This is a genomic window from Streptomyces sp. NPDC005303 (assembly GCF_040607335.1).
Classification (GTDB): domain Bacteria; phylum Actinomycetota; class Actinomycetes; order Streptomycetales; family Streptomycetaceae; genus Streptomyces.
The window spans coordinates 57,672-113,857 of sequence record NZ_JBEXGM010000002.1 but is presented as its reverse complement, the minus strand read 5'-3'; the positions used below and the strand labels follow the sequence as shown (position 1 = coordinate 113,857).

Genomic DNA, 56,186 nt, shown 5'->3' with positions numbered 1-56,186 from the left:
GACGGTCCGGCGGCGGCGATCCCCGCGCCGGAACCGACGAACAGTCCGGCACCGATCACCCCGCCGAGGGCGATCATCGACAGATGGCGCTGCTTGAGGCCGTGGGACAGGGAGGCGTCGGGCTCTTGTGGGGCCTTGACGGTGGTGCTGGGCATGGGCGTGGTTCGTCCAGTGCGTGAGACGGGCAAAAACGCCCACAGTCTGGGCGTCCTCCCCAGGTCAGAGGGGAGGACGCCCAGACTGTGGACATCTCCGGCACCGGCTGTGACTACGCGGCTACGGCCGTGTAGTGCGAGGCGTCACCCTCGATCGAGTAGCTCTCCTTGCCCTCGATGCCCACCGGCACGTCCCCGGCGACGGTCACCCGGTGCAGTCGGCGCGGCAGACCGTCGTAGTTGTCGACGGCGTAGTGCTGGGTGATGCGGTTGTCGAAGAGCACGAGCTGGTTCTCCGACCAGCGGTGCCGCAGCAGGTTCTCCGGCCGGGTCACATACGCCTGGAGCAGCTCGAGGACCTTGCGGGACTCGCTCACCGAAAGCCCCACGATCCGCTGCGCGAACCCGCCGATGAACAGCCCGCGTTCACCGGTCAGCGGGTGGACGCGGACCACCGGATGGGCGGTGCGGTACTTGATCGAGGTGAACTGGGCGCGCCGGGCGGCCTGTTCCTCGTCCAGTGTCTCCTCCGGTACGGCGTAGTCGTAGTCGTTGGTGTGCTCGGCCCACAGTCCGTCGGCCAGCCGGCGCAGCGGCTCCGGCAGATTCCGGTACGCGGCCGCCGAGTTGGAGATCAGCGTCTCGCCGCCGTACGGCGGGATCGTCAGGCTGCGCAGGGTGCTGGCCTGGGGCGGGTTGAGGACGAACGTGACGTCGGTGTGCCAGTTGTTGGCGGCGCGTCCTCCCTCGCTGTCGACGGGCAGGACGTTCGGGGCGCCGTCCACGGCGGGCACGGTCGGATGGGCTGTGGTGAGTTCGCCGAAGTGCCGGGCGAAGGCCTGCTGGCCCTCGTCGTCGAGGTTCACGTCGCTGAAGATCAGCGCCTTGTGGATGTTGAGGGCCTCGCGGAGCGCGGTGGCCGTCTCCTCGTCCAGGGGCTTGGAGAGGTCGGCGCCGAAGACGTGGGCGCCGATGTTCGCGGTGACCTTGCGGATCTCGATACCGGGCATGGGAGGGGTCCTTCCTAGGCGTGGACGGGCTGGGCGTACTGGTTCGCGGGGCGGGGGAGGCCGTAGCGCTCCCGCAGGGTCTGCCGCGGGCGGCCGCCGTACTCTGTGCGGAGCAGACCGCGGGTGCGCAGGATCGGGACGACGTGGTCGACGAAGGCGTCCAGGCCGGACGGCAGGACCGGGGGCATGATGTTGAAGCCGTCCGCGGCACCCTGTGTGAACCAGGTCTCGATGGCGTCGGCGACCTGCTCGGGCGTACCGGCGAAGGTGAGATGGCCGCGCCCGCCGCCGAGCCGCCCGATCAGCTGCCGGACGGTGAGGCGATCGCGCCGGGCCAGCTCCACGACGAGCGTGTAGCGGCTCTTGGCACCCTCCACGGCGGACTCGGGCGGCAGGTCGGAGGGCAGTCGCCGGTCCAACTCCAGCGTGCCTTCCGGAAGTTGCAGCAGCCGTTCCAGGTTGGCCACTCCGTGCCGGTGCACGATGTGGTCCTCCAGCTCCTGTTCCCTCGCCAGCGCCTCGGTCTCCGTGGCGCCGATGACGGGGACGATGCCGGGGAGCACCTTGATGTGGTCGGGGTCCCGCCCGGCCGCGGCGGTACGCGACTTGAGATCGGCGTAGAAGGCCCGCGCGTCCTCGATGGTCTGCTGGGCGGTGAACACCGCCTCCGCGTACCGGGACGCGAACTCCTTGCCGTCCTCGCTGGAGCCCGCCTGCACGAGCAGGGGGTAACCCTGGGGGGTGCGCGGCACGTTGAGCGCGCCCTCGACGCTGAAGTACGTCCCCTGGTGCCGGGGCGGGTGGACCTTCGCGTCGTCGCCCCAGACGCCGGCCGCCTTGTCGCCGACGATCGCGTCGTCCTCCCAGCTGTCCCAGAGCTTGAGCGCCACGTCCAGGAACTCGGCGGCCCGCGCGTAGCGGTCCGCGTGCGCGGGCTCGTGCTCCAGACCGAAGTTGCGGGCGGCCTCCCGGCCGGCCGTGGTGACGATGTTCCAGCCCGCCCGGCCACCGCTGATGATGTCCAGCGAAGCGAACTTCCTGGCCAGGTTGTAGGGCGAGTTGTAGGACGTGGACGCGGTCGCGATCAGCCCGATGTGCTCGGTGGCCGTCGCCAGCGCGGTCAGCAGCGTGAGCGGCTCCAGCGCACCGGCGGGCCGCTGGGCGAGGTCGCTCCACAGCTGCGGCCCGTCGGCGAGGAACAGCGAGTCGAAGGTGCCGCGCTCGGCGATCCGGGCGAGGTGGACGAAGTGGTCGAGGGAGACGTGTGCGAACGGGTCGCTCTCGGGCAGCCGCCAGGAGGCCTCGTGGTGGCCGGTGTTCATCAGGAACGCGTTGAGGTGGAGCTGTCTTGCGGTCATGCGTGGTCCTCCGTGACGCCGAGTGCGGCGAGCAGTCGTTCGCGGTACTCGCCCAGCAGGGGGTCCCGGTACGAGCGCGGGTGCGGGCGGTCGATGGTCAGGTCGAGGCCGATGCGGCCCTGTTCGAGTACGAGCACCCGGTCGGCGAGCACGATCGCCTCGTCCACGTCGTGGGTGACGAGCAGGACGGACGGCTGGTGGCGCTTCCACAGCTCGCGCAGCAACCCGTGCATCTTGATGCGCGTCAACGCGTCGAGGGCGCCGAACGGCTCGTCGGCCAGCAGGAGTTCGGGTTCGCGGACGAGTGAGCGGGCGAGAGCGGCGCGCTGGGCCTCGCCGCCGGACAGCTCGTTGGGCCAGGCGCGTTCGCGGCCGGCGAGACCCACTTCGGCGAGCGCCTGCCGTCCCCGGTCCTCGCCGTCCGTGCCCAGCAGGACGTTGTCCAGCACCCGCCGCCAGGGCAGCAGCCGGGAGTCCTGGAAGACCACGGACACCCGCTCGGGAGCGCTGAGCCGACCGCTCCCGACCACCTCGTGGTCGAGCCCCGCCACCGCCCTCAGCAGGGTGCTCTTGCCGGAGCCGCTGTGCCCGAGCAGGGCGACGAACTGTCCGGCCGGGATGTCCAGATCGATGCCGTCGAGGACCGTACGCCCGTCGAACGACCGGGTCAGGCCCCGCAGCCGTACGGCCGGCCGGGTCAGCTGCTCAGTGTGCGTCGCCATGACAGCACCTTCCGTTCGACGAGACGGACCGCGCTGTCGGAGACCAGGCCGAAGAGGCCGTAGACGACGAGACCGACGAGGATCACATCGCTCTGGCCGTAGTTCTGGGCCTGGAACATCATGTAGCCGAGTCCGCTGGTGGCGTTGATCTGCTCCAGGACGACCAGGCCCAGCCAGGACCCGGTGACGCCGAGCCGGAGTCCCACGAAGAATCCGGGCAGCGCGCCGGGGATGACGATCTGCCGTACGAAGGCGAACCTCGACAGCCCCTGGACCTCGGCGAGTTCGACGAAGCGGTGGTCGATGCCGGCCAGCGCGGCATGGGTGTTCAGATAGATCGGGATGTAGACGACGATCGCGATGATGACGATCTTGAAGGTCTCGCCGATGCCCAGCCAGAGGATGAACAGCGGGATCAGACCGAGGGGCGGGATCGCCCGGTTGAGGTTCACCGTCCCGTCGATCAGCGCCTCGCCGGTCCGGCTGAGCCCGGAGGCCAGGGCCAGCAGAACGCCCGCGATCAGGCCGATCGCGAAGCCCGAGGCGGCCCGCTGGAGCGAGGTCAGGACGTCGGTCGGCAGCGTCCCGTCGGTCCACAGACGGACACCGGTCCGCACCACCGTCCACGGCGGTGGGATCGCGCCCGGGTCGAGCCGTCCGGCGGCGGAGGCGGCGGCCCACAGGGCGAGGAACAGGACCGGTCCGGTGAGCCGGGCCGCGGGCAGGCGTTTGCCGGGGGAGAGCCGACGGCGCCTGCGGACCTGGGGGGTGTCCTCAGCCGGGGCGACCGTGACGACGGCTCCGGTCGTGGTCACGGCGCTCACCTCCGGTACTCCGCGGCCACGGACTTCGCCGCGATGCCCTCGAATCGGTGGTCGAAGAGCTCGCCCACGTCGAACTTCTTCACGAAGCCGCCCTCCGCCAGCAGATCCGCGGTCTCCTGCTCCCACCTGATCGCCTCGTCCCAGCTCGGTGGGAACAGCGGCTTGTTGGCGAGCGCGGTGACTGCCTTCGCCTGGGGGAGCGTCAGGTTCTGCGTCTTCACGTAGAACTCCTCGTTCCAGATGTCGGGGTGCTCGTACGACCACACCGCGCCCTTGGCCCAGTACGGGATGTACGCGGCGACCGCGGCGGCCTTCGCGGGGTCGCCCAGCACCGAGGTCGGCGCCCAGAGCAGGTTGAGCAGGTCGACCACGTCGGTGGTGATGGCGTGCGCACCCTTGGCCTCGTACTGCTGGAGGTAGGCGGGCGCCTGGCTGTTGGCGAGCGGTGCCACGTCGACCTGACCGGACTGCAGGGCGGTGAAGAACTGGTTGCTGGTCAGCGGGACGAGCTTCACCTCGTCGTAGGAGAGCCCGGCCTTCTTCAACGCCCGCAGCAGCACGACGCCCTGGGCCTGGCCTTGCGAGAACGCGAGTTTCCTCCCCTTGAAGTCCCCGACAGAGCGGATGTCGCTGCCGGGCTTGGTGGCGAAGAGGTAGTTCGGTTTACGGGTGATGTTGATCGCGACGATTTTCGCGTCGAAGCCCTGGAAGTGCGCCTGGATCGGCGGGATTCCCGCATTGTTGGCCACGTCGAGGGAGCCGGACCGGAAGGCGTTGATGACATCGGGCCCGGCGCTGATATTCGCCCAACTGGACACCTTGAACGGCAACTCACCCAGTCTGCCGAGTTTCAGCTGTAGTTGCTGGGTGCCGGAATACGAGGCGATCTTCAGGCTCGTACCGGCGGGGACCTTGCCGGCGAGCGGGGCGGACAGGGCGTCCTTGGCGTCGGCGGCGGCACTGCTGGAGGTGCAGCCGCTGAGGCCGGCGACACCGGCCGCGGCACCGAGGACCGAGGAGAGGAACAGCCGCCGGTCGATGCCGGACGTGCGGGAAAAAGACATGGGAAGACTCCCTGGAATCAGCGCACGGAAAACTCACGGAGAAATGAGTTCATGCGGAGGAAATGAGCGCGTCACGCGGGGCAACGTGTCAGCAACAAAGGGCGCGACAGTACAGGTGAGGGCTCATGAACAGGATGTTCGCGGTCATGGGGAACCCCTGTCAATATTCGGAGTTTCTGAATTAAATAGCCTCAGGTGACGCGGCCAGCGGATCCCGGTAGAGCACGTCGAGCGCCACCGAACCGCCGGCCACGGCGAGCACGGAATCGGGGAAACTCGTCGGCATCACAGAAGCTGCGCGTGCGTCGCCGACCCCCTCGCGCAGCGCGGCGAGGCAGTCCTCCCGGTGCATGACACCGACCTCGGTGACCACGACCGTCTCCGGGTTCAGCACATCCAGCAGCAGCCGCGTGGCCCGCCCGACGGCCCCCGCCCGCCGCACGAGCAGCCGCACGGCCTCCTGGTCACCGGCGGCCGCCGCCGCGACGACATGCATCGGGTTGGTGCCGTCGGTGATCCCGGCCCGCCGCGCGCGCTCGCACAACGTCCGCTCGCTCAGTTCGACTTGAAGGCATCCGGTCCGTCCGCACGGGCAGGGTTCGGTGCCGCCGGGCACCGGCAGATGGGCGATGGCACCCGCCTGGGAGCGTGGGCCGTGGTGCACCTCGTCGTGGGTGGCGAAGGCCGCGTCCACCACGTTTCCGACGAACAGATGCAGCATGCTCCGGCCGCCGCGCGCGCGCCCGAACAGCCGCTCCGCGTCGACCAACGCCCGCGCGTGGCCGTCCACATGGACCGGCAGACCGGTGCGGGCGCCGAGCACCTCCCGCACCGGCACCTCGCGCCAGCCCAGCAGGGGATGCTCGACGACGGTCCCGGAGCCCCGGTCCACCCAGCCACCGGCCGCGAAGCCGACACCCAGGGCCCGTAGCCGCGGGGAGCGGTCCAGCAGTTCGGAGAGCCCGTCGGCGGCCCGCGCCAGGACCACGGACGGATCGACGCCGCCGGTTGCGTCGGCTGTGTGGGCTCCGTCGTGCCGGAGTTCGCGCCGGTCCACCACCCGCCCGCGCAGATCGAGCAGCGCCACGGTCGTGTAGGGGACGGCCACATGGACCCCGCCCACGACGAACCGTGAGTCGTCCAGGTCGAGGGGCACATGGGGGCGGCCCACACCCTGGGACCGCCGGGGTGTTTCCGACTCGCGGATCAGGCCGAGTTCGCTGAAGCGGGCGCAGTAGTCGGTGACGGAGGCCGGGGAGAGTCCGGTCAGCCGGGAGATGGTGCTGCGGGCCACCGGTCCGTGCTCCAGCACGGACCGCAGGACGACACTGGCGCTGGTCCGGCGCCGGGACGAGCGGGTGGGAGGGGGATTGACGGAGGGTGCCGCGGTACGGGGCATGGAAGACCGTCCTCGGGAACGGGGGCCGACACGTCTCGGAGGATGAGGCGCGCCGGAACCCGCCTCACACCGGACGGCGACAGACAGCCGTGCCCACGCGTCGCAGGTCGACATGGCGACGCGACGAGAAGTACCGGGACTGGGCGACCATGTCCGAAGAGTAGGCCAGGACAGTGAATCCGACCAGACCGCTAGGATTCATTTGGTGATTCCCCACAGGGGGATCCATCCCGCCCGCTGTATCCCGGACCACCTCACCTCAGTGACAGGCATCACGCCGAACCCGGTGTAACCCACACTCTTTGTCCGGAGTCCACCAAGCCCGCGTTCAAGGCTTTGTCGACCGTTGACGGTGATCGGTCCGAGGACAGCGGGATAGCGTCACGGTGTCCCCTGTCGATCACATACGCGGAGTCCCCATGAGCACCGCCGTCGCCCCCGTCCGCACTGGCCAGGTCCTCGCCGACCTGATCCCCGCCTCCCGCGTCCGGGACATCGCGCTCGTGGTGGGCGGCGCCGCGCTCACCGGCCTCGCAGCCCAACTCTCCGTGCCCGTGCCGGGCTCCCCGGTGCCGGTGACCGGCCAGACCTTCGCCGCGCTCCTCGTCGGCACCGCCCTCGGCGCCCGTCGCGGGGTCGCCTCCCTCGCCCTGTACGCGGCGGCCGGCCTCGCCGGACTCCCGTGGTTCGCCCAGGGCACCTCCGGGTTCTCCGTCTCCTTCGGCTACATCCTCGGCATGATCCTGGCCTCCGCCGCCGTCGGCGCACTGGCCCGCCGCGGCGCCGACCGGAACGTGTGGCGGACCGCCGGTGCGATGCTGGTCGGCGAGGCGATCATCTACGCGATCGGCGTCCCGTACCTCGCCTACGCGGCCGACATGTCGATGTCCGCTGCCATCGCGGCCGGCCTCACCCCGTTCCTCCTCGGCGACGCCCTCAAGGCGGCCCTGGCGATGGGCGTGCTGCCCACCGCCTGGAAGCTGCTCAAGCGCTGACCCTCCTTCGTACGAGGCTCGCCGGGTCGTAGCGCGACTCCAACCCGGCGAGCCTCTGGCGCGTGCCGGTGTAGTTACAGGCGGCGCGAGCCCGGGTGCTGATGAGCGCGCCGCCCTCATCCGCGCCCGGCAGCCCGTGCCCGGTGGCCGGCCCGGTCAACGGCAGCCGTGCGTCGGCCGCGTGGCGCACGGCGGCGACCACGTCCTCGGGGGAGCGGACCGGGAACACGAGGTCGGGTCGCAGGGTGAACCCGTTTCCCGCTCCGGACGGATCAGGCGGTGCGCCGCGGCCGCCGCTGCGACCACCACAGCCCGGCCACGCCCGCCGCCATCAGGGAAGCGCCCGCCGCCCCGAGCGGCAGCAGTTCACGTTCCGCCCCGGTCTTCGGCAGCTCGCTCGGGGCGTCGCCACCGGGTGCCACCGGCTTGTTGTCGGTGCCCAGCAGCAGTGGGGTGGCCGGGGCGTTCGGCGACGGGTTCGTCGTACCGAACGGAACCGGGCCCTGCTGCCAGAACGTCTTCTTTCCGTCGCCGGTCTGCACCGGCAGACAGATCTTGCCGGTCTTCTTGAGATCGAACGTCGCGTCGACGGCGTACGACTTCGACTTACCGGCCGCGAGATTGTCGATGGGGCAGACAAAACCGCTGTTCGAGCCCTCCGGCAGATCCTTTTCTTCCATCGGAGAGCAGCCTTGAACGTTTTTGACCGTCATGCCGTCGAAACCGACGACCAAAAGCCTGATCTTTCCGCTGTCCTTGCTCCCGTCGTTCTTCACACCGGCCGTGAGGTCGGTCTTCTGCGAGCTGTTGTCGACGGAGATCGTCGCGGGCAGTGTCGTCGTCAGCTTCACGCCCGTCGGCGCCTCGTCAACAGCCTTTCCCCCCTTGCTGCTTGCGGGTCCCTCGTCCGCGCTCGCGGTGAAGGAACAGATCATCACCGTCGAGAAAGCCGCCGTGACCAGCGATCCGGCAATGGTCGTCATACGACGAGAACTCATGTTCGCCCCCCTTGGCTGCGCCTGAATTCGCAGTACTTGAAGAGGTACCACAAGATTTCTCCGCACTATGCTGGTACGGCGCGAAGTGTGACCATTGTGTTCCACTCGGGACATCGTTGAGGGGGTGCAGCGGATTGCCGGGGAATACGGGAGACACGGGAAATGAGAGGCGCGGCGGAGTTCCAGGGCTCCTGGTGACAGGACGCTATCGCCTGGTCGAAAGTATCGGCCAGGGGGGAATGGGAAGGGTGTGGCGGGCCGCCGACGAGATGCTCGACCGGCAGGTCGCGGTCAAGGAGATGCGGATCGACGGCCTCGACGCGGAGGACACCCGCACCCGCCGTGAACGCACCCTGCGCGAGGCCAGGGCCACGGCCCGGATCGACCACCCCAACGTCGTACGGGTCTACGACGTCGTGGACGAGGGCGAACGCCTGTGGATCGTCATGGAGTTGGTCAAGGGCCGCTCCCTGGAACGGATGACGGTGGAGGACGGGCCGCTCGGCCCGCGCGAAACGGCGCTGCTCGGGCTGGGGTTGGTGCGGGCGCTCCGCCAGGTGCACGCACGCGGCGTCCTGCACCGGGACATCAAACCCGGGAACGTCCTGGTGGAGTCCGGTGACCGCACCGGCCGCCGGATCGTACTGACGGACTTCGGCATCGCCGCGATGCAGGACGCCAAGGCGCTCACCATGGTCGGCATGCTCGTCGGCTCCCCCGACTACATGGCCCCGGAGCGGGTCTCCGGGCGCCCGCAGGGACCGCCGTCGGACATCTGGTCCCTGGGAGCGACGCTCTGCGCGGCCCTGGGCGGCCGCTCCCCCTTCTCCCGCGACACCACCCTGGCCACGCTGCACGCCGTTCTCTACGAGGAGCCCGAACTCCCCGCGGCGGCGGGCCCGTTGACCGACATCCTGGCGGCCCTGCTGGAGAAGGACCCATCGATACGGCCGGGCCTGGACGAGGTGGAATCGGCCCTGCACACGGTCGCGTTCCCGGCGCCTACGCCGACCTTGAAGGTCGGGCGGACGGATCCGGGTGAGCGGCGGGACCCGGGGGGAGACGTCGACGAGGCCGGGCGGGAGCCGGTGGCCGAGGGAGAGGGGAGCCGGGAGCCTTCGGTGGGAGACCCGGGGCGGGTGGCCTCTACGCGGGTGCAGGGCGTGGGCGAGGGGGATTCCGGGCAAGTGCCGGAGCTGGGCCGGGTGGACTCTGCGCGGGCGCCGGTCCCAGGGCAGGCAGACCTCGCACAGGCAGCGGCCCCCGGGCGGGAGGACGGGGCACAGGCGCCGGAGGAGGTGCCGGTGTCGGAGCAAGCGGGGGCTTCGGCACCGCTGTGGGCCCAGCGGGAACCGAGGGATCCTCCGCCGGAACGGCCCAGCGGCTCACCAGGACCGGGCTCGTCGGAGACCCCCGCCTATCTGGAGGCACGGCTCGTGCGGGCGGTACGGGATCCGCGGGTGCCGGAGCCGGAACCGGAGACGGCGGCTGAGGCGGCCGGACCTGCGCCTGCTGAGGTGGAGCCGTCGGATGCGGTGCCGTTCGGACATGCGCTCGCCGAAGTCTCCGGGGCGGCCGTAGGCGGTGCGATGGGTGAGTCCGGCGTCGTGGAGCCGTCCGATGCCGTGCCGCCCGGGTATGCCTCCTCGGGCGTGGCCGGTGACGAGGGCGTGGCAGCACGGCCCGAACCCCCCACCGCTGCCGAGCCGTTCTCGATCGACGGCGTCGCCAGTGCCTCCACCGAGGCCGCCTCGGAGGAGCGTTCGGAGGCCCGGTCGGAGACCCCGTCCGGGAGTTCCGTGGGAGCCGCACTCCGGGCAGGTGCCACCACGACCAGTACTCCCCTCGCCAGCGCTCCCACGCAGGACTCCCTGTCGGCGGGGGCGCCTACGGAGCACTTCCCGATGCCGGAGGCACCGACACGGGACACCCCCACGCGCGCGGCCTCCGCACCCACCCGTGTCGGTCCGATACCGCCGGTTCACCGTCGCCCCCACCAACCCGGTGTCTCCCTGGTCCGCGGCAATCAGGCCGTACCCGGTCAACACCCCGGCCCGGGCCCGGATCCAGGCCTCGCGCCAGGTCCGGAAGGCGAGGGCACGGCGGCAGGCGTCGGCAGCCCAGGCTCCGCCGGACAAGCCATCGGCACCGACCGCCCCGTCACCAACCCCCGTACCGATCCCGGCACCGACCCCCAGCCCCACCCCGCCCCGGACCCCGACACCGCTCCAGCCGTGGTCCTCGGCCCCCATCCCCACCGCAGTCCGCCGGGCGAACTCCCCGACCCCGCCCACCCCACCGCCGCCCCGCACCGCGGTCGGCGCCGGACCGCCCTGGTCACCGTGGGAAGCGTGGTCGCCGCAGGTGCCGTCGTGGTCGCGATCGTTCTGGCCACCACCTCCGGCTCACCCGGCGACGACAAGGCGGGCGGCTCCCCGTCCGCCTCGGCTTCCGCCTCCGTCTCCGCCTCGGAATCCGGCGCCTCCACCCCCGCCGGCACCCCGACCTCGACCGTCGAGGGCACCTCCCGGCCCCGTTCGCTCCCGCCCGGTGCCCATGAGGAGGCCGGAGGGTTCGCGTGGGCGACCCCCGCCGCCTGGCGGCGGGACGTGAAGACGGGGGCCGAGGTCCACTACACCTCGCCGGACGGACAGCAGGAGCTCGCGGCCAAGTCCTCCCTCGCCCGAGGGGACTTGATGGAGACCTGGAGGACCTCCGAGCAGAACGCCCACCAGGGCCAGGACTACCGCAAGATCCGCCTGGAGGAGACGACGTTCCGCGACCACCCCGCGGTCGTCTGGGAGTACACCTTCACCCTCGGCGGCGTCCCCTGGCACGCCGAACTGCTGGGCTTCAACGCGGGCGACAAGTCGTACCAGGTCAACACCTGGTACCAGCCGGGGATCGAGACGCAGGCCCTCAAGACGTACGAGAAGGTGAAGGACAGCTTCACCGTCCTCTGAACGCCCGGAAGAACGCACAGAAAAGGGGCCCCGCGGCACACGCCACGGAGCCCCGCTCACACATCCGTTCAGCCGACGGAGACCTTGTCCGTCACCTCACCCGCGGGTGCGGCACCCGCCCGCCCGCGTCCGACCTTCTCCTTGACCACGGCGATGGCCAGCACCACCGCCGCGACGAGCAGCGACAGCAGCACGGTCTCCCGCCCGTCGTGCTCCGTGTCGGTCAGCATGTAGCCGAGGACGAACACGATCAACGCGGCCGTCGCCCAGGTCAGATACGGGTACAGCCACATCTTCACGACCAGCTTCTCCGGCGCCTCGGCCTGGATGATCTTCCGCATCCGCAGCTGCGAGAAGCAGATGACCAGCCACACGAACAGGGCCACCGCACCGGAGGAGTTGACGAGGAACAGGAAGATCTTGTCGGGGGAGAGGTAGTTGAAGAACACGGCGACGAAGCCGAACACCACCGACGCGAGGATCGCGGCCATCGGCACACCCCGGCCGTTGACCCGCGCGAACGCCTTCGGCGCGTCACCGCGCTCGCCGAGCGAGAAGGCCATCCGGGAGGCCGTGTAGAGGCCGGAGTTGAGGCAGGACAGCACCGAGGTCAGCACGATGAAGTTCATGATCTGACCGGCGTGCGCGATCCCGAGGGAGTCGAGCGCGGCGACGTAGGAGCCGTCGTCCTGGATGGACTTGGAGTCCCAGGGCAGCAGCGCGACCACGACGAAGATCGAGCCGAGGTAGAACACCGCGATACGCCAGATGATGCTGTTGGTCGACTTGGTCACGGCCCGCTGCGGGTCCTCCGACTCACCGGCCGCGAGCGTGGCGATCTCGCTGCCCATGAAGGAGAAGACGACGAGCAGCACACCGGTGAGGATGGCGCCGGGCCCGTGCGGCAGGAAGCCGCCGTGGTCGGTGAGGTTGGAGAGCCCCGCCTGGTCGGCGTCGACGCCCGGCAGGACGCCGAACACGGCGAGCAGGCCGATGACGATGAACGCACCGATGGCGACGACCTTGATTCCGGCGAACCAGAACTCGAACTCGCCGTAGGACCCCACCGAGACGAGGTTGGTGGCGGTCAGCACCACCATCACGATCAGCGCCCACCCCCATTGCGGTACGGCGGGTATCCATCCTTCGAGGATCTTGGCACCGGCGGTCGCCTCGACGGCGAGCACGACGACCCAGAAGAACCAGTACAGCCAGCCGATGGAGAAACCGGCCCAGCGCCCTAGGGCCCGGTCGGCGTGCGCCGAGAAGGACCCGGAGTTCGGGTTCGCGGCGGACATCTCACCGAGCATCCGCATCACGAGGACGACCAGGGTGCCGACGAGGGCGTACGACAGCAGGATGCCGGGTCCGGCGGTGGCGATACCGGAGCTGGAGCCCACGAAAAGGCCCGCTCCGATGACACCGCCGATGGCGATCATCGAGAGGTGACGGTTCTTGAGTCCGGCCTGGAGACCAGTCATACGGGGAATTCCTTCGTGCCGGGTGTGGGGCTCCCGTACGAGCGGTGTACGGGTCGGTCCAGTGAATCGGAGGCAAAGAAATTCGTGAACCTTTGAATCCAGATCGTTACTTGAGGTTTCCTTGAGGATCCATTGTCGGGTTCGCTGTTTTCCTCGCTGACACCCGGGGCTGCTGCCCCGAAACAGCCGTGTCACACTCGTCTTATGCGCGTGTATCTCGGCTCCGACCATGCGGGCTTCGAACTCAAGAACCACCTCGCCGACTGGCTCAAGGCGGCCGGCCATGACGTGGTCGACTGCGGCCCCCACATCTACGACGCCCAGGACGACTACCCGCCGTTCTGCCTCCGCGCCGCCGAGCGCACCGCCGCCGACGCCGACTCCCTCGGCGTCGTGATCGGCGGCTCGGGCAACGGCGAGCAGATCGCGGCGAACAAGGTCAAGGGCGTCCGGGCGGCCCTCGCCTGGAGCGAGGAGACCGCGTCACTGGGCCGCCAGCACAACAACGCCAACGTCGTCGCGGTGGGCGCCCGCATGCACTCCACGGAGGAGGCGACGAAGTTCGTCGAGACCTTCCTCGCCACGCCGTTCTCCGGCGACGAGCGCCACCAGCGCCGCATCGACATGCTGTCCGCCTACGAGACGACCGGCGACCTGCCGGCGATCCCGGCACACCACCCCCAGCAGTAGCCTCCGGCGCTGGGGCGGCGGGGCCTGTCGCGCAGTTCCCCGCGCCCCTGGATGGGTCACCTGCGCGAAATCCAGCCCCTCCGGCGTTTGAGGAGCGGGGGTCCAGGGGGCGGAGCCCCCTGGGGCGGGGTCGAAGGGGCGGGGTCGAAGGGGCGGTAGCCCCTGGAGGACGGGACGGGTAGGGGCGGCGGGGGCGAAAACCCCATGGCCCGCCCCACTCGCATACGAACAAGGAGCCACCGTGCCTGAGGGGCACACGATCCACCGCCTGGCCCAGGACTACGGCGCCGCGTTCCAAGGCACCACCCCCCGCGTCACCAGCCCCCAGGGCAAGTTCTCCGACGCCGCCGCCCTCCTCGACCGCTCCGAACTCACCCGCACCGAGGCCCACGGCAAACACCTCTTCCTCGGCTTCCGCGACACCGACTGGGTCCACATCCACCTCGGCCTCTTCGGCAAGGTCACCTTCGGCGCGGCCCCCGCACCCCCGCCCACCGACACGGTCCGCCTCCGCCTCGCGAACCCCACGGCCTACGTCGACCTGCGGGGCCCCACGACCTGCGCCCTGATCACCCCCACCGAGAAGCGGGCGATACACGACCGGCTCGGCCCGGACCCCCTGCGCTCCGGCGACGACACCGACCCGCACGCCGCGTACCGGCGGATCTCCCGCAGTCGTACGACGATCGCCGCCCTGCTGATGGACCAGAAGGTCATCGCGGGCGTGGGCAACGTCTACCGGGCGGAGGTCCTCTTCCGGCACCGCGTCGACCCGTACCGCGCGGGCAGGGACATCACCCCCGCCGAGTGGGACGCGATCTGGGCCGACCTCGTCGAGCTCATGCGCGAGGGCGTGCGGAACAACCGCATCGACACCGTCCGCCCGGAGCACACCCCGGAGGCGATGGGCCGCCCGCCCCGCGTCGACGACCACGGCGGCGAGGTCTACGTGTACCGCAGGGCCAACCTGCCCTGTCACATCTGTGGCGGCGAGATCCGCACCGCCGATCTCGCCGCCCGCAACCTCTTCTGGTGCCCGACCTGCCAGAGCCGTTGAGAACAGGGCCCTAGAACCCGTGCGGCAGCCAGGGCGCCACCGCCGACCCGAACCCCACCGCCGCCTCGGCCAGCGCCCCCTGCCGCAGCTCCCGCACCAGACCGGCCCCCGCCAGCGAGGCGAGGCTCACGCCGCCGAGATAGGCCGCCCCCAACTCCCGTACGGACAGGGCGAGATCGGCCGGGTCCGTCGTACGCTCGCAGGACGCGCCCTTCGTGTCCCCACTGAGCCGCCAACGCCCGGTGTTCCAGGGGCAGAAGGAGTCCTCGACCTCCAACACCACGTCCACCGGCGTCTGATAGGTCCGGGCCGCCAGTGCGGCCCCGACGTCGACCAGCCGCACATGCAGTGAGTCCCGCACCAGCAGCGAGCAGCGCCGTACGTCGGAGACCAGGTACTGCCAGGCCTCGTCGACCGGCCGCCGCCGGATGTCGATCCGGGAGGTGAGGTCGAGGTCGAAGAGGAACCGCCACAACGCGCCGTGCGCGGCCGGATCCAGCGCCTCCAGGTCGGAGACGATCACCGTGCCCCTGGGCCCGGCCGGCTCCCAGTCCGCCTTGACCCGGTAGCGCACGAACCCCACGACCTCCCCGTCCCGCTCCGCTACCACGCACTGCAGCGGTGAGGCACCGTCCCGTTCGCTCTCCGGGTCGAGCAGCCACAGCCGCTCCCAGCCCGGAATCCGCGCGACCATCCCGGGCCGCCGGGGCACGAGCCGGGCGTAGACCGACTCGCACGCGTCGAGCACCTCGGCTGGCGCCGCGTACCGCAGCCGTACGTCGTCGGTGCCGGCCGGCAGGGACAGCCGGACCCGGGTCGTGTCGATGTCGGCGTTGAGGTTGTAGGTGCCGACGCCGTACCCGAACCGGCCGTAGATCACCGGCTCGGAGGCGGTGAGCACGGCCAGCGGTTCGCCCCAGGAGCGCACGTCGTCCAGCTGGCGGCGCATCATCGAGGTCAGCACCCCGCGCCGCCGGTGCGTGGCCGCCACGCTCACCATGGTGACCCCCGCGGCCGGCACCGCGGCACCGCCCGGCACGGTCACCCGGAAGGAGAACGCCCCCGCCGTGCCCACACACCGCTCGCCGTCCCACACGCCGATGGAACGCTCGTGCTCGGTGAGCTGACGAAACAGCTCCCGCTCCTCGGCCGATTCCGGAACCCCGCCGAAGGCGCGGATCAGGTTGTCGTACCACTCTTCCCAGTCGTCCTGCCGAAGCACCCGCAAGTCAGTCCCCATGAACCATGCCTACCAGGGCATTGCGGGGCGAGCGAGGGAATTTCATGGGGACCGTTGTGAGCGGGGGACTGTACGGCCCTTGAAGGACTGTGAAGTTGAACCTCGCACGGGGGACAAGTCGTACCTCCTGTGCCAAGCAGGGGGTTCGACGGATAAGGTCCCGAACTAATGGCAGCAGGACGAGAGCGGCGCGCGGCAGCCGATACGTTCACGGCCCGGTTGAGGATGCAGTGGCACCGGGTCCGCGTCGGCCTGCGCAGAAGCGCCGTGGACTACTTCCGCGGCGACGGCTCGGACTGGGTCGCGCTCGCGGGTCTGCTCCTGACCATCCCGGTGATCGCGGCCATCACCTTGATGAACTCGGTGTGGTGCTCACCGGCCGCACTGGTCCTCCCGATCGTCGCCGGCGGTCTGCTGCTGCGCCCGGCGAGCCTGCTCGGCCTGTACGCGGCGGCTGCGACCGCGCTGATCGTGGAGTCGGTGCGGCTGGGGCCGTACACCGAAGGTCCGTCCCGGGTCACCCCGGGCGTGGTCCTGGTCGTGGCCGCCTGCGGTTTCTTCGGCCTGCTGATCGCCCAGTTCCGCAGCCGGGTCGGGGTGCCCTGGCGGCGCGGCGGCACCATGCTGTTCGACCTGCGCGAACGCATCCGCGTACAGAGCAAGCTGCCGCACCTGCCCCAGGGCTGGCACCGGGAGATGGCCCTGCGTCCCGCGGGCGGGCAGTCCTTCTCCGGCGACTTCGTGGTCGCGGCCCGCACGAACGGCGGCCGGACGCTGGAGGTCGTCCTGACGGACGTCTCCGGCAAGGGCATGGACGCGGGATCGCGTGCGCTGCTGCTGTCGGGGGCGTTCGGCGGCCTGCTGGGGTCGCTGCCCCCGCACGCCTTCCTGCCCGCCGCGAACGGCTATCTGCTGCGCCAGGACTGGGACGAGGGCTTCGCGACCTCGATCCACCTGGTCCTTGACCTCGACTCCGGCGACTACGAGCTCTACTCCGCCGGCCATCCGCCGGGGCTGCAGCTCAGCGCCGGCAGCGGCCGCTGGGAGGAGAAGGCCGCGGAGGGCCCTCTCCTCGGTGTCTACGACGGCGCCCAGTTCGACCCCGTCAAGGGATCACTCCGCCCCGGCGACGTCCTGATGCTCTTCACCGACGGCCTGGTGGAGACGTCCGACCGGGACATAGTGGAGGGCATCGACCGGCTGACGGGGGAGGCCGACCGGTATGTGGCCGGCGGCTTCCACGGCGCCGCCTGGCACCTGATCGAAGCGGTCGCCAAGGACGTCAACGACGACCGGGCGCTGCTGCTGATCTGCCGGGAGGGCCCGACGGCCCAGGCGATGCCGCGCTAGCCGTTCGTGCGCGGGCAGGGGTGCGTACCGGTCACCCCGGCCCGGCTCCCGGCGCTGCGCCGCGCCCGCCTCGCCGCCCTCGTCCACGGCGCTCGTCCACGGTCCTCGTCCACGGCGCCTTCGCGGTCACGGTCGCACGGTCGTCGTGCTCGGTTGCACCGCGGCCCGCCTCCCGGCCCACGTGGCGCTGCGGCGCGCCACACTGGGGCAATGACCGACGAGTTGACCCTGGCCGAGGTCGAGGCCCTCGCCCGCGCCGCACACGAGGGCCAGACCGACAAAGCCGGCCGGCCCTACGCCGAACACCTGCGGGCCGTCGCCGATGGCGTACGCGCGCGGGGCGGCGACGACGAGCAGATCGCCGCGGCCTGGCTGCACGACTCGGTCGAGGACGACGCGCTCTCCGCGCAGTGGCTCGACGAGGCCGCCCTGAGCCGCCGTACGAAGGACATCGTGCTCGCCGTCACCAAGCGGGCCGGGGAGCCGCCCGAGGCGTACGCCGGGCGCATCCTCGCGACCCCGGGCGCCCTGCTGGTGAAACAGGCCGATCTGGCGCACAACGCGGACCCGGCACGCCTGGCGGTCCTCGACGAGGCGACCCGGAAACGACTGACCGAGAAGTACGCGAGGATGCGCGCGTTACTCGGTCTGCCGGCGTCCGGCTAGGCGCTGACCTTCTCCCGGGGAGCCGCCGCCTTCTGCTCGCGCTCGCGCGCCACCTCGGCCGCCTCCCGCCGGAACGCCCAGTTCATGTCGGGCTCCATCACACACCGGAGGACGCGGCGCACCGGCGCGGTGCACAGCAGGGTGACGGCGAGCGCGGCCAGGGCGCTCACGAAGAGCTCACCGGCCGGACGGTGCAGCCAGGGGTGGTCGAACCAGCCCGCGAAGTCCGCGCCCTTGATCAGGAAGCCGTGCAGCAGATAGCCGTACAGCGTGCCCGCGCCGAGTGCGGTGAACCACATGCGCCGGCCCGGCACCCAGGCGAAGAAGCAGGCCGTCAGCAGCAGCGAACTGCCGAACATGGCCAGCACCATGACGGGTCCCGTCCACCAGGGCGCGCCCATCTCCTGGACGGCGTTGCGGTGGTAGAACCACTCGGTGGCCATGCGTGGCACCGCCCACCAGCCGACGGCGAGGGCGGCGGCGAACACCGGCACCGCCGCGATCCGCATCGAACGCCGACGCACCATGCGGAAGTGCTCCGGCTTCATGACCAGGCCCAGCACGAAGTACGGCAGGAACTGCAACACCCGCTGCAGGTCCAGGTCGTCGCCGATGTCCGGGGTCACGGACGCCAGCATCGCGATGCCGAGCGCGAGCGGCAGCGGCCACCGCACCAGCTTCCAGATCGGCGTGGTCAGCCGCCAGATGAACAGCGCCACCAGGAACCAGGTCAGGAACCACGGGTCGAGGAGGCTGATCTCCATGCCCGGGTCGTGGTCGGCGTAGCGCTTGAAGAGGGAGTACGCCGTCTCGAAGACGATGTACGGCACGGCGACGCCGGTGACGAGCCGCTTCAGCCGGTCCGGGCGCATGTCGAAACTGCGTGAGAAGAAGCCGGAGATGACGATGAACGCCGGCATGTGGAACGAGTACACCACCGTGTACACGCCCTCCAGGATCCGGCTGTCCCCCTTGAGCGGTTCCCAGGAGTGCGCGACCGCCACCAGGACGATGGCCAGGTACTTGGCGTTGTCGAAGAAAGCGTCACGCTGTTTGTGAGACGGAGGGTCCTGCGGTGGGCGTGGACGGGGGACTGCGTCGGCGGCGGCTGAAAACATCTGAGGCACCCTAGTCCCGGCTGTGTGTCTCCGTAAAACCAGTCGTCTCGTTGCTGCTTGTTCACTTCTGAGCCGTCTTCAGGCGGCCTGGATTGTCGTGATTAATCCCGTCGAAATGCCTCATAACCATGCCCGTCGCACATCTGTGTCGATGCTTCGAAAACCCTGCGGACGGAATGTGCGGACGCGGTGACCGGAGACCGAAAGGAACCGGCCAGGGGGTGCGGCGCGTGTATCGGCATGGCCAAACGTTGCCTCACCGGCCGCATATGCGGGCCGCGTTGGTGGCACGATGGTTCTGGCGGGGGTCGCGGGGTCGCGTCCCCGGGCCGGGAGAGCGGGACCGACCGAGGGTGTGATCAGTTGTGGCCATTTCGCTGTCAGTGGTGCTGCTGTTGGGGATCATCCTCGTGGTGTTGATCCGGGGAGGCTCCATCAAGGCAGGCCCCGCCATAGTCGCGGTGCTCTTCGGCTTCTTCCTCGCTTCGACCGGCATGGCCGACGACATCCAACGCTTCCTGGACTCGATAGCGCAGACCATCAACTCGATCCAGTTCTAGCCCCGTCACACGGGACAGCCACACCAAAAGGCCTCCGGCCCGATCCCCTGGGGGACCGGGCCGGAGGCCTTCTCGGAGCGGGCGACGGGAATCGAACCCGCGTAGCTAGTTTGGAAGATCGCGTATGCGGATGTGGCCTGACCTGGCGAGACGGTGACCTGCAAGTTCTCGGGCTGCTCGCCTGTGTTCCCCGCTACTCCCCGCCGGTCGCTGCTCGATCGGGCACGCGGAGGACACGGGGCGGGGCCTTCTGCTCGCTGCCTTGCGATCTACAGCTCACCCCACTCGGGGACACACGTCATGCGGTGAGCCGGTACGACGGGTTCGCTCGGTAGCGGATCGATTCCGCGGACCCGTACGGCCACGATATCCGTGAGGATGGGGGATCGCCCCGGAAGCCTCGTCAAACGCCACCTGAAGGCCTCTGGGACGTCTTTGGCGGGCAACTCCACCATGGCGAGGCTGACCCATCGGTCGTAGTTCGTGGGATATATGCGAACCAATACGCCACATTCGGGGCAAATAGGTGGCTCGATCCATGTCACGTCGTCGGGGGCAGGATCCGGTCTGGGGGCGGCTGTGGCCCCATCGGCTTCGGCCATCTCGTTGGCGAAGGTGTTCCAGCACCCCTCGCAGTAGCTCGCCATGAGGCCGAACCGTCCGCGCTCACGCACGGCGCGGCTGGTCTCCCCGCAGCGATGGCATGCCAACTGGTCACGATCCCGAATCGCCCCCATGTGTTTGAGTGTGAGCGAATCTGACCGGGTCCCAGTAGGTCGCGATTTGGCCGTATTCGACGATCAAGGGTTCGGATGGCCATCCATGCCCGGTATGAGCTCGATCTGAGCGGTGCCCTGAGGAGGCGTCACCCCTCGAAAAGGGATGGGCTCGCCAGTCTCTGAGTCGGTACGATCCGCCTGGCCATGAGTCGTTTAGCGGCCCAAGACGTCGCTCGGGGGTTCGCCCCTACGCGGAAACCCCGGTTCGAATCCGGGCCATGGCCACCTTCGGCACATCCCGCTCGGCCCGTGCTGGCCTGTCATCTCGATGTGAACTACGGGCGCGGAGGTCGCTGAGGTCTCTCGACCTGGCCACGCGGGTGGTAACCGCTTAGAACGGTCGCTTGTGGCTGCCACGGTTGCTGTACTGCCCTGCTGTTTTGCCCATGTCGCTGCTTCACCGCGTCGCTGTGAGCACTGCGGCGATTCAAGGTGGTCGTCCTTGCGAACCGCACCTGCGCAATCAGCGCGAGCCGTAGGGTTGGTCGATGGCGACGAGCTGGTGGATGTTCGGGCTTGGCGTGGCGACGGGAGCGCTGGGCACCGGTGTATCCGGAGCTAGTTACGTTCTAGCGCTCAAGAAGGATCGCCGGGAGTTGGCCGACAAGGTCAAGGCGGAGCAGGCCCAGCAGCGCAGGGACGTCGCTGAAGCATCGTTGGTAACTGTGACGGTTCGCGGGTCTGGAGGCTCTGTGGCCGTAAAGATCATGAATGACAGCGATCTAGCAGTGCTTCGCGTGGAGCTGTTGGACATCCGGCGGGAAAGTGCCGAGCCAACCGAAACCTGGACCGTAAACCAGAACATGGTGCCGCGGCCGATGGCGATGCGTGAGGTGCTCAAGGCACACACCGCCATGGAAGTGCCAACGTGGCTTCTGGACTCAGACGGGAATCGTGTACCGGTACCGGAGGCCGTGGAGTACGTGGTCCGCTTCTGCGACACATCCGGGCAGTGGTGGCTGAGGGACGCAAGCGACGGGCCTCCTCGCCCGACCGAGATGCCGTGATCGGCAGGTGACTGACCTACGCGCACGGCTCCGGAGGGCGCTTCGGTCCCAGGCATGTGTGCTGGCCAGAGGTCCGCAGGTGACCTATGGAGGGTCGCTAGTCCACAAATAGTCCACTGCCGGTTGCTGTCACACTGGCCCGCGACGGCAGCTCTACAGGGAGTCGCGAGCCTTCCATGAATCATCATGCCAAAGATATTCAGTAAACCCGTCCATGCCGTAGGTTATGAAAGGCTGCTCACCGTCAGTGATTCGGATTAGTTCGCGGTGTCCGTCGATTAGTACGGGCAATTCGAGATGCCAACTGTAGCGTCCGATCTCCGCCATCACGTAAACATAGAACTGCTCGACATCTCCTGACGACAAGGTTACGCTTCGTGCCTCGATCGGCCCCCCCTCAGGATTGACCCAGATTGCAGTGCCCATTTCCAGGTTGATCTGGATTCGCCGGGGGTCCATCTCTGCCCCACCGACTGGACTGGTGGCGACAAGACCTTTCGGTGGGGTGCCGATTGGAAGCGAGTCTCGCCGCACCTTTGGAGGGTTTACCACGACTGTTGCGATCTGGCGTGAGGTGATTGTGATCTTAAGGACTGTCACGTATGCATCAGCTCCGCCCAAGCCTTGAGCCCATGAATGCCAATCGGTAGGATCGTCGGGGGCGCTGGCTGGAAGTTCTGGCAACCAAACTGAAGATCCGACCCACCTAGGGAATCCGGCATAGATGACGGATGGATCTCGATCAACGTGGATACTCACCGGCTTGATTTTGTAGATTCGACGCGACAGTGCTTCAAGCCGTTTTGATAGCGGATGAATCGCTGGCGTTAGAAGGAGCATGACGATTCCACCCGCGACTGCGGCGTAAAACTTGTCCACCTGATCCCCGATCATGTAATGCCGTGACTCTGGAGGATAGCAACGAGGTCGGCGGAGTGACTTTGGCCGGGAGCTGCTTTGGGGGGAGTGATCATGGCCCCGTAAGCTTCCGGCGCGTCGGGCAGTCTGTGGACCTGCCCGTTAAAGCACGACGTTGGGGCCATGATCTTCGAGGCTCCCCCCAAAGTGGCTGGCTAAAGTCGCGGAGCCGACCGCCCCAGCCACGGGGCAACGGCCCCGGTAGCGAGGTAGCCCGCGGGGAACCGCCGCCGCGATCCGGCCTCTTCGGTAACCCAACGCGTCGTTGGCCTGGTGTGCGGCAATCCCCTGTACCTCATGGCCCGGTGCTGGGTTTTTGGCCGCTGCTGGTGGCGACGGGCGGGCGACGGTGCGCGGCCGGTGGCGGAGACATAGAGGCGGCGCGGCGGCGACCGACCGGCGCCGCCGCGCGTGCGCGGCCCCTCGGTCCTCTTGGATCGATCCCGACTCTGTTGGGCGGCTCGGGTCTCATGGTCTTGATGGGGTGTCTCGTGCTCGTGCGCCTTATGGGCCCTGCGGGTGCTGCTGGGTCTTCCATCTCCAGGCCGGATCGCGGCGGTGGTTCCCCGCGGGCGTGCCTTGCGTCACTGGAGGAAGATCCCCAGGTCTTAGGACGGTTGGTGCTCGCGGCCGGAGCATGACGGCCGCGAGCGGAGCGAGCCTTGATGAAGTAGGGAAACTCCCACCGCGCGACTGGGCGGCCTAGATCACGGCGCTCCGCTCGGCCAAGGTTCGCAGCGACTCGGGGACGCGAGGCTCTGAGAGCTGGACCAAGTCGCGGATCAACTCGCGGGCCAAGTGATGATCGTGGATCTGTTCGGGCGCCTGGGCTTCGGCCTCCAGGAGTGCGGCTGTGGCCTCGCCGACGTGTCGCCGCTGCGCGTGAGCTCGCGCCACGTCAAGCAGGAAACGTGACTGTCGCTCGGGCGAAAGCCCTGATGCGTCAACATGCTGGGCCACCTCCAGGGCAAGCCCTGCGTCTCCCAACTCCACTGCTGTGCTAACGGCGTGGATCTCGACGTTCGTCGGTCCGAACTCCGTGTCGTAGTCGTTGCGGTCCCCACCCAACCGCGCTGCGATTCCTCGCGCTCGGTCGATGTGCTCATGGGTCCGTCCTCGGTTGCCCTCGCGCGCGTTGATCACTGCAAGAACGAGGTTCATCGCACCGAACAGCGACAGTTCTTCAGGCGGGCACGTTGGGACTTCTGTCCTCGGAGCCATGACGGCCGCCGCGGAGTTCGCTGCCTGCTCGGCCTGCTCCATGTGCTGTTGGCGCATGAAGGCGTGCGCCATGCGGAACAGACTCGCGACGACTTCCAGCGGCTGTCCTGCAAGCTCGGCTGCTTGAAGTGCCCGGTCGGCCGCGACCCATGCTGCGTCTGCCTGATCTTGCCGGGTGAAGCTCGCTGCGGCCACCTGGTAGGCCTTGGCGCGTAGGGCGTGAAGTTCTGTGCGCTCGGCTGCTGGCGCGTGCCGTACCGCGGCCTCGATGCGCGGGAGTAGCTTGGCGAGGTGATCGCTCAGCGCCGCGTAACTCGATGCGTGCACGAGGGTCCACGCTTCGCCTACCTGCTGGCGGAAGTCGGCAAGCGACGGAGCTGGTTCTGTCGGTGGCTGCTGGAAGAGACTGCCCAGTGCCGGGTGACCGGTGAGGGCTACCCGCAGGCCGTCCAGGTCGTTGCTCCTCGATTGCTCCTCCGGCTCCGCTTCCTCTGTTGGCGCAGCGTCCAGCCCTAGTTCGCGGACGGGCACGTTGAGCGCATCGGCGAGGCCTTGAAGGACTGAGAGCCGCTCGACGGGCTGTACGCCCCGCTCGACCTGTGAAACCCAGCTCTCAGAGCGGCTCATTGTGGCGGCGAGGTCGCTCTGCGACATGCCTGCGGCGCGGCGCAGCTCCTTCACCCTCTGGCCGAGGGTTTTGGTTTCGATGGCCGTCACTTCTTGGCTCCGGTGGGGTACTTGCCGGCGTACGGCTGAAGGCGGTCAACCTCGGTCTTCTCGACGTACTTGGAGCGTTCGGCTAGGAAGTGACGAGTGTGAGGCTGGCGCTCGTGCTCCACGAAGGCGGCGTGATCGGCGTACAGCTCGAAGAAGATCCGCTCATTGGGTGCGCCCTCGACCTCGTGGCACGCATAGACCAGCGTGCCGGGCTCGTGCGCCTGGATCCCTGCGGCAGTCTCTCGGATCAATTCGTCGAACGCTTCGCCTGCTCCGTCGCGCAACGTGAAGCGAACAAAAAGCCCAAAGTTAGTCATTACGTCCTCTTTTCTGTCGCACTCAGTCTCGCAGACTCAGACTTCTCCTACCAGTCGCAGTTTTTCTGTTGACTCGCAGTTTTTCTGCGAGTAGCTTCGGTGGTGTCGAACAGAAAGAGCCCCGGCCTGCGTGCCATCCGCCAAGATCACAACGCAGTCCGGAGCCTCATCCCAAAAGGGAGACTCCATCATGCGTCAGATTCCCGTCGAGACCTCCGGTGCCACTGTGATGGTGGCCCAGGCCCCGGAGCCCAAGGTCAAGGACCGGCGTACCGGCGAGATCGCCGTCGACACCGAGACAGGCGCGACGCTGATGACCGTGAACGTGATGTTCGCGGCCAACGGTGACGTCGAGATCCTCACCATTACCGTCCCGCAGCCGGGTATCACCGGTGAGCTGGCGATGGGCACCCCGGTCGCGCTGACCGGCCTGATCGCCCGGCCGTGGGAGAACGAGTTCAACGGCCAGAAGCGGCACGGGATCGCCTTCCGTGCGGTCGCCGTCACCTCGCTCGCCGACGCTTCCGCGAAGCCGAAGGCGGCCTGAGCATGCTGAAGCTGTTAGGGATCGCGCTCGCGGTCCTGGTCGGGCTGGCGCTGCTGCTGAAGTGGCGCCGCCCGGTCTGGTACTGGCTGAGCTTCGGCGTCACCCTCGCCGTTGTGCGGGTGGCCTTCCGGTACGCGGCCGTGATGGAGGCCTGTCACCTGACGGTGCCTGCCTCGCGGATGCGCCGGGCGCTGGCCCGCTGGATGAAGAAGCCTGTTCCGCAGCAGCGGGTGCCGCGGCTGTTGTGGATCCGCCCGACCCGGACCGGGCTCCGGCTGCGGATCAGGCTGTGGCCCGGCCAGGACGCCTTCGAGTTCGCCGCCGCCTCCGACCGGCTGCGCCACTCCTTCGCCGTCCATCAGGTCACCTCCCGCGAGATCAAGCCCGGCGTCATCGAGATCGCGCTGACCGGCTACGACGTGCTGAAGCGGGTGCAGATGCCCGCCGTCACCGACCGCGGCCTGTTGAAGATCCCGCTCGCCCTGGTCGAAGACGGCGGCGTGCACTACCGCGACTACCGCGAGGTCCCGCACGCAATCACGGTCGGCGCCACGCAGTCCGGCAAGTCGGTGACCCAGCGCACCGTGATCAAAGAACTCGCTGCGCAGCCGGTCGCGCTGGTCGGCATCGACTGCAAGAAGATCGAACTCGGCCCGTTCGCCCGCCGCTTCTCCGCCCTCGCCGACAACCCCGACGACGCAATGGAACTCCTGGAAGCCCTCGTCGGCCGGATGGAGATCACCTACGACACGATCCGCCGCGAACAGCGGATCAGCGCCGACACCCCCGATGGGGAGATCGCCGCGAACATCTGGGACCTCCCCGAGGATCTGCGCCCGATTCCGATCGTGGTCACCATCGACGAGATCGCCGAACTCGCGCTCAGCACGAAGAAGAACGACCCGCGCCGCGACCGGATCGTCAAGGCCCTGGTCCGCCTCGCCCAGCTCGGACGCGCCGCCGGGATCTTCCTCGACATCTACGGCCAGCGCTTCGGCTCCGAACTCGGCGACGGCATCACCATGCTCCGTGCCCAGCTCACCGGGCGGATGGTGCACCGTGTCAACGACGAGTCGACGGCCAAAATGGCGTTCGGCGACATCTCCCCACACGCGGTGTTCGCCGCCACTCAGATCCCCAACAGCCGCCGCGGGATGGCCGTGGTCGGCTACTCGACCGGCGAGTGGGTGCGCATCCGCACTCCGCACACGACCATGCGCCAGGCCGTCGCCGCCTGCAACAAGCACGCGCATCTGGCCCCGGATCTCCCGGAGTTGGCCCGCTTCCGCCCGCTGCTCGACCTCGCCCCCGTCGAGGCACCCGCGGTGACCGAAGCCGCCTGAACTCTCTCCCTGTTCCACGGTCGGCGCGACCGCTTCGCGCCGGGTCCCTACCCGTCCCATGCCCGAAACAGAGGTGATCGTCATGACCGTGATCCCGTTCCCGGAACGCACCCCGGAGCCGGGCCCGGTTGACCCGCTGGAATCCGCTCTGCTCTCCGCGTGGAACAACTCGCCGGACGAGATGGACGACTACCGCGACGACGAGCCGCAGGACACCGACTCGAAATGGAGCTGGTGACCGGCATGTGCCCTCGCTGCGACGACTTCGCCCGCACCGTGCGGATGCTCGGCTCACTCGCCCTGTACGCCGACGGTGACAGCGCCGACCTGCTGTTCGTGGAACTGGTCGGCCCGGCACTGGCGGCGTCCCTGCCGGAGCCCCCGCCCGGCTTCCTGCCGCCCGGCTACGACCCGACCGACGGGCCGGAGTACCCCGGCGAGGAGTGGACGCCGTGACCGCCGCGAAGAAGCCGACCACCCGCCGCCGCACCGCCAAGCCACTGCCGGAACCGGTGAAGTGCCCGACCTGTAAGGGCTCGGGTGAGGTCTCCCGCACAGTCCGCGTCGGGCGCAAGCAACGCCCGGTCGGCCAGCAGACCGGCCTGTGCCTGGCCTGCCTCGGCTCCGGCGAAGCCCCCACCGACTGAACCCGCCGGAACGGGGCGGCCGGACTCGATCCCCGCCCCGCCCCGGCCCAACACCCCTGAAGGAGGTGAAGACATGACCCGCTCGATACGACCGGATGCCGTCCTGATCCAGGCCGTGATCGCCGGAGCCTTGTCCTTCGCCCACCTGCACGACCTCGCCGCCGCGGCCGGACAGACCGGATGGAAGGCCTGGGCCTACCCGATCAGCGTTGATCTGCTGCTGGTCGCCGCATGGCGACGGCTCCGCTCGGACGGCCCGTCCCGGCTGGCCTGGTGCTGGTTCCTGATCGCCCTGGTCGCCTCGCTCGGCGCCAACGTCGCCACCGCCGGATTCCTCGACCTGGACCAGCCGCCCGCCCTGCTCCGCCTCGGCGTCGCCGGATGGCCCGCGCTGGCCTTCCTCGGCGGCACACTCCTCGCTCACTCGCCGACCACCGCCGGGGACCGGGTGCCGGTTCCGCCGGCGCCCGCAGCCCCGGCCCCCGCACCCGAAATGGAACGCGAATCCGCCCCCGTCCCGGCTCCGCACGCCGCTCCGCTCGCCGCTGGCGAAGAGTCTCCGGCCTTGCCCGCCGTCGCAGAGCCTGCCCCGGCCCCTCCGGTGCCTGCCGCGCTGGTTGCTCATGCCCGGAAGGTCGCCGACGACCACCAGACCCGGACCGGATCGCCGATCGACACCGACACCCTGCGCGCCCGCCTCGGCGTACCCGCCCACATGGCAGACGCAATCGCCGCCCAACTCACCTGACACCGAACGGAGTTGACCCCTGATGGGCTTCTACCAGATCTGGAACGAGATGCACCGCGTGGGCACCACCGCGATCGGCGGCGGACCCGACCGGCGGACCGGAGAAATGAAGTACGTCGCCGCCTGCGACGCCGAGGACTGCGGCTGGTCCTCCGGCTACGACTCCTACGAGGCCGCCATGGTCGCCGCCCGCGGCCACCGCTGCCCCGTCCGCTGACCCGCTAAAGGGAGACCGCTCATGTCCGTGCCGCTGTGGTTCTTTATCGCCTGCCTCGGCGTGGTCGGCGTCAAGCTCATCCGCCCGCCCTGGTGGCTCGTCCTGGTCCTGCTGATCGGCGGCTACCTCCTCGCCGACAGCTTCCTCGCCCCCGCCATCGACACCGCAACCAAGTAAGGAGACCACGCCATGATCCGACCCAAGATCCCCGTCAACCCGACCCCCACCGGCTACGCCCAGCCGCCCGCCGTCATCCAGCCGACCAGCATCACCCCCGGCACCCCGGTCATACCGCCCGCCCCGATGGCTCCGGCTCCGGCACCCGCCCGGCCCACCGTGCAGCTCACCCCCGGCGCCGTCGTCGCCGTCGCCGGGATGGGCACCGCCGTCGTCCTCGTGGTCGGCGCCGTCCTGGTCTCGATGCTGCTCGCCGTCGCCATCACCGGCGCCTCGGTCGCCATCTGCGCCCTGGTCATCCGCTCGATCCTCGCCAGCGACACCCGACGCTGACCGGCCCCCGGAGCGGCCTTAACCGCCAAGTCTCGTCCGCTCCGGGCGCCGTCCCTGTCCGAACCAAAGATCCGGAAGGAACCTCCATCATGACCGGCCACACCCCGGCCCCGCACACCCCGGCGCGGATCTGCCCGAACTGCCACGGCTTCGCCACCGCCGCCATCACCTCCGGCGGCCGTGACCACCGTGGTCACCTGAACACGATCACCGTCGACTGCCCGGCCTGCCACGGCCACGGCACCACCCCGCTCCCCGCCGTCCAGCTCACCGGGGGCCGCGCATGACCGACACCGCGACCTTCGCGGGCCTGGATCCGGCCACCCTCGCCGACACACTGCGAGTGGCCGGGTCTCCGGGCTTCGACCGCTGGCAAGACCAGATCAAGCGAACGGGCGGCTGCTCCGACCCGATCCACCTGACCGGCTGGACCCTCCACAAGGACAAGACGACCGGCGCACTCCTGCACCGCTACAGCACCGAGAATGAGCCCGGCGGACGGCTGCGCATCGCCTGCGGCAACCGCCGCGCCTCCCGCTGCCCGGCCTGCGCCTTCACCTACGCCGGAGACACCTACCACCTCATCCGTGCCGGGCTCGTCGGCGACGACCGCCGCGACATCCCCGCTACGGTCCGGGATCACCCCCGGGTCTTCGCCACCCTCACCGCCCCCTCGTTCGGCCCGGTCCACAACCGGCCCGACCGCGGTGCCTGCCGCTGCGGGGCACAGCACACCCCCGACGATCCCGCCCTCGGCACCGCCCTGGACCCGGCGACCTACGACTACGCGGGCGCGGTGCTCTTCAACAACCACGCGAGCGAACTGTGGATGCGCTTCGCCAACCGGCTGCGCCGCGAGATCGCACGGCGGGCCGGACTCACCCAACGCGAACTCGCCGAGGTCTGCCGGGTCTCCTACGGCAAGGTGGCTGAGTTCCAAAGGCGCGGCGCCGTCCACTTCCACGCCGTGATCCGCCTCGACGGCCCCGACGGACCCGACTCCCCGCCGCCCTCGTGGGCCTCGGTCGGCCTGCTCACCGACTCGGTCCGTGCCGCGGTCCGGCACTCGTACACGAGCGTCAGCGTGCCCGCCTCCGGCGACCAACCCGCCCGCACCTTCTGCTGGGGCCGCCAGCTCGACATCCGCCCCGTCAAGGCCTTCGGCGACGGCTCCGAGCTGACCGAACAGGCGGTCGCCTCCTACGTCGCCAAGTACGCCACCAAAGCAGCGGAGACGACCGGCACCATCGACCGCCGCGTCGGCAACAAGGAAGTGCTGGAACTGCTCGGCGTCCCGGATCATCCCCGGCGGCTGATCGAAGCCTGCCTGGATCTGCACGCCCTTTATCCGGACCGCAAGCTGCGCGACTGGGCGCACATGCTCGGCTTCCGCGGCCACTTCAGCTCCAAGTCCCGCCGCTACTCGACCACCCTCGGCGCGCTCCGGCAGACCCGCGCCGACTACCGCGCCGCACAAGAACGCCAAGCCCGCGGCCTCGACGACATCGAGCCGGACACCGTCCTCGTGCTGACCGACTGGCAGTACGCCGGACACGGCCACACCCCCGGCGAATCCACCCTCGCCGCCACCATCGCCCGCGACATCCAACGGAACCGAGAGACAGCCCGCGAAGAACGGCTTAATGACGACCTGGGGGAGGGATGAGCATGACTGATCGTCTGCTGAACGTGGCACAGGTTGCCGTACGGCTCGGGACCTGGGAGGAGAGCAAGGAGCGCTTCCCGCGTCGCCTGATCGAAGAGCGCCGAATTGCCTTCGTCAAGGTCGGCCGGTACGTCCGGATCAAGGAGAGCGTCGTAGAGGCGTTCATAGAGGCCAACACTGTGCAGCCGGGCCGACGTCGCTCCGGTCTTCGGGGGGTGGCTGCCTGATGGCTGGCAAGCGTCGACAGTTCGGCCGGGTCCGCAAGCTCCCCTCCGGCCGTTATCAGGCTCGCTACGTCGGTCCGGACGGACTTCTCCGGCCAGCCCCGGAGACCTTCGCCACCAAACGGGACGCCGATGACTGGCTGGCTGACAAGCAGACCGAGATGCGGCGCGGTGACTGGCACGACCCAGACGCCGGGAAGGTGCCGTTCGACGAGTACGCCGCTGCCTGGATCAGGGAACGGGAGTTGACCACCACCACGCGTCAGCTCTACGGCTCGCTCCTGCGGCATCACCTCGCGCCCGCCTTCGGGTCGGTCAACGTCGCCGAGATCTCGCCCCCGCTCGTGCGCCGCTGGCGTGCCGACAAGTTGGCCGGCGGGACCGGTCCGACCACCGTCGCCAAGGCCTACGCCCTGCTTCGCGCGATCATGGGTACGGCCGTGGCAGACCTCCTGATCCGCCGCAACCCGTGCACGATCAAGGGCGCCAGCACCGTGCACACCCCCGAGCGGCCGACCGCGACCGTGCAGGAGGTGTACGACCTCGCCGACGCGATCCAGCCGCGCTATCGCGCGCTCGTCCTCATGGCTGGCTTCCTCGGCCTGCGCTGGGGTGAGCTGGTCGGCCTGCACCGCCGGGACATCGATCTCGATCACGGAGCCGTCCGTGTCCGCCGGGCCGTCGCTGAGCTGAACAACGGGCAGCGGGAGATCAAGGCGCCCAAGAGTGCGGCGGGCAAGCGCACCGTGGCGATCCCGGCCGCGATCATCCCGGAGATCCGGGCGCACCTGGATCACTACGCCGAACATGGTGCGGACGGTCGGGTGTTCGTCGGATCTAAGGGGGCGACTCCGCGGCGTAACCACTTCAACCGGCTGTGGCACAAGGCGTGTTCGGATGCGGGGATCAAGGGAATGCACTTTCATGATCTCCGGCACACGGGCAACACCCTCGCCGCGTCGACGGGGGCCAGCACGCGAGAGCTGATGTCGCGTATGGGTCACAGCACCGCCCGCGCCGCGCTGATCTACCAGCACGCCAGCGCCGACCGTGACCGGCTGATCGCCGACGCCCTGAGCGGGCTTGTCGACAAGGCACGCAAGAGGGCACGGAAGGCCAAGAAGAAGCAAGATCGAAAGCCCAAGGGGCACGCGGGGGACACGGCGGGCTGAACGCGACCCCGGGAAACGATCAGGGCCAGGCGGAGGAAAGATCCTCCGACCTGGCCCTGATGCGTATGGAGCGGGCGACGGGAATCGAACCCGCGTAGCTAGTTTGGAAGACTAGGGCTCTACCATTGAGCTACGCCCGCACAGCATGCGCCGCGGTCCGACGACCGGCGGCACGAAAAGCATCGTACCGGGTCGTCACCCCTCACCGCACACCCCTTCCGCCTCGCGCCCCCGACGGCACGGCACGGCACATGGACGCGGCAGCCGCGGACGTCACCCGTCCAGGTACCGCGTCCGCCGTGTCCCGGGTCGTACGGAGCCCCCCCCACGACCCGGCACGCCGCGGATCTGCTGGCCGGGCACGTTCCTCACCACCGACGCCCGCCCCTCCCTGCGACCAGCTGCCCTGAGCACACGGCCAGCGTGCCTGTGCCCCTTCCGTGCCCCCGCCGCCCGGTGTGTCCCGCTCGTGCTCCGTCGCCGCAGCGCGAGTGGCCGCTCGGCGGGTCGTACGGTGTGACAGCGCCTGTCCGGCTGGTGATGCGTCCGGGGTCCAGGCCCCGTGGCCGGACCAGGTTCTCGCCGTTCGTGTCTGTTTCTGTCGGACTGGGTGCGTCGGGGGCTGGGGTGTGAGGGGCCGCCGTGCGGGTCGTGCGGTGTGAGGTCGTCGGGCGGGCTGCGTTCGGCCCCCGCGGCCAGACCAGGGCCTCGTACCCGTGTCCCACCTCGCCGGAGCGGTCGGCGGCGACGCGCCGGGCGCGAGGTGAGTTGTCGCGCGCCCAGCCGGCCGCTGGTGCCGTCCGAGCCCGTTCGCCGCGCAGGGCGGGCATCCGCTCCGGGTGCAGCCCGCCAGGCGGGTCGAACCCCACGTCACCAGGACCGGCGATGACCGCCGGGCCGCTTCCGGCGGTGTGGATCCTCCGGGAGTCGGGCCGAGGCGGTGGGCCACGATCGGCTGCACCCGAGAGGGCCGTTTCCCGGGCTCCACACGGGGCGGGTGGGCCTGGTTCTGCCCGCGGCTCGCGAAAATGCGGCAACCCCGCTGCCTGCGGGCATGTACCCTACGTGTCGACCAGACGGGGTGTGGCGCAGCTTGGTAGCGCGTCCGCTTTGGGAGCGGAAGGCCGTGGGTTCAAATCCCGCCACCCCGACCACCAGCGCGATCAGCTCGCGTGACCGAGTCCGTGATCGCCTTTGGGGCGTGTCGCCGCTGCCGTTACTATGCAAGCTGCACGCCCGTGTGCCTCTCCTTACAGAAGATCCTCCGGGCGGCGATCCGCCGGAGCCGTTCTGGCCCCGGCAGAATCCGAGAAGTCAGCCACAAGGAGACCGAACCGTGAAGAGCGCCGTGGAGACCCTGAACCCGACTCGGGTTCGGCTCAGCATCGAGGTGCCCTTCGAGGAGCTCAAGGACAGCCTCGACGCGGCGTACAAGAAGATCAACCAGCAGGTCACGGTGAAGGGCTTCCGGAAGGGCAAGATCCCGGCCCGCGTCATCGACCAGCGGTTCGGCCGCGGTGCGGTGCTGGAGGAGGCCGTCAACGACGCGCTTCCGAAGTTCTACACCGAAGCGGTCAACGAGGCCGAGATCGACGTCCTGGGCCAGCCCGAGGTCGACATCACCGAGCTGAAGGACGGCGAGACGCTGAACTTCACCGCCGAGGTCGACGTCCGTCCGGCCATCGAGATCCCGGACTACTCCGGCATCGAGGTCGAGGTCGACGCGGTCGAGGTCAGCGACGAGGACGTCGACAAGGCCGTGACCGAGCTGCGTGAGCGCTTCGCCTCGACCTCCCCCGTCGAGCGCGCCGCCGAGGACGGCGACGTCGTGACCATCGACCTGGAGGCCAAGGTCGACGGAGAGGTGCTGGAGGACGGTGTCGCCAGCGGCGTCTCCTACACCATCGGCTCCGGCGAGCTGCTGGAAGGCATCGACGACGCCGTGAAGGGCCTGGAGGCCGGTGGCGAGGCCACCTTCACCTCCGAGCTCAAGGGCGGCTCCGCGGCCGGCAAGGAGGCCGAGGTCACCGTCAAGGTCACCCAGGTCGCCGCCCGCGAACTGCCCGAGCTGGACGACGAGTTCGCGCAGCTCGCCTCCGAGTTCGACACCCTCGACGAGCTGCGGGCCGACAGCCGCAAGCGCCTCGAGAACATGAAGCAGTACGACCAGGCCACCCAGGCCCAGGAGCGCGTCCTGGAGAAGCTCCTGGAGCTCGTCGAGGTGCCCGTCCCCGAGAAGCTTCTCGAGGACGAGATCAACACCCGCAAGCACAACCTGGAGCACCACCAGCTCGGCCAGATGGGCCTCGACCTCGAGAAGTACCTCGAGATCCAGGGCAAGACGGCCGAGGAGTTCGACACCGAGACCAAGGAAGCCGCGGTCAAGGGCATCAAGACCCAGTTCGTGCTGGACGAGCTCGTCAAGCGCGAGAAGCTGAACGTCAACCAGGAGGAGCTCACCGAGCACCTCATGCGTCGCGCCGCCTCCTCCGGCATGTCCCCCGACCAGTTCGCCCAGGCGGTCGTCGAGGGCGGTCAGGTCCCGCTTCTCGTCGGTGAGGTCGCCCGCGGCAAGGCCCTGGCCGTTGTGGTCGAGGCCGCCACGGTCAAGGACACCAACGGCGAGGTCGTCGACCTGGACGACGACGAGGACGAGACGGCCGAGACCGTCGAGGTCGCCTCCGAGGAGACCCCGGCCGAGGCCGAGGAGAAGACCGAGGGCTGAGCCCACGGCCTCTCGAACATCGCGGGAAGGGCCCCGGAGACGCATGTCTCCGGGGCCCTTCCCGCATGCGTTTCGCAAGGCCGGCCGGGGGCGCCGGGAGCCGTGCGGCGAGCCACCCGACGGCCGCGCCCGGCAGTGCACCGGCGATACCACGGGCTACGCCCCCGGCGAACACCCCCCTTACCGGGATTCCCCAAGGGGACCAGCGCGTTAGGGTCCATGAGTACCAGGGCAGGGAAGTCGCGCAGACTGCCCAGCCCCCGGACGGGAACACGTGAGACGGCCCGGCGCCGTCGTAAGACGAGCAGGTGGATACGTGACGAATCTGATGCCCTCCGCCGCCGGCGAGCCTTCCATCGGTGGTGGCCTCGGCGACCAGGTCTACAACCGGCTGCTCAACGAGCGGATCATCTTCCTCGGCCAGCCGGTCGACGACGACATCGCCAACAAGATCACCGCACAGTTGCTGCTCCTTGCCGCTGCGGACCCCGACAAGGACATCAACCTCTACATCAACAGCCCTGGCGGCTCGATCACGGCCGGCATGGCGATCTACGACACCATGCAGTTCATCAAGAACGACGTGATGACGATCGCGATGGGCCTCGCCGCCTCGATGGGCCAGTTCCTGCTCAGCGCGGGCACCCCGGGCAAGCGTTTCGCCCTCCCGAACGCCGAGATCCTGATCCACCAGCCCTCCGCCGGCCTGGCCGGCTCGGCCTCGGACATCAAGATCCACGCCGAGCGGCTGCTGCACACCAAGAAGCGCATGGCGGAGCTCACGGCGCAGCACACGGGTCAGACCGTCGAGCAGGTCACCCGCGACTCGGACCGCGACCGCTGGTTCGACCCCGAGGAGGCCAAGGAGTACGGCCTCATCGACGACGTCATCGCCACGGCTGCCGGTATCCCGGGCGGCGGCGGCACCGGGGCCTGAGCCCCGTAGAGCCCCTCAGCCGACCGCCTAAGCCCCTAGGAGACAGACAGTGAACGACTTCCCCGGCAGCGGCCTCTACGCCCGCACCGAGGCCGAGTACACCGGCCCGCGCGCCGAGTCCCGCTATGTGATCCCGCGCTTCGTCGAGCGCACCTCGCAGGGCATCCGCGAGTACGACCCGTACGCGAAGCTCTTCGAGGAGCGCGTGATCTTCCTCGGCGTGCAGATCGACGACGCCTCCGCCAACGACGTCATGGCGCAGCTGCTGTGCCTGGAGTCGATGGACCCCGACCGGGACATCTCGGTCTACATCAACAGCCCCGGTGGCTCCTTCACCGCGCTGACCGCCATCTACGACACCATGCAGTTCGTGAAGCCGGACATCCAGACGGTCTGCATGGGTCAGGCGGCCTCCGCCGCCGCGATCCTGCTGGCCGCCGGTACGCCCGGCAAGCGGATGGCGCTGCCCAACGCGCGCGTGCTGATCCACCAGCCCTACAGTGAGACCGGCCGCGGCCAGGTCTCCGACCTCGAGATCGCCGCCAACGAGATCCTCCGGATGCGCGCGCAGCTGGAAGACCTGCTGGCCAAGCACTCGACCACGCCGATCGAGAAGATCCGCGAGGACATCGAGCGCGACAAGATCCTCACGGCCGACGACGCCCTGGCGTACGGCCTGATCGACCAGATCATCTCCACCCGGAAGATGAACAACGCCGCCGTCCGCTGACGCGGACCCGTAGGATATGCCGCCCCTTGGCACAGTGCACGTCAAAGTGAACCCTGCCAAGGGGGGCCCGAACGGGGGGCCCGGCAAGGTACCGTCGGACATAAGGCAGCACCAGGAGCCGCTGGACCTAGGCGTCTCCCAGGCGAAGGGGAAGCACACCGTGGCACGCATCGGTGACGGCGGCGATCTGCTCAAGTGCTCGTTCTGCGGCAAGAGCCAGAAGCAGGTCAAGAAGCTCATCGCAGGGCCTGGTGTGTACATCTGCGACGAGTGCATCGACCTCTGCAACGAGATCATCGAGGAGGAACTCGCCGAGACGAGCGAGGTGCGCTGGGAGGAACTCCCCAAGCCCCGCGAGATCTACGAGTTCCTGGAGGGCTATGTGGTGGGCCAGGAGGCGGCCAAGAAGGCCCTCTCCGTGGCGGTGTACAACCACTACAAGCGCGTCCAGGCCGGCGAGAACGGCGGCGGCAACAGCCGTGACGACGCGATCGAGTTGGCGAAGTCCAACATCCTCCTGCTGGGCCCCACGGGCTCCGGCAAGACGCTCCTCGCGCAGACACTGGCCCGGATGCTGAACGTCCCGTTCGCGATCGCCGACGCCACCGCGCTCACCGAGGCGGGCTACGTCGGCGAGGACGTCGAGAACATCCTGCTCAAGCTGATCCAGGCGGCCGACTACGACGTCAAGAAGGCCGAGACCGGGATCATCTACATCGACGAGATCGACAAGGTCGCGCGGAAGAGTGAAAACCCCTCCATCACGCGGGACGTGAGCGGCGAGGGCGTGCAGCAGGCCCTCCTGAAGATCCTCGAGGGCACCACGGCCTCGGTGCCGCCGCAGGGCGGACGCAAGCACCCGCACCAGGAGTTCATCCAGATCGACACGACGAACGTCCTGTTCATCGTGGGCGGCGCCTTCGCGGGCCTGGAGAAGCTCATCGAGTCCCGGGCGGGCGCCAAGGGCATCGGCTTCGGCGCCACGATCCGCTCCAAGCGGGAGCTGGAGGCCAAGGACCAGTTCGAGGACGTCATGCCCGAGGACCTGGTGAAATTCGGCATGATCCCCGAGTTCATCGGCCGCCTCCCCGTCATCACCTCCGTCCACAACCTGGACCGCGAGGCTCTCCTCCAGATCCTGGTCGAGCCGCGCAACGCGCTGGTGAAGCAGTACCAGCGCCTGTTCGAACTCGACGGCGTGGAGCTGGACTTCGAACGCGAGGCGCTGGAGGCCATCGCCGACCAGGCCATCCTCCGCCAGACCGGCGCGCGAGGCCTGCGCGCCATCATGGAAGAGGTCCTCCAGGGCGTCATGTACGAGATCCCGTCCCGCAAGGACGTGGCCCGGGTCGTCATCACGGCGGACGTCGTCCACTCCAACGTCAACCCGACACTGATCCCGCGGGACGCGCGCGGACGGGGTTCGGGCGAGCAGAAGACGGCGTAGCCGTCACGGACATGCGAAGGGGCCCCGGTCAACCGACCGGGGCCCCTTCGTCGTTGGGGTGCAGGCGTCGGTCAGGACTTGACGCGCACGTCGTCGCGGACCTTGGCGGTCAGCTCGGCCGCGTCCGTCATCGTGGTGCTCTTGCCCTCGGTCAGGGCGGCCATGTCGTACGCGAAGACGTAGGTCACCGTGCTGTGGTCACCCCAGATGCACACCGGCATCGTCAGGGTCTGGCCGGAATCGGTGGTCTTGATCTCCTGGCACTTCATGACGCCGTTCTCGAAGCCCGCAGGGGTGAACTCCTGGGGGCTGCCCACGAAGGTGCCCGAGCCGGAGTCCTTCGAGGAGCCCTTCTTGGCCTCGGCGAACATCGAGTCGACGACCTTCTCCGGGTCGTCGATCGTGCCGTACACGCCGGCGAACATCAGGGACTTCACGTTGAGCCCCGTGCCCGAGGAGTAGGTCGCGCTGACGTCCTTGGCGTCCTTGACGCCCCACGACTCGGCGTCCTTGACGTCGCTCTCGCTCAGCGCACCGAGTCCGGCGTCGCTGCCCTTCTTGTAGTCCCCGTCGAGGATCGTCGCCGGTGCCGCCAGCTTGTGCGCCCCGTCGTCGGTGATGTCGGAGCCGCCACTCCCGTTGCCGAGGACCAGATACGCCCCGACCGCGATCGCGGCCACGACCGCCACCGCGCCGACGATGATGCCGATCTTCTTGCCGTTGCCGCCGCCCGGCGCCGGGGGCTGCGGGACGCCGTAGGGGGCTTGGCCGTACGGCGGCTGCTGTCCATAGGGGGCCTGCTGGCCGTACGGGGCCTGCTGCCCGTAGGGAGCCTGCGGCTGGCCGTACGACGGCGGGGCCTGCGGCGGCACCCCGCCCTGCTGCGGGTAGCCGTAGCCCGGCTGCGGGGGCTGCTGTCCGGGCTGCTGAGGAGGCTGTCCCGGCTGCTGGGGCGGCGGGGCCTGCTGGGGGTAGCCGTAGCCGGGCTGGGGCGCCTGCGGGGCCTGTGGCGGCTGGCCGTAGGGGCCCGGCTGGCCGTACGGCCCGGGCTGCGGCTGCTGCCCGGGCTGCTGGGGCTGCCCGTACGGGCCCGGCTGGTTGTGACTCATCTCTGGGTTCCCCTCCAGATGCTTATGTGGTCCCGACATCCTGGCTCAGGCACAGGTGCCGCACGGCATCGGGGCCCCCACCGTTACAGAACAAACGCGTTTCGGGACATGCCCGCGACACCCCTAAACTGACCCCGTGACCGAGAACGCTCAGCAGCAGCCCACAGCGCCCAGCACCGAACTGCCGACCCAGTACGCGCCGGCCGAGGTAGAGGGGGCGCTGTACGAGCGCTGGGTGGAGCGCGGTTACTTCACCGCCGACGCCAAGAGCGACAAGCCCCCGTACACCATCGTCATCCCGCCGCCGAACGTCACGGGCAGCCTGCACCTCGGGCACGCCTTCCAGCACACGCTCATGGACGCCCTCACCCGCCGCAAGCGCATGCAGGGCTACGAGGCGCTGTGGCTGCCGGGCATGGACCACGCCGGTATCGCGACCCAGAACAAGGTCGAGCAGCAGCTCGCCGAGGAGGGCAAGTCCCGCCACGACCTGGGCCGCGAGGAGTTCGTCGAGCGCGTGTGGCAGTGGAAGGAGGAGTACGGCGGCCGGATCCTCGGCCAGATGCGGCGCCTGGGTGACGGCGTCGACTGGAGCCGTGAGCGCTTCACGATGGACGAGGGTCTGTCCGAGGCCGTCCTCACCATCTTCAAGCGGCTCTACGAGGACGAGCTGATCTACCGCGCCGAGCGCATCATCAACTGGTGCCCGCGCTGTCTGACGGCCATCTCCGACATCGAGGTGGAATACCAGGAGGACGCGGGCGAGTTGGTCTCCATCCGCTACGGCGAGGGCGAGGACAGCCTGGTCGTCGCGACCACGCGCGCGGAGACGATGCTCGGTGACACGGCCGTCGCCGTCCACCCCGACGACGAGCGGTACCAGCACCTCATCGGCAAGCAGATCAAGCTCCCGCTCACCGACCGCACCATCCCGGTCGTCGCCGACACCCACGTCGACCCGGAGTTCGGCACGGGCGCGGTCAAGGTGACCCCGGCGCACGACCCGAACGACTTCGAGATCGGCCGCCGCCACGAGCTGCCGTCCCTGACCATCATGGACGAGCACGGCGTCATCACGGTCCACGGGCCCTTCATCGGCCTGGATCGCTTCGAGGCCCGCTCGGCCGTCGTCGGCGCCCTCAAGGAGCAGGGCCGGATCGTCGCCGAGAAGCGCCCCTACATGCACTCCGTCGGCCACTGCTCGCGCTGCAAGACCACGGTCGAGCCGCGCCTGTCCATGCAGTGGTGGGTCAAGGTCGGCCCGCTCGCCAAGGCCGCCGGTGACGCGGTCCGCGACGGCCGCGTCAAGATCCACCCCGAGGACATGTCGAAGCGCTACTTCGACTGGGTCGACAACATGCACGACTGGTGCATCTCGCGCCAGCTGTGGTGGGGCCACCGCATCCCGATCTGGTACGGCCCCGACGGCGAGGTCGTCTGCGTCGGACCCGACGAGGAGCCGCCCACCGGTGAGGGCTGGACCCAGGACTCCGACGTCCTGGACACCTGGTTCTCCTCCGGCCTGTGGCCGTTCTCCACGCTCGGCTGGCCCGAACAGACCGAGGACCTGCGGAAGTTCTATCCGACCGACGTCCTGCTCACCGGCCACGACATCATCTTCTTCTGGGTCGCCCGGATGATGATGTTCGGCCTGTACGCCATGGACGGCCAGGCGCCCTTCCACACCATCGCGCTGACCGGCCTGGTCCGCGACGAGTTCGGCAAGAAGATGTCGAAGTCGAACCCCAACGCGGTGGACCCGCTGGTGTGGATGGACGCCTACGGCTCCGACGCCGTCCGCTTCACCCTCGCCAACGGCGCCAACCCGGGCGCGGACGTGCCGATCGGCGAGGACTGGGTCAAGGCCTCCCGGAACTTCACCAACAAGATCTGGAACGCCACCCGCTTCGCCCTGATGAACGGCGCCACGGTCGAGGGCCCGCTGCCGGACGCCTCCGAGATGTCGGCGACCGACCGCTGGATCCTGTCCCGGCTCAACACCACGGTCGCCCAGGTCGACGCGTACTACGACGACTACCAGTTCGCCAAACTCGCCGACGCGCTCTACCACTTCGCGTGGGACGAGGTCTTCGACTGGTACGTCGAGCTGTCGAAGACGACCTTCTTCGCGGGCGGCGAGCAGGCCAGGGTCTCCGGCCGGGTCCTCGGTGAGGTCCTCGACGTGACGCTGCGGCTGCTCCACCCGGTCATCCCGTTCGTGACGGACACCCTGTGGACCACCCTCACGGGCGGCGAGTCCCTGGTCGTCGGCGAGTGGCCGGCCGACAGCGGCTTCCGCGACGAGGCGGCCGAGAAGGAGATCGAGCTGGTCCAGAGGGTCGTCACCGAGGTCCGCCGGTTCCGCAAGGACCAGGGCCTCAAGGACGGCCAGAAGGTCCCGGCCCGCCTGGAGCTGACCGGCACCGCGCTCGCCCCGCACGAGGCCGCCATCCGCCAGCTCCTCCGTCTCCAGCCCGAAGGCGACACCTTCGCGGCCACGGCCACCCTCCCGGTCGCCGGTGCCACGGTCGCGCTCGACCTCTCCGGCACCATCGACGTGGCGGCGGAGCGCAAGCGCCTCGCGAAGGACCTCGCGGCGGCCGAGAAGGAGAAGGCCCAGGCCAACGCCAAGCTCGGCAACGAGGCGTTCCTCGCGAAGGCCCCGGACAACGTGGTGGACAAGATCCGCGGCCGCCTGGCCAAGGCGGACGAGGACATCAAGAGGATCCAGACCCAGCTGGAGGGTCTGCCTCAGCAGTAGGACACCAAGGTGGCGCGGGGCCGCATCGATGTGCGGCTCCGCCGCGTGGGCGCGACCAGCCACAAACCTCCCCGCGCCCACCAGGCGGCATCAGCCACCCCACTCCGAAGGCACTCTGTCAGTCGGCCTCCGTAGACTGGCCCCGTGAGTGACAGCGACCCCTTCGACGAGATCATCGCGAACGAGACCGACCGAGACCCCGACCTCGCGGTCATCGAGGCCGGCAGCCGCACCCTGCGCACCCAGGGCGGCCCGCCGGAGGCCGACGTGCCCGCCCGCCCCGAGGACCCCGCGGTCGACACGGCTCTGCGCGAGGTCGAGGCGGAGCTCGCCACCCGCTGGGGCGAGACCAAGTTGGAGCCCTCGGTCAGCCGCATCGCCGCGCTGATGGACCTGCTGGGCGAGCCGCAGCGGGCGTACCCCTCGATCCACATCACGGGGACGAACGGCAAGACCTCCACGGCCCGCATGATCGAGGCCCTCCTCGGCGCCTTCGAACTGCGCACGGGCCGGTACACCAGCCCCCACGTCCAGTCGGTCACCGAGCGCATCAGCCTCGACGGCGCCCCGGTCTCCGCCGAGCGGTTCATCGAGACGTACGACGACATCAAGCCGTACATCGAGATGGTCGACGCCTCGCAGCAGTACCGGCTGTCCTTCTTCGAGGTGCTGACCGGCATGGCGTACGCCGCCTTCGCGGACGCGCCCGTCGACGTGGCCGTCGTCGAGGTCGGCATGGGCGGCTCCTGGGACGCGACCAACGTCATCGACGGCGATGTCGCCGTGGTCACCCCCATCGACCTGGACCACACCGACCGGCTGGGCGAGACACCCGGCGAGATCGCCGTCGAGAAGGCCGGGATCATCAAGCAGGACGCGACCGTCGTCATGGCCCAGCAGCCGGTCGACGCGGCGCAGGTCCTGCTGAAGAAGGCCGTCGAGGTCGACGCGACCGTCGCGCGCGAGGGGCTGGAGTTCGGGGTCGTCTCCCGGCAGGTCGCCGTCGGCGGCCAGTTGCTGACCCTGCGCGGCCTCGGCGGCGAGTACGAAGAGGTGTACCTGCCGCTGCACGGCCCGTACCAGGCGCACAACGCGGCCGTGGCGCTCGCCGCCGTGGAGGCGTTCTTCGGGGTGGGTGCCCAGCGCCCGGACCGCCTCGACATCGACACCGTCCGCAAGGCCTTCGCGGCCGTCTCCTCCCCGGGTCGTCTGGAGGTCGTACGGCGTTCTCCGACCGTCGTCCTGGACGCCGCCCACAACCCGGCGGGCGCCCGCGCCACCGCCGAGGCGGTCGGTGAGGCCTTCGACTTCAGCCGGCTGATCGGTGTCGTGGGCGCGAGCGGCGACAAGAACGTGCGGGGGCTCCTGGAGGCCTTCGAGCCGATCTTCGCCGAGGTCGTCATCACGCAGAACTCCAGCCACCGCGCCATGGACGCCGACGAACTCGCCGCGATCGCCGTCGAGGTGTTCGGCGAGGAGCGCGTCCAGGTCGAGCCGCAGCTGCCGGACGCGCTGGAGGAGGCGATCACGCTGGCCGAGGAGGACGGTGAGTTCGCGGGCGGCGGTGTGCTGGTCACCGGGTCGGTCATCACGGTCGGCGAGGCCCGCCTGCTGCTGGGAAGGGGCTGAGTCCAAGCCATGCGTACGCTCTGTGCATCGACCCTGATCGGCGAGTTCTTCGTCGTCGGCTTCGCCGCGCTGGTCGCGATGAAGGATCCAGACCTGGCCACGTCCACGGTGTGGACGGTCAGCGGCATCGCCATGTTCCTGTGTCTCGCCCTGTGCGGGATGGTGACCCGGCCCGGCGGTGTCGCCCTCGGCTGGGCGTTCCAGATCGCCCTGATCGCCTCCGGCTTCGTGGTGCCGACGATGTTCTTCATGGGCGCGATCTTCGCGGCCCTGTGGTGGGCCTCCGTGCACTACGGCCGGAAGATCGACGAGGCGAAGGCCAGATTCGCCGCCCAGTCCGCCCAGTCCGCCGACGCAGGCCGGGCGGACTCCCCTACACCTGACGCTGTGTGACGAGCGCGCCGACACGCCCTGTAACCTCGTCCCACCGCACATGTCAGCAGGTTAGGAGCCCCTAGTGAGTCAGCGCACCCTCGTCCTCCTCAAGCCCGACGCCGTCCGTCGCGGCCTGACCGGCGAGATCATCAGCCGTATCGAGCGCAAGGCCGGCTGGCAGATCACCGCGCTGGAGCTGCGCACCCTGGACGAGGACACGCTGGAGCAGCACTACGGCGAGCACAAGGGCAAGCCCTTCTACGAGCCGCTGATGGAGTTCATGGCGTCCGGTCCGGCCGTCGTGCTGATCGTCGAGGGCGAGCGGGTCATCGAGGGCGTACGCCAGTTGGCGGGCCCGACCGACCCGGTCGCCGCCGCGCCCGGGTCCATCCGGGGGGACTTCGGCGTCATCGTCCGCGAGAACCTCATCCACGCGTCCGACTCGGAGGAGTCCGCCGAGCGCGAGGTGAAGATCTTCTTCCCCGGCCGCGCATAGGTTCGCGCATAGGTCCCGTGCGTAGGTTTGGTGGCAATTTCTGAGGGAGCGTCAGCTCGTTCTCCCCTCTGACCTGGGGCGGCCGTACATTTTCGGCCGTCCCTTGGCATATGCGTGCCGATCGGGGGAACGAGTGCTCCCTATGGACCGTCTCCACAAGCGAGGCGGCGTTTGATCTGCTGACAATGGCGAAGACCCTCGCGCAGTGTTCGTGCAGGCGCGTCTACGATGGAAGCCTTCACGTCACAGCACCCACTTCGCCGACCTGAAATGCCCTCAAAAGCTCCCAGGAAGGCCAGACGAATCCTGATGGGGAACTCAATGTCGTTCATCGGCCGTGACATGGCTGTCGACCTCGGGACCGCCAACACGCTGGTGTACGTCAGGGGTCGCGGGATCGTACTCAACGAGCCGTCCGTCGTCGCGATCAACACGAACACCGGTGGAATTCTGGCAGTCGGTGCCGAGGCCAAGAAGATGATCGGGCGGACCCCCGGCAACATCGTTGCCGTGCGCCCGCTGAAGGACGGCGTGATCGCCGACTTCGAGATCACCGAGCGGATGCTGCGCTACTTCATCCTGAAGATCCACAAGCGGCGGTATCTCGCGAGGCCGCGCGTCGTCGTGTGTGTCCCCTCGGGCATCACCGGCGTCGAGCGCCGTGCCGTCATCGAGGCGTCGTCCCAGGCCGGCGCCCGCCAGGTACACATCATCGAGGAGCCCATGGCGGCCGCCATCGGCTCCGGCCTGCCGGTCCATGAGGCCACGGGCAACATGGTGGTGGACATCGGCGGCGGCACCACGGAGGTCGCGGTCATCTCCCTCGGCGGCATCGTCACCGCCCAGTCCATCCGCGTCGCGGGCGACGAGCTGGACAACGCGATCATTCAGCACATCAAGAAGGAGTACTCCCTCCTGCTGGGTGAGCGGACGGCCGAACAGATCAAGATCACGATCGGTTCGGCGTACGACCTCGACGCTGACGAACACACCGAAATCCGCGGCCGGGACCTCGTCTCCGGGCTGCCCAAGACCGTCGTCATCTCGGCCGCCGAGGTCCGCAAGGCGATCGAGGAACCCGTCAACGCCATCGTGGACGCCGTCAAGACGACCCTCGACAAGTGCCCGCCGGAGCTCTCCGGCGACATCATGGACCGCGGCATCGTCCTCACCGGCGGCGGCGCCCTGCTGCGCGGGCTCGACGAGCGGCTGCGCCGGGAGACCGGCATGCCGATCCACATCGCCGAGGACCCGCTGGACAGCGTGGCGCTCGGCTCCGGGAAGTGCGTCGAGGAATTCGAGGCGCTCCAGCAGGTGCTGGACGCCCAGCCGCGCAGATGACGTAACTCTTCGATTCCGCCGTACGAGATGATCTCCTCTCGTACGGCGGATCGTTGATATCGAGGCATAAGCTCCCACAAACGGAACTCCAATAAGAAGGGCACGGCCGCCGCACGTGAGGGACACACGAGAGAGCCGGCTGCTCCTGGTGCTGCTGATCGCCGTCGCGTTCGCGCTGATCACGGTGGACATCCGTGGCGGGGAGGACTCGCCGGTCGACGGTGCCCGCCAAGGCGCGGCCGCCGTGTTCGGCCCGATCGAGAACGGCGTGTCCGCCGCGGTCGACCCGGTCGGAAACGCCGTCTCCGCCATCCGCGACTCCGGCGAGCGGCACGACCGGCTCGCCGAGCTGGAGAAGGAGAACTCCGCCCTCAAGGCGAGACTCGGCAGCGACGACCGCAACTCCAGCCGGCTCAAGCAGCTCGACAAGATGCTGAAGATCGCCGGTGAGGGCCAGTACGGCATCAAGGGCGCCGAGGTCATCGCCATAGGAGCGGCCCAGGGCTTCTCCTGGACCATCACCGTGGACGTCGGCGCCAACGACGGCATCCGGCGCGACATGACCGTCCTCAACGGCGACGGACTGGTCGGCCGCGTCACCACCGTCGGCCCGAACACCGCCACCGTGCTCCTGGCCAACGACCCCGACTTCACCGTCGGCACCCGCATGGAGGCCAGCGACGAGCTCGGCTTCGCCTCCGGCCAGGGCGACCGCCCGCTGCGCGTCGAACTCCTCAACGGCAAGGCCGAGATCAAGAAGGGCGACCGCCTGGTCACCTTCGGCTCCCAGGCCGACAAGCCGTTCGTGCCCGGCGTCCCGGTCGGCGTGGTCTCCCGCGTCGACCCCTCCGGCGGTGACCTCACCCGCACCGTCTACGTCACGCCGTACGTCAGCTTCAGCAAGCTCGACATCGTCGGCGTCGTCGTCCGGGCCCCGAAGAAGGACCCGCGCGACACGGTGCTGCCCGCAAAACCGAAGCCGACGCCCACGCCGACCGTGACGGTTACCGTCACCCCGTCCGCCAACGCGCCGGTCGGCGGCCAGATCCAGCAAGAGCAGTAGGAGCTGTAGTCATGCGCGTCAACCGGATCCTGCTGTCCGCCGCCCTGATCGTGGTCGCCCTGGTCGTCCAGGTGAGCGTCCTCGCCCGCCTCCACCTCCCGGGCGCCGTCCCCGACCTGCTGCTCCTCACCGTCCTCGGCCTCGCCCTGGTCTACGGCCATGTCGGCGGCGCCCTCGTCGGCTTCGCCGCCGGTCTCCTCGCCGACCTCGCCCCGCCCGCCGACCACGCCGCCGGGCGCTACGCCCTGGTGCTGTGCGTCATCGGCTACCTCGCCGGCCTCGCCAAACCGGAGAACGGCAGACTCAAGTCCGCCACCGGCCCCATGGTCGTCGTGGTCGCCGCCGCCGTCGGCACCACCCTGCTGTACGCCGGTGTGGGCGCCCTCGTCGGCGACACCGCCGCCCGCCATGTCGGCCTCGGCAGCCTGCTGTTCACGGCCGCCCTGTACGACCTGCTGCTCGCCCCCTTCGTCGTCCCCGGCATCATGGCGCTCGCCCGCCGAGCCGACAACGACCCGCTCGCCGAGGCCGGTTCCGCGGCCAAGTCGGCGGACATCTCCTCGGGCTGGCTCTCCTCGGGCACGGGTCTGAAGATCGGCGGCCAGCGGAGCGGCCTCGGCGGCCTGAAGACCAAGGCGCGGACCCGTACCGCGCGGGTGGGCCGCATCAAGGGGGTCAAGCGGCTGTGATCCCACGGGAGTCGGCGGACCGGGTTCACAGGTTCGCCGGATATGACACGTACACACACTGAGAGGGGGCGGCAGCCGCAGTGACCAATATCCCCGAGACCGGACGGACTCCACGGGTCCAGATCCGACTCGTCGTCATCCAGATCCTCGTGCTGTCCCTCCTCGGCACCCTCGGCGGCCGCCTCTGGTACCTCCAGATCCGCGAGGGCGACGCGTACGCGAAGGAAGCCTCCGGGAACCACGTCCAGCAGGTCGTCGAACCCGCCGTGCGCGGTTCTATCCTGGACGCCCGCGGAGTGCCGCTGGCGGACAACGAGACCCGTCTGGTGGTCTCCGCCTCCCGCACCGACCTGCTGAAGATGAGGGACGACGGCAAGGCCGTCCTCGCCAAGCTGGCCAAGGTCCTCGGGATGTCCACCAAGGACGTCATGCTCAAGGTCCGGCTCTGCGACGCGAAGACCCCCCAGCCCTGCTGGAACGGCTCGCCCTACCAGCCGATCCCCATCACCGACGAGGCCACCCCCAAGCAGGCCCTGCAGATCCGCGAGCGCGCCGAGGACTTCCCCGGCATCACCGCCGAGCCCGAGGCCGTGCGCCGCTACGCCGCCCCCGGCAAGTCCAACACCGCCCAGGTCCTCGGCTACCTCTCCCCGGTCACCGACGAAGAGATCACCAAGGCCCAGGACACCGACTCGCCCTACCTGCGCTCCGACCAGGTCGGCCGCTCGGGTCTCGAGCGCCAGTACGACAAGGCACTGCGCGGCAAGGCCGGCGTCACCCGCTACGAGGTCGACAACCTCGGCCGCGTCATCGGCCAGGCCGAGGCCGACGCGGCCCAGCCCGGCGCCAACCTCGTCACCAGCATCGACGCCCGCGTCCAACGCGTCGCCGAGTACGAACTGAACGACGCGATGAAGATCGCCCGCACCCAGTTCGACAAGATCACCGGCGAGAACTACAAGGCCGACTCGGGTGCCGTCGTCGTGATGGAGGCCAAGACCGGCCGGATCGTCGCCATGGCGTCCGCACCGACGTACGACCCGAATGTCTGGGTCGGCGGCATCTCCGCCAAGGACTACAAGAAGCTCACCGGCAAGAACTCCGACTACCCGCTGCTCAACAGGGCCATACAGGGTCAGTCCGCGCCCGGTTCGACATTCAAGGTCGTCTCCACGGCCGCCGCGGTCGAGGCCGGCTACGAGTGGGACGGCGGCTACCCGTGCACCAGTTCGTACTCGGTGGGCGGCCAGGTCTTCAAGAACTTCGAGGGCGAGAACTTCGGCCCCATCTCGCTGGGCCGCGCCCTCGAGGTCTCCTGCGACACCGTCTTCTACGGCCTCGCCGACCGGGAGTGGAAGAAGGACGGCGGCATCAACCCCAAGAAGGGTGAGCCCAAGGACTACTTCTACAAGGCCGCCCACCAGTTCGGCCTCGGCAAGCCCACCGGCATCGACCTGCCCAACGAGGTCACCGGCCGAGTCCCGGACCGCCAGTGGAAGGAGAGCTACTGGAAGGCCAACAAGGACTCCTGGTGCAAGACCGGCAAGAAGGACGGCACCTACGTCGAGAAGATCGCGTACGAGAACTGCCTCGAAGGCAACAAGATGCGCGAGGGCGACTCGATCAACTACTCCATCGGCCAGGGCGACACCCTCGTCACCCCGATCCAGGAGGCCAAGATCTACGGGGCGCTCGCCAACGGCGGCACCATGTACGAGCCGACCATCGGCAAGGCGATCATCAGTGCCGACGGCAAGACCGTTCAGGAGATCAAGCCCAAGGCCGTCGGCAGGCTGCCGATCGGCCAGGCCGCCCTCAAGGGTATGGACACCGCCCTTGAAGGAGTCGTCACCCGTGGTACGGCCGCCTGGAAGTTCGGGGGTTGGCCACAGGACAAGATCCCGCTGCACGCCAAGACGGGTACCGCCGAGGTCTACGGCAAGCAGACCACGTCATGGCTGGCCACGTACTCCAAGGACTACACGGTCATCATGACGATCGCCCAGGCCGGTACGGGCTCCGGCGCCTCCGGTGAGGCCGTGCGCCACATCTACAACGCCCTGTACGGCGTCTCCGCCGACGGCACCATCACCAAGAAGAACGCCCTGCTGCCCACCCCCGAGAAGAACCTGCCGAAGATCCAGACGGACGGGACCATCAAGTCCCCGAAGATCGCCAAGGACCCGGCCAAGGACCAGCGGGCGAGCCAGGAGGACGCGCCCGAGCCGAACGGGACACAGCAGGCCGCGACCGTGAACACGTCGACCGGCGGGAACCGCGACACCCGAAGGCGGCGCCGCAAGAGGGGGAGCCGGAGGATGCTCACATGACCGGGGCGAACAGTTTCCAGGTCTCCGGATACGGCCCCGCGCGCGCGGGCTGGACCCGGCTGCTGGCCCGCGACTCGCTCGCCCGCCGACTGGACTGGCCGATACTGTTCTCGGCCCTCGCCCTGTCCATGATCGGCTCGATCCTGGTCTTCTCGGCGACCCGCAACCGCACCGAGATCAACCAGGGAGACCCGTACTACTTCCTGATCCGCCACCTCATGAACACCGGCATCGGGTTCGCCCTGATGATCGGCACGGTGTGGGTCGGCCACCGCACCCTGCGCACCGCCGTGCCCCTGCTGTACGGCGCCTCGCTCTTCCTGCTCCTGCTGGTCCTCACTCCACTGGGCTCCACGGTCAACGGCGCCCACTCCTGGATCGTGCTCGGCGGCGGATTCTCCCTCCAGCCCTCGGAGTTCGTGAAGATCACGATCATCCTCGGCATGGCGATGCTGCTCGCGGCCCGGGTCGACGCCGGCGACAAGCCCTACCCCGACCACCGCACGGTGCTCCAGGCCCTGGGCCTGGCCGCCGTCCCGATGCTGATCGTGATGCTCATGCCCGACCTCGGGTCGGTCATGGTCATGGTCATCATCGTGCTCGGGGTGCTGCTCGCCTCCGGTGCCTCCAACCGCTGGGTCTTCGGGCTCCTCGGCGCGGGGACGCTCGGCGCGCTCGCCGTCTGGCAGCTCGGGGTGCTCGACGAGTACCAGATCGCCCGCTTCGCCGCCTTCGCCAACCCCAGCCTCGACCCCGCGGGCGTCGGCTACAACACCAACCAGGCCCGGATCGCCATCGGTTCGGGCGGCCTCACGGGCGCGGGCCTCTTCCACGGCTCCCAGACCACCGGCCAGTTCGTCCCCGAACAGCAGACCGACTTCGTCTTCACCGTCGCCGGCGAGGAACTGGGCTTCGTCGGCGCGGGCTTGATAATCCTCCTGCTCGGGGTCGTCCTGTGGCGGGCCTGCCGGATCGCCCGCGAGACGACCGAGCTGTACGGCACGATCGTGGCCGCCGGGATCGTCGCCTGGTTCGCCTTCCAGGCCTTCGAGAACATCGGCATGACCCTCGGGATCATGCCGGTCACCGGCCTGCCGCTGCCGTTCGTGTCGTACGGCGGATCGTCGATGTTCGCGGTGTGGGTGGCGGTGGGGCTGCTGCAGTCGATCAGGGTGCAGCGGCCGATGTCGGCGTAGCCGGGGTGGCCCCGGTGGTGTCGGTCCTCTGCCGGAACCGGGGCCCGGCGACTAGATTTGAATCATGGCGGACACAAAGCGGGAGATCGAACGCAAGTATGAGTCCCACGACAGCGGCCTGCCAGACCTGACCGGAGTCGCCGGGGTCGAGACCGTCGTCGACAAGGGCGTCACGCAGCTGGACGCCACCTATTACGACACGGCCGACGAACGCCTCATGGCGTCCTCGATCACCCTGCGCCGCCGTACGGGCGGATCGGACGCGGGCTGGCACCTGAAGTTCCCCGTCTCCGAGGGCGTGCGCGACGAGATCCGGGCCCCGCTCTCCGACGCCCTCCCCGACGAACTCGCCGCCCTGGTCCGCTCCCGCGTCCGGGGAGTCGCGGTGCTGCCCGTCGTCCGGCTGCGCTCGGACCGCGACGTGCGTCACCTCCTCGACGCTGAGGGCGAGCTGCTCGCCGAGGTCAGCGTGGACGCCGTGCACGCCGAGCGGCTCAGCGGCGGCGTCGGCGACGCCCAGTGGACCGAGATCGAGGTGGAACTCGCCGACGGCGGCGACCCGGCCTTCCTCGACAAGGTGGAGAAACGCCTGCGCAAGGCGGGCGTACGGCCGTCCGGGTCCGCCTCGAAGCTGGCCCGGGCCCTCGCCGAGACCGCACCCGAGAAGCAGAGCCCCGTCATCGGCGACCCGGTGACCGCGGGCGACCACGTCCTCGCCTACGTCCGCGCCCAGCGCGACGCGATCGTCGAGCTCGACCCGGCCGTCCGCCAGGATGTCGAGGACTCCGTGCACAGCATGCGCGTCGCCACCCGCCGACTGCGCAGCACCCTCAAGTCGTACGGCAAGGTCCTCGACCGGGCCGTCACCGACCCGATCGGCGACGAGCTGAAGTGGCTGGCCGGTGAGCTGGGCGTGGACCGGGACCGCGAGGTGCTCAGCGAGCGCCTGTCGGCCGCCCTCGACGAGGTGCCCCTGACACTGATCTCGGGGCCCGTGGCCGCCCGCCTGAGCACCTGGTCGGGGGACAGGCCGGGCGGGGCGAGCGCGCGGCTGATCGGGGTGCTGGACTCCCGGCGCCATCTCGCCCTGCTCGACACCCTGGACGCGCTGATCGCGGACCCGCCACGGCTGAAGGCGGCCGCGAAGAAACCCCACAAGGTGATCGCCAAGGCCGTGCGCAAGGACTTCCGCAAGGTCTCCGGGCACGTCGCGCGGGCGCTGGAACTGGAGCCAGGCACCGAACGCGACGTCGCGATCCACGAGGCCCGCAAGAAGACCAAGCGCACCCGCTACGCCGCCGAGGCGGCCCGCCCGGCCCTCGGCGACCCCGCCAAGACCGTCGTCAAGTCCATGAAGGCGCTCCAGAACCTGCTGGGGGAGCACCAGGACAGCGTGATGGCCCGGCAGACCCTGCGCGAGCTGTCCGCGGTCGCCCACGCGGCCGGGGAGAGCGCCTTCACCTACGGGCTGCTGTACGGGCGTGAGGAGCAGCGGGCGGCGGCGGTGGAGGCCGAGCTGCCCGGACGCTGGGACGGGATCAAGGAGGAGGCGGACGCCCTCTGACCCTCCTGTGACCTTCGGGGAGCGCTCCGGGCGTACGGGTGGTGGTCTCGGCCGCGTTAGGCTAGATGGTCACCCCTGTCCGTCCATGGAAGTGCGAGATGTCAGCCGAAACCGCCGCGTCGGTGTTCCCGCAGCTCGAAGCTCTGCTCCCGCATGTGCAGAAGCCGATCCAGTACGTCGGCGGTGAGCTCAACTCCACCGTCAAGCCGTGGGAGTCCTGCGACGTCCGCTGGGCACTGATGTACCCGGACGCGTACGAGGTGGGTCTGCCCAACCAGGGCGTCATGATCCTCTACGAGGTCCTGAACGAGCAGGAGGGCGTCCTCGCCGAGCGCACCTACAGCGTGTGGCCGGACCTGGAGGCGCTGATGCGGGAACACCGGGTCCCGCAGTTCACGGTCGACAGCCACCGGCCGGTGGGCGCGTTCGACGTGTTCGGCCTGTCCTTCTCCACGGAGCTGGGCTACACCAACATGCTCACGGCGCTGGACCTGGCGGGCATCCCGCTGGAGTCGCGCGACCGTGGCTTGGACGACCCGATCGTGCTGGCCGGTGGTCACGCGGCCTTCAACCCCGAGCCGATCGCGGACTTCATCGACGCGGCGATCATCGGCGACGGCGAGCAGGCCGTCCTCGACATGACGAAGATCATCCGCGAGTGGAAGGCGGAGGGCCGGCCGGGCGGTCGCGAGGAGGTCCTCTTCCGCCTCGCGAAGACGGGCTCGGTGTACATCCCGGCGTTCTACGACGTCGAGTATCTTCCCGACGGCCGTGTCGCCCGCGTGGTCCCCAACAAGTCGGGCGTCCCGTGGCGCGTGTCCAAGCACACGGTCATGGACCTGGACGAGTGGCCGTACCCGAAGCAGCCCCTGGTCCCCCTCGCCGAGACCGTCCACGAGCGCATGTCGGTGGAGATCTTCCGTGGCTGCACCCGCGGCTGCCGCTTCTGCCAGGCGGGCATGATCACCCGCCCGGTCCGTGAGCGCTCCATCACGGGCATCGGCGACATGGTGGAGAAGGGTCTGAAGGCGACGGGCTTCGAGGAGGTGGGTCTTCTCTCGCTGTCCTCGGCCGACCACTCGGAGATCGGCGACATCGCGAAGGGCCTGGCGGACCGGTACGAGGAGGACAAGATCGGCCTGTCCCTCCCCTCCACCCGCGTGGACGCCTTCAACGTCGACCTGGCGAACGAGCTCACGAGGAACGGCCGCAGGTCCGGCCTGACCTTCGCCCCCGAGGGCGGCTCCGAGCGCATGCGCAAGGTCATCAACAAGATGGTCTCGGAAGAGGACCTGATCAGGACCGTCTCCACGGCGTACGGCAATGGCTGGCGCCAGGTGAAGCTGTACTTCATGTGCGGCCTGCCCACGGAGACGGACGAGGACGTCCTCCAGATCGCCGACATGGCCACGAAGGTGATCGCCGAGGGCCGCAAGGTCTCCGGCCAGAACGACATCCGCTGCACGGTGTCCATCGGCGGCTTCGTCCCCAAGCCCCACACGCCCTTCCAGTGGGCCCCGCAGCTCTCCGCCGAGGAGACGGACGCCCGCCTGCAGAAGCTCCGCGACAAGATCCGCGGCGACAAGAAGTACGGCCGCTCGATCGGCTTCCGCTACCACGACGGCAAGCCGGGCATCGTGGAGGGCCTCCTGTCGCGGGGCGACCGCCGCATCGGCGCCGTCATCCGCGCCGTCTACGAGGACGGCGGCCGCTTCGACGGCTGGCGCGAGCACTTCTCCTACGACCGCTGGATGGCCTGCGCCGACAAGACGCTCCCCGCGTTCGGCGTGGACGTCGACTGGTACACGACCCGAGAGAAGACCTACGAGGAGGTCCTCCCCTGGGACCACCTGGACTCGGGCCTCGACAAGGACTGGCTCTGGGAGGACTGGCAGGACGCCCTCGACGAGACGGAGGTCGAGGACTGCCGGTGGACGCCTTGCTTCGATTGCGGGGTGTGCCCCCAGATGGACACCAGCATCCAAATCGGCCCGACCGGCAAGAAGCTGTTGCCTCTTACGGTCAAGAACGCTGGTCCGACGCCTGCCTCGACTGGTCACTCTCACTGACCTGAGTGAGGCGTTGCGGCGCATTGTGGATGCCCTCAGGGACGGCGACGAGGAGGATCGCTGCTGTCCCGAGGGCACTCGGTGCGGAGACGCCCTCGACGAACAGACCGTGGTCGTTCCCGGCACCGGCATCCTGAACGTGATCGTGCCGTCGCCGGCCAGATCGCCGGCCGCCGTCCACGAACAACGCCAGGCCCTGCAAGCCCGGATCGAAGCCCTGCTGGAGGCCCCCTCTCTCCCAGGTCCTGACCTCGATGCCCGGCACCGGCGTCAGGACCGCCGCAGTCCTCCTGGCCACCGTCGGCGACGGCAGCTCGTTCCCGAGCGCCGCCCACAGACGGCCCGATACTTCGAACAGCGGGCTCCCCGCACAAACGGTGGGGAGCCCGCAGTCTGATCAGGTCACGCGTAGCCTATGTACTCCTTGAGGTGCTGCCGGGAGCCGTTGGCACCGTCCTGGTCCCATACCTTCAGGTGGACCTTCGTGGCCTCCGGAATGTTCTTCGTCACCCAGTCGGAGCAGCTTCCCTCGCCGCCGGTTGCCCAGGCCGGGTAGTCGTGCCAAGCGCCACCGCTGTACCAGATGCCAGATGCTCCGGCGCGGTGGCCGTCCGCGTAGCGGTCGCATACCCGCCACTTGTCCCCGTCGTGCTGGAACCAACCCTCAGCTGTCTCGACGGTGATGCAACTGAGGACCCCGCAGTCCTCGTACTTCGCATAGCCGTGGGCGTTGCTGCTCTCGGCGGACGCGGGGGCCGTGCCCAGAGCGACGGCCGATATGGCGACGGCAGCCGCAGTGAGGGCCTTCTATTTCGCGAGATGGGTGACGTCACGGGTGGATGGCCCGGACGGCCTGGCCTCGAATTCCCGTCCCACGGCTCGATGCCCCAGGAGGTCCCGGTGCAGGTCAAGGGGATTCTTCGCACATGCTATCGATTGGCGTGAAGGTGACCTTCTGGGTGACGGCTCGGCGTCCATGATGGGCCGTCAAGAAGCTCAAGGTGTACGGAAGTTGTTCGTTCAGGCTGACGGCGAAACGGACAGCAGGGTCGTTGACGCCGGCCGAATCTCATACTCGCCTTAGACATGCCAATCAAGTCGCTCGCTCCGCGCTGCCCGGCTGATCACGTTCGGAGCCGGATGGTGAGGGCTATGACGTTTGCGGTGCCGAGGTGGATTTAGCCGCATTTATCGTAGGAGGTGGCCACTGCTCTGATGTTTTCGACCGGTTGATGGCCCGCTCGACCGTGTTGCGCTTCTCGTATCGCTCTTCGTCGAGTCGGGGGCGGAGAGCAGGCGGCGGGAGACGCCGAGAGTGGCCTGATGCTGCTCTCGGTTCGCAGAGTTCCCATGGGGTGAACGACCAGGCCGGGCTACTGCTGGTCGAGACGCGGCTGGAACGGGTGGAGCATGTCCTGGCCCGGCTGGACGATGCCGTAGCTGCTCTCGGGTACTTCGTTCCAGGCGCCGGGAAGGTCGCCCAGGGGCTCGGAGACGACGAGGCGGGTTTCTTCCCCGACCTCGCGCAGGAACTCCGTGTCCGGGTGGAGCGCGCGCAGGGACTCCACCCTGGTGCTGTAGTAGAGCGACCGCGACGAGCCCTCACTGGAGTAGCGGAAAGCCCATAGCCGGTCACCGTCGGAAAGGGCGACGGTCATCTGGAGGGGGTGGGGGACGCCGTGTCTGCGTCCCGTCTCCTCGACCAGGCCGGCCATGCGGGCCACGGCGGCCGGCGGATCCTCGGTGAGACCGAAGGTGAGGGCCAGGTAGAACATCAGCTCGGAGTCGGTGGAGCCCTCCATCTCGGGGTAGAGGGCCGGGTCGACGGCCAGGGCCAGGTCACGCCTGAGCCGGTGGAATTCGTTGATCATGCCGTTGTGCATCCACAGCCAGCGATCCCTTCGGAAGGGGTGGCAGTTGGTCTGCTGGACGGCTGTTCCGGTCGTCGCCCTGATGTGGGCGAAGAACAGACCCGAGCGGACGTGGTGAGCGACTTCCTGCAGGTTCCGGTTGTTCCAGGCGGGGCCCACGTCTCGTAGAAC

General features: G+C 69.0%; 54 protein-coding genes, 3 tRNA genes and 1 pseudogene (2 of these 58 cut by a window edge). 39 read left to right on the top strand and 19 right to left on the bottom strand.

What is annotated here, in order from left to right:
* The 7 genes from ABZT93_RS04455 to ABZT93_RS04425 form a co-directional block, all read right to left on the bottom strand.
* Positions 1-155, bottom strand: partial view of an amino acid permease gene (locus ABZT93_RS04455; RefSeq protein ID WP_356098759.1) — the beginning only. 1,231 nt of this gene lie to the left of the window's left edge; only the first 155 of its 1,386 coding nucleotides appear in the window; it begins with the start codon at positions 153-155; its stop codon lies off the left edge, out of view.
* A 113-nt stretch (positions 156-268) separates the two neighbouring features.
* On the bottom strand, positions 269-1,165 hold the full coding sequence (locus ABZT93_RS04450) for a TauD/TfdA family dioxygenase (protein WP_356098756.1): 897 nt from the start codon (positions 1,163-1,165) through the stop codon (positions 269-271).
* 14 nt (positions 1,166-1,179) lie between these two features.
* Positions 1,180-2,523, bottom strand: a complete 1,344-nt coding sequence (locus ABZT93_RS04445; protein WP_356098754.1) for an LLM class flavin-dependent oxidoreductase — start codon at positions 2,521-2,523, stop codon at positions 1,180-1,182.
* On the bottom strand, positions 2,520-3,245 hold the full coding sequence (locus ABZT93_RS04440; RefSeq protein WP_356098751.1) for an ABC transporter ATP-binding protein: 726 nt from the start codon (positions 3,243-3,245) through the stop codon (positions 2,520-2,522). The genes ABZT93_RS04445 and ABZT93_RS04440 overlap by 4 nt, the downstream gene beginning before the upstream one ends.
* Positions 3,221-4,069, bottom strand: coding sequence for an ABC transporter permease (locus tag ABZT93_RS04435; RefSeq protein ID WP_356098748.1), 849 nt, complete (start codon positions 4,067-4,069; stop codon positions 3,221-3,223). The genes ABZT93_RS04440 and ABZT93_RS04435 overlap by 25 nt, the downstream gene beginning before the upstream one ends.
* The gene (locus tag ABZT93_RS04430; RefSeq protein WP_356098746.1) at positions 4,066-5,133 is read right to left on the bottom strand and encodes an ABC transporter substrate-binding protein; all 1,068 of its coding nucleotides are present in this window, start codon (positions 5,131-5,133) and stop codon (positions 4,066-4,068) included. The genes ABZT93_RS04435 and ABZT93_RS04430 overlap by 4 nt, the downstream gene beginning before the upstream one ends.
* 181 nt (positions 5,134-5,314) lie before the next feature.
* Positions 5,315-6,532: an ROK family protein gene (locus ABZT93_RS04425; protein WP_356098743.1), complete on the bottom strand. Its 1,218-nt coding sequence runs from the start codon at positions 6,530-6,532 to the stop codon at positions 5,315-5,317.
* Positions 6,533-6,951: 419 nt separating this feature from the next.
* Between ABZT93_RS04425 and ABZT93_RS04420 the strand changes: the two genes are divergently transcribed.
* Positions 6,952-7,527 (top strand): biotin transporter BioY, encoded by a 576-nt coding sequence (locus ABZT93_RS04420; protein WP_356098740.1) that lies wholly within the window; start codon positions 6,952-6,954, stop codon positions 7,525-7,527.
* Here the strand turns inward: ABZT93_RS04420 and ABZT93_RS04415 are convergent.
* Positions 7,517-7,756 (bottom strand): hypothetical protein, encoded by a 240-nt coding sequence (locus tag ABZT93_RS04415; protein WP_356098737.1) that lies wholly within the window; start codon positions 7,754-7,756, stop codon positions 7,517-7,519. The genes ABZT93_RS04420 and ABZT93_RS04415 overlap by 11 nt on opposite strands.
* 43 nt (positions 7,757-7,799) lie before the next feature.
* The gene (locus ABZT93_RS04410; RefSeq protein ID WP_356099773.1) at positions 7,800-8,525 is read right to left on the bottom strand and encodes an LPXTG cell wall anchor domain-containing protein; all 726 of its coding nucleotides are present in this window, start codon (positions 8,523-8,525) and stop codon (positions 7,800-7,802) included.
* 194 nt (positions 8,526-8,719) lie between these two features.
* Between ABZT93_RS04410 and ABZT93_RS04405 the strand changes: the two genes are divergently transcribed.
* Entirely contained in the window at positions 8,720-11,488 is a 2,769-nt protein-coding gene (locus tag ABZT93_RS04405) for a protein kinase (RefSeq protein ID WP_356098734.1), read from the top strand.
* Positions 11,489-11,556: 68 nt separating this feature from the next.
* Here the strand turns inward: ABZT93_RS04405 and ABZT93_RS04400 are convergent, their stop codons facing one another.
* Entirely contained in the window at positions 11,557-12,969 is a 1,413-nt protein-coding gene (locus ABZT93_RS04400; RefSeq protein ID WP_356098731.1) for an amino acid permease, read from the bottom strand.
* 204 nt (positions 12,970-13,173) lie between these two features.
* On the opposite strand from ABZT93_RS04400, the gene ABZT93_RS04395 reads away from it, so the two are divergent.
* Positions 13,174-13,659: a ribose-5-phosphate isomerase gene (locus tag ABZT93_RS04395; RefSeq protein ID WP_356098728.1), complete on the top strand. Its 486-nt coding sequence runs from the start codon at positions 13,174-13,176 to the stop codon at positions 13,657-13,659.
* A gap of 241 nt (positions 13,660-13,900) precedes the next feature.
* Entirely contained in the window at positions 13,901-14,716 is an 816-nt protein-coding gene (locus tag ABZT93_RS04390) for a DNA-formamidopyrimidine glycosylase family protein (RefSeq protein ID WP_356098725.1), read from the top strand.
* A 10-nt stretch (positions 14,717-14,726) separates the two neighbouring features.
* On the opposite strand, the gene ABZT93_RS04385 is transcribed toward ABZT93_RS04390, so the two are convergent.
* Entirely contained in the window at positions 14,727-15,956 is a 1,230-nt protein-coding gene (locus ABZT93_RS04385) for a GNAT family N-acetyltransferase (RefSeq protein WP_356098722.1), read from the bottom strand.
* Between the two features lie 168 nt (positions 15,957-16,124).
* Here ABZT93_RS04385 and ABZT93_RS04380 point away from each other — a divergent pair, with 168 nt between their 5' ends.
* On the top strand, positions 16,125-17,306 hold the full coding sequence (locus tag ABZT93_RS04380) for a PP2C family protein-serine/threonine phosphatase (protein WP_356098719.1): 1,182 nt from the start codon (positions 16,125-16,127) through the stop codon (positions 17,304-17,306).
* Between the two features lie 210 nt (positions 17,307-17,516).
* Positions 17,517-17,972 (top strand): HD domain-containing protein, encoded by a 456-nt coding sequence (locus ABZT93_RS04375; RefSeq protein WP_356098716.1) that lies wholly within the window; start codon positions 17,517-17,519, stop codon positions 17,970-17,972.
* On the opposite strand, the gene ABZT93_RS04370 is transcribed toward ABZT93_RS04375, so the two are convergent.
* Positions 17,969-19,090, bottom strand: a complete 1,122-nt coding sequence (locus tag ABZT93_RS04370; protein WP_356098713.1) for an acyltransferase family protein — start codon at positions 19,088-19,090, stop codon at positions 17,969-17,971. The two genes, ABZT93_RS04375 and ABZT93_RS04370, sit on opposite strands and share 4 nt — an antisense overlap.
* Before the next feature lie 365 nt (positions 19,091-19,455).
* On the opposite strand from ABZT93_RS04370, the gene ABZT93_RS04365 reads away from it, so the two are divergent.
* Positions 19,456-19,650 (top strand): hypothetical protein, encoded by a 195-nt coding sequence (locus ABZT93_RS04365; RefSeq protein WP_356098710.1) that lies wholly within the window; start codon positions 19,456-19,458, stop codon positions 19,648-19,650.
* Between the two features lie 269 nt (positions 19,651-19,919).
* Here ABZT93_RS04365 and ABZT93_RS04360 read toward each other — a convergent pair whose 3' ends face one another.
* A complete protein-coding gene (locus ABZT93_RS04360; RefSeq protein ID WP_356099771.1) occupies positions 19,920-20,252 on the bottom strand; it encodes a DUF6083 domain-containing protein in 333 nt (110 codons plus the stop codon).
* A gap of 317 nt (positions 20,253-20,569) precedes the next feature.
* Between ABZT93_RS04360 and ABZT93_RS04355 the strand changes: the two genes are divergently transcribed.
* Both ABZT93_RS04355 and ABZT93_RS04350 read left to right on the top strand, forming a co-directional pair.
* A tRNA-OTHER gene (locus tag ABZT93_RS04355) sits at positions 20,570-20,654 on the top strand.
* A 263-nt stretch (positions 20,655-20,917) separates the two neighbouring features.
* Positions 20,918-21,436, top strand: coding sequence for a hypothetical protein (locus ABZT93_RS04350; protein WP_356098705.1), 519 nt, complete (start codon positions 20,918-20,920; stop codon positions 21,434-21,436).
* A 153-nt stretch (positions 21,437-21,589) separates the two neighbouring features.
* Here the strand turns inward: ABZT93_RS04350 and ABZT93_RS04345 are convergent, their stop codons facing one another.
* The 3 genes from ABZT93_RS04345 to ABZT93_RS04335 form a co-directional block, all read right to left on the bottom strand.
* Complete coding sequence (locus ABZT93_RS04345; protein ID WP_356098702.1) at positions 21,590-22,315, bottom strand: hypothetical protein; 726 nt, start codon at positions 22,313-22,315, stop codon at positions 21,590-21,592.
* 741 nt (positions 22,316-23,056) lie between these two features.
* Entirely contained in the window at positions 23,057-24,292 is a 1,236-nt protein-coding gene (locus tag ABZT93_RS04340; RefSeq protein ID WP_356098699.1) for a helix-turn-helix transcriptional regulator, read from the bottom strand.
* Positions 24,289-24,609, bottom strand: coding sequence for an antibiotic biosynthesis monooxygenase (locus ABZT93_RS04335; protein WP_356098695.1), 321 nt, complete (start codon positions 24,607-24,609; stop codon positions 24,289-24,291). The genes ABZT93_RS04340 and ABZT93_RS04335 overlap by 4 nt, the downstream gene beginning before the upstream one ends.
* Positions 24,610-24,799: 190 nt before the next feature.
* On the opposite strand from ABZT93_RS04335, the gene ABZT93_RS04330 reads away from it, so the two are divergent.
* From ABZT93_RS04330 to ABZT93_RS04270, 13 genes are all read left to right on the top strand, one after another.
* Entirely contained in the window at positions 24,800-25,156 is a 357-nt protein-coding gene (locus tag ABZT93_RS04330; RefSeq protein ID WP_356098692.1) for a hypothetical protein, read from the top strand.
* 2 nt (positions 25,157-25,158) lie between these two features.
* Complete coding sequence (locus tag ABZT93_RS04325; RefSeq protein WP_356098689.1) at positions 25,159-26,499, top strand: FtsK/SpoIIIE domain-containing protein; 1,341 nt, start codon at positions 25,159-25,161, stop codon at positions 26,497-26,499.
* A gap of 82 nt (positions 26,500-26,581) precedes the next feature.
* On the top strand, positions 26,582-26,737 hold the full coding sequence (locus tag ABZT93_RS04320) for a hypothetical protein (RefSeq protein WP_356098686.1): 156 nt from the start codon (positions 26,582-26,584) through the stop codon (positions 26,735-26,737).
* Positions 26,725-26,955, top strand: coding sequence for a hypothetical protein (locus ABZT93_RS04315; RefSeq protein ID WP_356098683.1), 231 nt, complete (start codon positions 26,725-26,727; stop codon positions 26,953-26,955). The genes ABZT93_RS04320 and ABZT93_RS04315 overlap by 13 nt, the downstream gene beginning before the upstream one ends.
* Positions 26,952-27,146 carry a hypothetical protein gene (locus ABZT93_RS04310; RefSeq protein WP_356099811.1) on the top strand — a complete coding sequence of 65 codons (195 nt, stop codon included), beginning with the start codon at positions 26,952-26,954 and terminating at the stop codon, positions 27,144-27,146. Before ABZT93_RS04315 ends, ABZT93_RS04310 begins: the two co-directional genes overlap by 4 nt.
* Positions 27,147-27,219: 73 nt before the next feature.
* Entirely contained in the window at positions 27,220-27,894 is a 675-nt protein-coding gene (locus tag ABZT93_RS04305; protein WP_356098680.1) for a DUF2637 domain-containing protein, read from the top strand.
* Positions 27,895-27,916: 22 nt separating this feature from the next.
* Positions 27,917-28,111 carry a mobile element transfer protein gene (locus tag ABZT93_RS04300; protein ID WP_356098677.1) on the top strand — a complete coding sequence of 65 codons (195 nt, stop codon included), beginning with the start codon at positions 27,917-27,919 and terminating at the stop codon, positions 28,109-28,111.
* A 21-nt stretch (positions 28,112-28,132) separates the two neighbouring features.
* Positions 28,133-28,288: a hypothetical protein gene (locus tag ABZT93_RS04295; protein WP_356098675.1), complete on the top strand. Its 156-nt coding sequence runs from the start codon at positions 28,133-28,135 to the stop codon at positions 28,286-28,288.
* Between the two features lie 12 nt (positions 28,289-28,300).
* Entirely contained in the window at positions 28,301-28,621 is a 321-nt protein-coding gene (locus ABZT93_RS04290; RefSeq protein WP_356098672.1) for a SpdD-like protein, read from the top strand.
* A gap of 89 nt (positions 28,622-28,710) precedes the next feature.
* Positions 28,711-28,908 carry a hypothetical protein gene (locus tag ABZT93_RS04285; RefSeq protein ID WP_356098669.1) on the top strand — a complete coding sequence of 66 codons (198 nt, stop codon included), beginning with the start codon at positions 28,711-28,713 and terminating at the stop codon, positions 28,906-28,908.
* The gene (gene repSA, locus ABZT93_RS04280; RefSeq protein WP_356098666.1) at positions 28,905-30,287 is read left to right on the top strand and encodes a replication initiator protein RepSA; all 1,383 of its coding nucleotides are present in this window, start codon (positions 28,905-28,907) and stop codon (positions 30,285-30,287) included. The genes ABZT93_RS04285 and repSA overlap by 4 nt, the downstream gene beginning before the upstream one ends.
* A 2-nt stretch (positions 30,288-30,289) precedes the next feature.
* Positions 30,290-30,514 (top strand): excisionase family DNA-binding protein, encoded by a 225-nt coding sequence (locus ABZT93_RS04275; protein WP_356098663.1) that lies wholly within the window; start codon positions 30,290-30,292, stop codon positions 30,512-30,514.
* Entirely contained in the window at positions 30,514-31,683 is a 1,170-nt protein-coding gene (locus tag ABZT93_RS04270; RefSeq protein WP_356098660.1) for a site-specific integrase, read from the top strand. Before ABZT93_RS04275 ends, ABZT93_RS04270 begins: the two co-directional genes overlap by 1 nt.
* A 66-nt stretch (positions 31,684-31,749) precedes the next feature.
* Here ABZT93_RS04270 and ABZT93_RS04265 read toward each other — a convergent pair.
* Positions 31,750-31,823 (bottom strand) — tRNA-Gly (locus ABZT93_RS04265).
* Between the two features lie 937 nt (positions 31,824-32,760).
* Between ABZT93_RS04265 and ABZT93_RS04260 the strand changes: the two genes are divergently transcribed.
* The 5 genes from ABZT93_RS04260 to clpX all read left to right on the top strand — a co-directional run bounded on the left by ABZT93_RS04260 (position 32,761) and on the right by clpX (position 37,522).
* A tRNA-Pro gene (locus ABZT93_RS04260) sits at positions 32,761-32,837 on the top strand.
* Positions 32,838-33,019: 182 nt separating this feature from the next.
* Positions 33,020-34,408: a trigger factor gene (gene tig, locus ABZT93_RS04255; RefSeq protein ID WP_356098657.1), complete on the top strand. Its 1,389-nt coding sequence runs from the start codon at positions 33,020-33,022 to the stop codon at positions 34,406-34,408.
* A gap of 328 nt (positions 34,409-34,736) precedes the next feature.
* On the top strand, positions 34,737-35,345 hold the full coding sequence (locus tag ABZT93_RS04250) for an ATP-dependent Clp protease proteolytic subunit (protein ID WP_059205342.1): 609 nt from the start codon (positions 34,737-34,739) through the stop codon (positions 35,343-35,345).
* 49 nt (positions 35,346-35,394) lie between these two features.
* Positions 35,395-36,075, top strand: a complete 681-nt coding sequence (locus ABZT93_RS04245; RefSeq protein WP_020136160.1) for an ATP-dependent Clp protease proteolytic subunit — start codon at positions 35,395-35,397, stop codon at positions 36,073-36,075.
* Between the two features lie 160 nt (positions 36,076-36,235).
* Complete coding sequence (gene clpX, locus ABZT93_RS04240) at positions 36,236-37,522, top strand: ATP-dependent Clp protease ATP-binding subunit ClpX (RefSeq protein ID WP_037716878.1); 1,287 nt, start codon at positions 36,236-36,238, stop codon at positions 37,520-37,522.
* A 71-nt stretch (positions 37,523-37,593) separates the two neighbouring features.
* Here the strand turns inward: clpX and ABZT93_RS04235 are convergent, their stop codons facing one another.
* On the bottom strand, positions 37,594-38,631 hold the full coding sequence (locus ABZT93_RS04235) for a hypothetical protein (protein ID WP_356098654.1): 1,038 nt from the start codon (positions 38,629-38,631) through the stop codon (positions 37,594-37,596).
* 136 nt (positions 38,632-38,767) lie between these two features.
* Between ABZT93_RS04235 and ABZT93_RS04230 the strand changes: the two genes are divergently transcribed.
* The 12 genes and pseudogenes from ABZT93_RS04230 to ABZT93_RS04175 form a co-directional block, all read left to right on the top strand.
* Complete coding sequence (locus ABZT93_RS04230; protein WP_356098651.1) at positions 38,768-41,392, top strand: valine--tRNA ligase; 2,625 nt, start codon at positions 38,768-38,770, stop codon at positions 41,390-41,392.
* A gap of 144 nt (positions 41,393-41,536) precedes the next feature.
* Positions 41,537-43,021 carry a folylpolyglutamate synthase/dihydrofolate synthase family protein gene (locus ABZT93_RS04225; protein WP_356098648.1) on the top strand — a complete coding sequence of 495 codons (1,485 nt, stop codon included), beginning with the start codon at positions 41,537-41,539 and terminating at the stop codon, positions 43,019-43,021.
* Between the two features lie 9 nt (positions 43,022-43,030).
* Positions 43,031-43,414 (top strand): DUF4233 domain-containing protein, encoded by a 384-nt coding sequence (locus ABZT93_RS04220; protein WP_356098645.1) that lies wholly within the window; start codon positions 43,031-43,033, stop codon positions 43,412-43,414.
* 64 nt (positions 43,415-43,478) lie between these two features.
* Positions 43,479-43,892: a nucleoside-diphosphate kinase gene (gene ndk, locus ABZT93_RS04215; RefSeq protein ID WP_356098642.1), complete on the top strand. Its 414-nt coding sequence runs from the start codon at positions 43,479-43,481 to the stop codon at positions 43,890-43,892.
* A gap of 321 nt (positions 43,893-44,213) precedes the next feature.
* Positions 44,214-45,233: a rod shape-determining protein gene (locus tag ABZT93_RS04210; protein WP_004931372.1), complete on the top strand. Its 1,020-nt coding sequence runs from the start codon at positions 44,214-44,216 to the stop codon at positions 45,231-45,233.
* A gap of 115 nt (positions 45,234-45,348) precedes the next feature.
* Complete coding sequence (gene mreC / locus ABZT93_RS04205) at positions 45,349-46,296, top strand: rod shape-determining protein MreC (RefSeq protein ID WP_356098639.1); 948 nt, start codon at positions 45,349-45,351, stop codon at positions 46,294-46,296.
* An 11-nt stretch (positions 46,297-46,307) separates the two neighbouring features.
* Positions 46,308-46,985 (top strand): rod shape-determining protein MreD, encoded by a 678-nt coding sequence (gene mreD, locus ABZT93_RS04200; RefSeq protein WP_356098636.1) that lies wholly within the window; start codon positions 46,308-46,310, stop codon positions 46,983-46,985.
* An 80-nt stretch (positions 46,986-47,065) separates the two neighbouring features.
* The gene (mrdA, locus tag ABZT93_RS04195) at positions 47,066-49,315 is read left to right on the top strand and encodes a penicillin-binding protein 2 (protein WP_356098633.1); all 2,250 of its coding nucleotides are present in this window, start codon (positions 47,066-47,068) and stop codon (positions 49,313-49,315) included.
* On the top strand, positions 49,312-50,511 hold the full coding sequence (rodA, locus tag ABZT93_RS04190) for a rod shape-determining protein RodA (RefSeq protein ID WP_356098630.1): 1,200 nt from the start codon (positions 49,312-49,314) through the stop codon (positions 50,509-50,511). The genes mrdA and rodA overlap by 4 nt, the downstream gene beginning before the upstream one ends.
* 64 nt (positions 50,512-50,575) lie before the next feature.
* Entirely contained in the window at positions 50,576-52,075 is a 1,500-nt protein-coding gene (locus ABZT93_RS04185; RefSeq protein WP_356098627.1) for a CYTH and CHAD domain-containing protein, read from the top strand.
* 98 nt (positions 52,076-52,173) lie between these two features.
* Positions 52,174-54,144, top strand: a complete 1,971-nt coding sequence (locus ABZT93_RS04180) for a TIGR03960 family B12-binding radical SAM protein (protein ID WP_356098624.1) — start codon at positions 52,174-52,176, stop codon at positions 54,142-54,144.
* Between the two features lies 1 nt (position 54,145).
* Positions 54,146-54,479: pseudogene (locus ABZT93_RS04175) on the top strand (transposase); the annotation flags it as partial.
* A gap of 1,038 nt (positions 54,480-55,517) precedes the next feature.
* Here ABZT93_RS04175 and ABZT93_RS04170 read toward each other — a convergent pair.
* A protein-coding gene (locus ABZT93_RS04170) for a class II glutamine amidotransferase (protein WP_356098621.1) crosses the window boundary here: on the bottom strand, positions 55,518-56,186 show its 3' portion. It continues 171 nt past the right edge of the window; 669 of the gene's 840 nt are visible here — the last part of the coding sequence; the start codon falls outside the window, past its right edge; the stop codon is at positions 55,518-55,520.

Bases quoted from the DNA above. Each gene is read 5' to 3' on its own strand.
- rodA (WP_356098630.1), top strand. From the start codon at position 49,312: ATGACCGGGGCGAACAGTTTCCAGGTCTCCGGATACGGCCCCGCGCGC.
- ABZT93_RS04430 (WP_356098746.1), bottom strand. From the start codon at position 5,133: ATGTCTTTTTCCCGCACGTCCGGCATCGACCGGCGGCTGTTCCTCTCC.
- ABZT93_RS04375 (WP_356098716.1), top strand. From the start codon at position 17,517: ATGACCGACGAGTTGACCCTGGCCGAGGTCGAGGCCCTCGCCCGCGCC.
- ABZT93_RS04325 (WP_356098689.1), top strand. From the start codon at position 25,159: ATGCTGAAGCTGTTAGGGATCGCGCTCGCGGTCCTGGTCGGGCTGGCG.
- ABZT93_RS04285 (WP_356098669.1), top strand. From the start codon at position 28,711: ATGACCGGCCACACCCCGGCCCCGCACACCCCGGCGCGGATCTGCCCG.
- repSA (WP_356098666.1), top strand. From the start codon at position 28,905: ATGACCGACACCGCGACCTTCGCGGGCCTGGATCCGGCCACCCTCGCC.
- mreD (WP_356098636.1), top strand. From the start codon at position 46,308: ATGCGCGTCAACCGGATCCTGCTGTCCGCCGCCCTGATCGTGGTCGCC.
- ABZT93_RS04300 (WP_356098677.1), top strand. From the start codon at position 27,917: ATGGGCTTCTACCAGATCTGGAACGAGATGCACCGCGTGGGCACCACC.
- ABZT93_RS04270 (WP_356098660.1), top strand. From the start codon at position 30,514: ATGGCTGGCAAGCGTCGACAGTTCGGCCGGGTCCGCAAGCTCCCCTCC.
- ABZT93_RS04425 (WP_356098743.1), bottom strand. From the start codon at position 6,532: ATGCCCCGTACCGCGGCACCCTCCGTCAATCCCCCTCCCACCCGCTCG.
- ABZT93_RS04250 (WP_059205342.1), top strand. From the start codon at position 34,737: ATGCCCTCCGCCGCCGGCGAGCCTTCCATCGGTGGTGGCCTCGGCGAC.
- ABZT93_RS04395 (WP_356098728.1), top strand. From the start codon at position 13,174: ATGCGCGTGTATCTCGGCTCCGACCATGCGGGCTTCGAACTCAAGAAC.
- ABZT93_RS04210 (WP_004931372.1), top strand. From the start codon at position 44,214: ATGTCGTTCATCGGCCGTGACATGGCTGTCGACCTCGGGACCGCCAAC.
- ABZT93_RS04320 (WP_356098686.1), top strand. From the start codon at position 26,582: ATGACCGTGATCCCGTTCCCGGAACGCACCCCGGAGCCGGGCCCGGTT.
- ABZT93_RS04330 (WP_356098692.1), top strand. From the start codon at position 24,800: ATGCGTCAGATTCCCGTCGAGACCTCCGGTGCCACTGTGATGGTGGCC.
- ABZT93_RS04185 (WP_356098627.1), top strand. From the start codon at position 50,576: ATGGCGGACACAAAGCGGGAGATCGAACGCAAGTATGAGTCCCACGAC.
- ABZT93_RS04290 (WP_356098672.1), top strand. From the start codon at position 28,301: ATGATCCGACCCAAGATCCCCGTCAACCCGACCCCCACCGGCTACGCC.
- ABZT93_RS04275 (WP_356098663.1), top strand. From the start codon at position 30,290: ATGACTGATCGTCTGCTGAACGTGGCACAGGTTGCCGTACGGCTCGGG.
- ABZT93_RS04420 (WP_356098740.1), top strand. From the start codon at position 6,952: ATGAGCACCGCCGTCGCCCCCGTCCGCACTGGCCAGGTCCTCGCCGAC.
- ABZT93_RS04315 (WP_356098683.1), top strand. From the start codon at position 26,725: ATGGAGCTGGTGACCGGCATGTGCCCTCGCTGCGACGACTTCGCCCGC.
- ABZT93_RS04440 (WP_356098751.1), bottom strand. From the start codon at position 3,245: ATGGCGACGCACACTGAGCAGCTGACCCGGCCGGCCGTACGGCTGCGG.
- ABZT93_RS04410 (WP_356099773.1), bottom strand. From the start codon at position 8,525: ATGAGTTCTCGTCGTATGACGACCATTGCCGGATCGCTGGTCACGGCG.
- ABZT93_RS04370 (WP_356098713.1), bottom strand. From the start codon at position 19,090: ATGTTTTCAGCCGCCGCCGACGCAGTCCCCCGTCCACGCCCACCGCAG.
- ABZT93_RS04380 (WP_356098719.1), top strand. From the start codon at position 16,125: ATGGCAGCAGGACGAGAGCGGCGCGCGGCAGCCGATACGTTCACGGCC.
- ABZT93_RS04450 (WP_356098756.1), bottom strand. From the start codon at position 1,165: ATGCCCGGTATCGAGATCCGCAAGGTCACCGCGAACATCGGCGCCCAC.
- ABZT93_RS04235 (WP_356098654.1), bottom strand. From the start codon at position 38,631: ATGAGTCACAACCAGCCGGGCCCGTACGGGCAGCCCCAGCAGCCCGGG.
- ABZT93_RS04220 (WP_356098645.1), top strand. From the start codon at position 43,031: ATGCGTACGCTCTGTGCATCGACCCTGATCGGCGAGTTCTTCGTCGTC.
- ABZT93_RS04335 (WP_356098695.1), bottom strand. From the start codon at position 24,609: ATGACTAACTTTGGGCTTTTTGTTCGCTTCACGTTGCGCGACGGAGCA.
- ABZT93_RS04180 (WP_356098624.1), top strand. From the start codon at position 52,174: ATGTCAGCCGAAACCGCCGCGTCGGTGTTCCCGCAGCTCGAAGCTCTG.
- ABZT93_RS04400 (WP_356098731.1), bottom strand. From the start codon at position 12,969: ATGACTGGTCTCCAGGCCGGACTCAAGAACCGTCACCTCTCGATGATC.
- ABZT93_RS04445 (WP_356098754.1), bottom strand. From the start codon at position 2,523: ATGACCGCAAGACAGCTCCACCTCAACGCGTTCCTGATGAACACCGGC.
- ABZT93_RS04360 (WP_356099771.1), bottom strand. From the start codon at position 20,252: ATGGCCGAAGCCGATGGGGCCACAGCCGCCCCCAGACCGGATCCTGCC.
- ABZT93_RS04305 (WP_356098680.1), top strand. From the start codon at position 27,220: ATGACCCGCTCGATACGACCGGATGCCGTCCTGATCCAGGCCGTGATC.
- ABZT93_RS04295 (WP_356098675.1), top strand. From the start codon at position 28,133: ATGTCCGTGCCGCTGTGGTTCTTTATCGCCTGCCTCGGCGTGGTCGGC.
- ABZT93_RS04350 (WP_356098705.1), top strand. From the start codon at position 20,918: ATGGCGACGAGCTGGTGGATGTTCGGGCTTGGCGTGGCGACGGGAGCG.
- ABZT93_RS04385 (WP_356098722.1), bottom strand. From the start codon at position 15,956: ATGGGGACTGACTTGCGGGTGCTTCGGCAGGACGACTGGGAAGAGTGG.